General features: G+C 68.7%; 48 protein-coding genes (2 of these 48 only partly in view). 21 read left to right on the forward strand and 27 right to left on the reverse strand.

Features of this window, described 5'->3' with window-relative positions:
* The 3 genes from ACFQV6_RS09920 to gyrB form a co-directional block, all read right to left on the reverse strand.
* On the reverse strand, positions 1–548 hold the 5' portion of the coding sequence (locus ACFQV6_RS09920) for a DUF3566 domain-containing protein (RefSeq protein WP_378027078.1). It extends 340 nt beyond the left edge of the window; 548 of the gene's 888 nt are visible here — the first part of the coding sequence; its start codon is at positions 546–548; its stop codon lies beyond the left edge, outside the window.
* A 3-nt stretch (positions 549–551) separates the two neighbouring features.
* A complete protein-coding gene (gyrA, locus tag ACFQV6_RS09925) occupies positions 552–3,065 on the reverse strand; it encodes a DNA gyrase subunit A (protein ID WP_378027079.1) in 2,514 nt (837 codons plus the stop codon).
* Positions 3,066–3,177: 112 nt separating this feature from the next.
* The gene (gene gyrB, locus ACFQV6_RS09930) at positions 3,178–5,130 is read right to left on the reverse strand and encodes a DNA topoisomerase (ATP-hydrolyzing) subunit B (RefSeq protein WP_378027080.1); all 1,953 of its coding nucleotides are present in this window, start codon (positions 5,128–5,130) and stop codon (positions 3,178–3,180) included.
* A gap of 567 nt (positions 5,131–5,697) precedes the next feature.
* Here gyrB and ACFQV6_RS09935 point away from each other — a divergent pair.
* Complete coding sequence (locus ACFQV6_RS09935) at positions 5,698–6,264, forward strand: hypothetical protein (protein ID WP_378027081.1); 567 nt, start codon at positions 5,698–5,700, stop codon at positions 6,262–6,264.
* Between the two features lie 202 nt (positions 6,265–6,466).
* Here ACFQV6_RS09935 and ACFQV6_RS09940 read toward each other — a convergent pair whose 3' ends face one another.
* From ACFQV6_RS09940 to dnaA, 6 genes are all read right to left on the reverse strand, one after another.
* Positions 6,467–6,946, reverse strand: a complete 480-nt coding sequence (locus tag ACFQV6_RS09940) for a hypothetical protein (protein WP_378027082.1) — start codon at positions 6,944–6,946, stop codon at positions 6,467–6,469.
* A gap of 32 nt (positions 6,947–6,978) precedes the next feature.
* Positions 6,979–7,620 carry a DUF721 domain-containing protein gene (locus tag ACFQV6_RS09945; RefSeq protein ID WP_378027083.1) on the reverse strand — a complete coding sequence of 214 codons (642 nt, stop codon included), beginning with the start codon at positions 7,618–7,620 and terminating at the stop codon, positions 6,979–6,981.
* Between the two features lie 94 nt (positions 7,621–7,714).
* Entirely contained in the window at positions 7,715–8,842 is a 1,128-nt protein-coding gene (gene recF / locus ACFQV6_RS09950; RefSeq protein ID WP_378027084.1) for a DNA replication/repair protein RecF, read from the reverse strand.
* A gap of 5 nt (positions 8,843–8,847) precedes the next feature.
* Positions 8,848–9,720, reverse strand: coding sequence for a phosphogluconate dehydrogenase (NAD(+)-dependent, decarboxylating) (gnd, locus tag ACFQV6_RS09955; protein WP_378027085.1), 873 nt, complete (start codon positions 9,718–9,720; stop codon positions 8,848–8,850).
* Between the two features lie 39 nt (positions 9,721–9,759).
* Positions 9,760–10,893: a DNA polymerase III subunit beta gene (gene dnaN, locus ACFQV6_RS09960; RefSeq protein WP_378027086.1), complete on the reverse strand. Its 1,134-nt coding sequence runs from the start codon at positions 10,891–10,893 to the stop codon at positions 9,760–9,762.
* Between the two features lie 1,280 nt (positions 10,894–12,173).
* Complete coding sequence (gene dnaA / locus ACFQV6_RS09965) at positions 12,174–14,036, reverse strand: chromosomal replication initiator protein DnaA (RefSeq protein WP_378027087.1); 1,863 nt, start codon at positions 14,034–14,036, stop codon at positions 12,174–12,176.
* 588 nt (positions 14,037–14,624) lie between these two features.
* Between dnaA and rpmH the strand changes: the two genes are divergently transcribed.
* The 8 genes from rpmH to ACFQV6_RS10005 all read left to right on the forward strand — a co-directional run bounded on the left by rpmH (position 14,625) and on the right by ACFQV6_RS10005 (position 21,043).
* Positions 14,625–14,762: a 50S ribosomal protein L34 gene (gene rpmH, locus ACFQV6_RS09970; protein WP_378027088.1), complete on the forward strand. Its 138-nt coding sequence runs from the start codon at positions 14,625–14,627 to the stop codon at positions 14,760–14,762.
* Between the two features lie 35 nt (positions 14,763–14,797).
* Positions 14,798–15,154 (forward strand): ribonuclease P protein component, encoded by a 357-nt coding sequence (gene rnpA / locus ACFQV6_RS09975; RefSeq protein ID WP_378027089.1) that lies wholly within the window; start codon positions 14,798–14,800, stop codon positions 15,152–15,154.
* Positions 15,151–15,408, forward strand: a complete 258-nt coding sequence (yidD, locus tag ACFQV6_RS09980) for a membrane protein insertion efficiency factor YidD (RefSeq protein WP_378027090.1) — start codon at positions 15,151–15,153, stop codon at positions 15,406–15,408. The genes rnpA and yidD overlap by 4 nt, the downstream gene beginning before the upstream one ends.
* Position 15,409: 1 nt before the next feature.
* Complete coding sequence (gene yidC / locus ACFQV6_RS09985; RefSeq protein WP_378027091.1) at positions 15,410–16,432, forward strand: membrane protein insertase YidC; 1,023 nt, start codon at positions 15,410–15,412, stop codon at positions 16,430–16,432.
* 153 nt (positions 16,433–16,585) lie between these two features.
* Positions 16,586–17,167, forward strand: coding sequence for a protein jag (locus ACFQV6_RS09990; protein ID WP_378027092.1), 582 nt, complete (start codon positions 16,586–16,588; stop codon positions 17,165–17,167).
* Between the two features lie 4 nt (positions 17,168–17,171).
* Positions 17,172–18,092 carry a 16S rRNA (guanine(527)-N(7))-methyltransferase RsmG gene (rsmG, locus tag ACFQV6_RS09995; RefSeq protein ID WP_378027243.1) on the forward strand — a complete coding sequence of 307 codons (921 nt, stop codon included), beginning with the start codon at positions 17,172–17,174 and terminating at the stop codon, positions 18,090–18,092.
* 648 nt (positions 18,093–18,740) lie between these two features.
* Positions 18,741–19,946, forward strand: coding sequence for an AAA family ATPase (locus ACFQV6_RS10000; protein WP_378027093.1), 1,206 nt, complete (start codon positions 18,741–18,743; stop codon positions 19,944–19,946).
* On the forward strand, positions 19,943–21,043 hold the full coding sequence (locus ACFQV6_RS10005) for a ParB/RepB/Spo0J family partition protein (protein ID WP_378027094.1): 1,101 nt from the start codon (positions 19,943–19,945) through the stop codon (positions 21,041–21,043). Before ACFQV6_RS10000 ends, ACFQV6_RS10005 begins: the two co-directional genes overlap by 4 nt.
* Before the next feature lie 500 nt (positions 21,044–21,543).
* Here ACFQV6_RS10005 and ACFQV6_RS10010 read toward each other — a convergent pair whose 3' ends face one another.
* Positions 21,544–22,533 (reverse strand): hypothetical protein, encoded by a 990-nt coding sequence (locus ACFQV6_RS10010; protein WP_378027095.1) that lies wholly within the window; start codon positions 22,531–22,533, stop codon positions 21,544–21,546.
* A gap of 1,288 nt (positions 22,534–23,821) precedes the next feature.
* Here ACFQV6_RS10010 and ACFQV6_RS10015 point away from each other — a divergent pair.
* Positions 23,822–24,682, forward strand: a complete 861-nt coding sequence (locus ACFQV6_RS10015) for a hypothetical protein (RefSeq protein WP_378027096.1) — start codon at positions 23,822–23,824, stop codon at positions 24,680–24,682.
* Positions 24,683–24,813: 131 nt separating this feature from the next.
* On the opposite strand, the gene ACFQV6_RS10020 is transcribed toward ACFQV6_RS10015, so the two are convergent.
* Positions 24,814–25,776: a D-alanine--D-alanine ligase gene (locus tag ACFQV6_RS10020; RefSeq protein WP_378027097.1), complete on the reverse strand. Its 963-nt coding sequence runs from the start codon at positions 25,774–25,776 to the stop codon at positions 24,814–24,816.
* Positions 25,777–25,784: 8 nt separating this feature from the next.
* Entirely contained in the window at positions 25,785–27,095 is a 1,311-nt protein-coding gene (locus ACFQV6_RS10025) for a PLP-dependent aminotransferase family protein (RefSeq protein WP_378027098.1), read from the reverse strand.
* A 214-nt stretch (positions 27,096–27,309) separates the two neighbouring features.
* Here ACFQV6_RS10025 and ACFQV6_RS10030 point away from each other — a divergent pair, with 214 nt between their 5' ends.
* Positions 27,310–27,984 carry a GNAT family N-acetyltransferase gene (locus ACFQV6_RS10030; protein ID WP_378027099.1) on the forward strand — a complete coding sequence of 225 codons (675 nt, stop codon included), beginning with the start codon at positions 27,310–27,312 and terminating at the stop codon, positions 27,982–27,984.
* Positions 27,985–28,077: 93 nt separating this feature from the next.
* Here ACFQV6_RS10030 and ACFQV6_RS10035 read toward each other — a convergent pair whose 3' ends face one another.
* From ACFQV6_RS10035 to ACFQV6_RS10070, 8 genes are all read right to left on the reverse strand, one after another.
* Positions 28,078–29,229, reverse strand: a complete 1,152-nt coding sequence (locus ACFQV6_RS10035; RefSeq protein ID WP_378027100.1) for an N-acetylmuramoyl-L-alanine amidase — start codon at positions 29,227–29,229, stop codon at positions 28,078–28,080.
* Positions 29,230–29,317: 88 nt separating this feature from the next.
* A complete protein-coding gene (gene trxA, locus ACFQV6_RS10040) occupies positions 29,318–29,641 on the reverse strand; it encodes a thioredoxin (protein ID WP_378027101.1) in 324 nt (107 codons plus the stop codon).
* A gap of 15 nt (positions 29,642–29,656) precedes the next feature.
* Positions 29,657–30,616 (reverse strand): thioredoxin-disulfide reductase, encoded by a 960-nt coding sequence (gene trxB / locus ACFQV6_RS10045; RefSeq protein ID WP_378027102.1) that lies wholly within the window; start codon positions 30,614–30,616, stop codon positions 29,657–29,659.
* A 124-nt stretch (positions 30,617–30,740) separates the two neighbouring features.
* Positions 30,741–31,727, reverse strand: a complete 987-nt coding sequence (locus tag ACFQV6_RS10050) for a hypothetical protein (protein WP_378027103.1) — start codon at positions 31,725–31,727, stop codon at positions 30,741–30,743.
* Entirely contained in the window at positions 31,724–32,476 is a 753-nt protein-coding gene (gene sigM / locus ACFQV6_RS10055; protein ID WP_378027104.1) for an RNA polymerase sigma factor SigM, read from the reverse strand. Before sigM ends, ACFQV6_RS10050 begins: the two co-directional genes overlap by 4 nt.
* 42 nt (positions 32,477–32,518) lie before the next feature.
* The gene (locus ACFQV6_RS10060; RefSeq protein ID WP_378027105.1) at positions 32,519–34,120 is read right to left on the reverse strand and encodes a protein kinase family protein; all 1,602 of its coding nucleotides are present in this window, start codon (positions 34,118–34,120) and stop codon (positions 32,519–32,521) included.
* 177 nt (positions 34,121–34,297) lie between these two features.
* Positions 34,298–36,052, reverse strand: coding sequence for a murein biosynthesis integral membrane protein MurJ (gene murJ, locus ACFQV6_RS10065; RefSeq protein WP_378027106.1), 1,755 nt, complete (start codon positions 36,050–36,052; stop codon positions 34,298–34,300).
* Positions 36,053–36,101: 49 nt separating this feature from the next.
* Positions 36,102–36,980 (reverse strand): hypothetical protein, encoded by an 879-nt coding sequence (locus ACFQV6_RS10070; protein WP_378027107.1) that lies wholly within the window; start codon positions 36,978–36,980, stop codon positions 36,102–36,104.
* A 103-nt stretch (positions 36,981–37,083) separates the two neighbouring features.
* On the opposite strand from ACFQV6_RS10070, the gene ACFQV6_RS10075 reads away from it, so the two are divergent.
* On the forward strand, positions 37,084–38,514 hold the full coding sequence (locus ACFQV6_RS10075; RefSeq protein ID WP_378027108.1) for a CCA tRNA nucleotidyltransferase: 1,431 nt from the start codon (positions 37,084–37,086) through the stop codon (positions 38,512–38,514).
* A gap of 122 nt (positions 38,515–38,636) precedes the next feature.
* On the opposite strand, the gene ACFQV6_RS10080 is transcribed toward ACFQV6_RS10075, so the two are convergent.
* Complete coding sequence (locus tag ACFQV6_RS10080) at positions 38,637–39,797, reverse strand: WD40 repeat domain-containing protein (RefSeq protein ID WP_378027109.1); 1,161 nt, start codon at positions 39,795–39,797, stop codon at positions 38,637–38,639.
* Positions 39,794–40,306, reverse strand: coding sequence for a SigE family RNA polymerase sigma factor (locus ACFQV6_RS10085; protein ID WP_378027110.1), 513 nt, complete (start codon positions 40,304–40,306; stop codon positions 39,794–39,796). Before ACFQV6_RS10085 ends, ACFQV6_RS10080 begins: the two co-directional genes overlap by 4 nt.
* 76 nt (positions 40,307–40,382) lie before the next feature.
* On the opposite strand from ACFQV6_RS10085, the gene ACFQV6_RS10090 reads away from it, so the two are divergent.
* Entirely contained in the window at positions 40,383–40,865 is a 483-nt protein-coding gene (locus ACFQV6_RS10090; protein ID WP_378027111.1) for a methylated-DNA--[protein]-cysteine S-methyltransferase, read from the forward strand.
* Between the two features lie 200 nt (positions 40,866–41,065).
* Here ACFQV6_RS10090 and ACFQV6_RS10095 read toward each other — a convergent pair whose 3' ends face one another.
* A complete protein-coding gene (locus ACFQV6_RS10095) occupies positions 41,066–42,145 on the reverse strand; it encodes an inositol-3-phosphate synthase (protein ID WP_378027112.1) in 1,080 nt (359 codons plus the stop codon).
* Positions 42,146–42,165: 20 nt separating this feature from the next.
* A complete protein-coding gene (locus tag ACFQV6_RS10100; RefSeq protein ID WP_378027113.1) occupies positions 42,166–42,828 on the reverse strand; it encodes a PadR family transcriptional regulator in 663 nt (220 codons plus the stop codon).
* Between the two features lie 173 nt (positions 42,829–43,001).
* On the opposite strand from ACFQV6_RS10100, the gene ACFQV6_RS10105 reads away from it, so the two are divergent.
* The 3 genes from ACFQV6_RS10105 to ACFQV6_RS10115 all read left to right on the forward strand — a co-directional run bounded on the left by ACFQV6_RS10105 (position 43,002) and on the right by ACFQV6_RS10115 (position 48,073).
* Positions 43,002–43,469: a DUF5318 domain-containing protein gene (locus ACFQV6_RS10105; protein WP_378027114.1), complete on the forward strand. Its 468-nt coding sequence runs from the start codon at positions 43,002–43,004 to the stop codon at positions 43,467–43,469.
* A 430-nt stretch (positions 43,470–43,899) separates the two neighbouring features.
* Positions 43,900–46,338: a transglycosylase domain-containing protein gene (locus ACFQV6_RS10110; RefSeq protein WP_378027115.1), complete on the forward strand. Its 2,439-nt coding sequence runs from the start codon at positions 43,900–43,902 to the stop codon at positions 46,336–46,338.
* 190 nt (positions 46,339–46,528) lie between these two features.
* Positions 46,529–48,073: a glycosyltransferase family 87 protein gene (locus ACFQV6_RS10115; protein ID WP_378027116.1), complete on the forward strand. Its 1,545-nt coding sequence runs from the start codon at positions 46,529–46,531 to the stop codon at positions 48,071–48,073.
* 112 nt (positions 48,074–48,185) lie between these two features.
* Here the strand turns inward: ACFQV6_RS10115 and ACFQV6_RS10120 are convergent, their stop codons facing one another.
* Both ACFQV6_RS10120 and ACFQV6_RS10125 read right to left on the reverse strand, forming a co-directional pair.
* Positions 48,186–50,633 (reverse strand): hypothetical protein, encoded by a 2,448-nt coding sequence (locus ACFQV6_RS10120; protein WP_378027117.1) that lies wholly within the window; start codon positions 50,631–50,633, stop codon positions 48,186–48,188.
* A 234-nt stretch (positions 50,634–50,867) separates the two neighbouring features.
* The gene (locus tag ACFQV6_RS10125) at positions 50,868–51,644 is read right to left on the reverse strand and encodes a deoxyribonuclease IV (RefSeq protein ID WP_378027118.1); all 777 of its coding nucleotides are present in this window, start codon (positions 51,642–51,644) and stop codon (positions 50,868–50,870) included.
* A 126-nt stretch (positions 51,645–51,770) separates the two neighbouring features.
* Between ACFQV6_RS10125 and ACFQV6_RS10130 the strand changes: the two genes are divergently transcribed.
* The 5 genes from ACFQV6_RS10130 (at position 51,771) to rplI (ending at position 54,801) form a co-directional block, all read left to right on the forward strand.
* Positions 51,771–52,811 carry a hypothetical protein gene (locus ACFQV6_RS10130; RefSeq protein WP_378027119.1) on the forward strand — a complete coding sequence of 347 codons (1,041 nt, stop codon included), beginning with the start codon at positions 51,771–51,773 and terminating at the stop codon, positions 52,809–52,811.
* A 296-nt stretch (positions 52,812–53,107) separates the two neighbouring features.
* Entirely contained in the window at positions 53,108–53,398 is a 291-nt protein-coding gene (gene rpsF / locus ACFQV6_RS10135) for a 30S ribosomal protein S6 (RefSeq protein WP_378027120.1), read from the forward strand.
* A 64-nt stretch (positions 53,399–53,462) separates the two neighbouring features.
* Complete coding sequence (locus ACFQV6_RS10140) at positions 53,463–54,062, forward strand: single-stranded DNA-binding protein (RefSeq protein ID WP_378027121.1); 600 nt, start codon at positions 53,463–53,465, stop codon at positions 54,060–54,062.
* A 35-nt stretch (positions 54,063–54,097) separates the two neighbouring features.
* On the forward strand, positions 54,098–54,337 hold the full coding sequence (rpsR, locus tag ACFQV6_RS10145) for a 30S ribosomal protein S18 (protein WP_007073789.1): 240 nt from the start codon (positions 54,098–54,100) through the stop codon (positions 54,335–54,337).
* Positions 54,338–54,351: 14 nt separating this feature from the next.
* On the forward strand, positions 54,352–54,801 hold the full coding sequence (gene rplI, locus ACFQV6_RS10150; protein WP_378027122.1) for a 50S ribosomal protein L9: 450 nt from the start codon (positions 54,352–54,354) through the stop codon (positions 54,799–54,801).
* Between the two features lie 846 nt (positions 54,802–55,647).
* Here rplI and ACFQV6_RS10155 read toward each other — a convergent pair.
* Positions 55,648–57,671: the final stretch of a hypothetical protein gene (locus tag ACFQV6_RS10155; protein ID WP_378027123.1), read on the reverse strand. 2,545 nt of this gene lie beyond the right edge of the window; the window shows 2,024 of its 4,569 coding nt (coding positions 2,546–4,569); its start codon lies beyond the right edge, outside the window; the stop codon is at positions 55,648–55,650.

Below are 57,671 nucleotides of genomic sequence, written 5' to 3' on the forward strand. Positions count from 1 at the left end.
TCGATCCGCTTGAGGTTGAGCCGGGCCCGGCGGGGGCCGCGCGCGGCGGCCGAGGTGACCGTCGAGCGGGCCGACCGGACCGCTTCGGACACCCGTGCGGCGCCGACCGCGGCCGCGCCGCTGGCCGTCGTCGAGCCGGGGGTCCGCTGCTTGGCCGCGGGTGATGTCGCGGTCGCCGAGGCCGGCGCGGGGCGCGGTGGCGTGCTCGGGGTCGCGGGGGGTGTTCCCGTCCCGGGCCGTGCACCCTGCGTTCCGGGTGCGGCGCCCTTGCCCTTGGTGACCACGGGCACGGAGGCCGAGCCCTTCACCACCGATGGCCCGCCCGGACGCTTCGCCTCGGCCGCACCGTCGGTGCCGGCGGCCGGCTCACTCGGCGGGGCAGGCATGCCCGGTGCGCGGGTGAACTTCGGCGGGGACGGGGCATCGGCGGGGACAGCGGCGCGCCCTGAGGATTCGCGTCCGGTCGATGCGGCGCCATCTTTCTTGGCCGCATCGTCCGGAGTCGCTGAGGTCCCCGGGCCCCCCGACTTCGCCTGTGTCTCCGGCATCAACTAGTCCTGTTCGTCAGGCTCGTCGGCATTGCGAGCAAGCGCCACGATGGTTACACCTTCTGGGAGGTCCATCAGCTTGACCCCCATTGTGTTCCGATCCCGTGTGCGCCGTACAGGCTTCACGGGAGTCCGGATGACACCACCATTGCTGGTGATGGCAAACAGTTCATCCTCCGGGCTGATCACCAGAGCGCCGACAAGTCCACCACGACGTTCAGTGATCTTGGCGGTCAGTACCCCCTTGCCACCCCGGCCCTGCACCGGATACTCCTCGATCGGCGTGCGCTTCGCATACCCACCGTTGGTGGCGACCAACACATCGAGGCCCTCGCGGACCACTTCCATCGCCAGGAGCTCGTCGTTGTCGCCGAAGCGCATGCCGATGACGCCGGAGGTGGCACGCCCCATCGGACGCAACGCGTCGTCCGTTGCGTTGAACCGGATGGCCTGGGCTTTCTTGGACACCAGCAAGAGGTCGTCCTCAGGAGCCACCAGCGCCGCGCCCACCAACTCGTCATCCTCCCGCAGGTTGATGGCGATGATGCCACCGCTGCGGTTGGAGTCAAATTCCTCCAGGCGCGTCTTCTTCACGAGCCCATTCTTGGTTGCGAGCACAAGGTGGGGCGCGACCTGGTAATTCGGGATCTGGATGACCTGCGCGATGTGCTCGTCCGGCTGGAAGGCGAGCAGGTTGGCGACGTGCTGGCCCTTGGCGATCCGGCTCGCCTCCGGGAACTCGTACGCCTTGGCCCGGTAGACCCGCCCCTTGTTCGTGAAGAACAGGACCCAGTCGTGGGTGGAGATGACGAAGAAGTGCGACACGATGTCGTCCTGGCGCAGTGTCGCCCCGCTCACGCCCTTGCCGCCGCGCCTCTGCGACCGGTACATATCGGTCTTCGTGCGCTTGGCATAACCGGTACGTGTGATGGTCACCACAACGTCTTCCCGAGCGATGAGGTCCTCCATGGACACTTCACCATCAAATGGGATGATCTGGGTGCGCCGGTCGTCGCCGAACTTCTGGACGATCTCGCCGAGCTCCTCCGAGACGATCGCCCGCTGCCGCTCCGGCTTCGCGAGGATGTCCTTGAGATCGGCGATCTCCACCTCGATCCTGACGAGCTCGTCAACGATCCGCTGCCGCTCCAGGGCGGCCAGGCGGCGCAGCTGCATGTCGAGGATGGCGGTCGCCTGAACCTCGTCGACGTCGAGCAGCTGCATCAGGCCCTGACGCGAGTCCTCCACCGTCGGCGAGCGCCGGATCAGGGCGATGACCTCGTCGAGCATGTCCAGCGCCTTGCCGAGACCGCGCAGGATGTGCGCCCGCTCCTCGGCCTTGCGCAGGCGGAACGCGGTCCGCCGGCGGATGACCTCGATCTGGTGCTCGACGTAGTACCGGATGAACTGGGCCAGGTTCAGCGTGCGCGGCACACCGTCGACCAGGGCCAGCATGTTGGCGCCGAACGTCTCCTGCAGCTGGGTGTGCTTGTAGAGGTTGTTCAACACCACCTTGGCGACCGCGTCGCGCTTCAGGACCAGGATCAACCGCATTCCGGTACGACCGGACGACTCGTCCCGGATGTCCGCGATGCCGGTGAGCTTGCCTTCCTTGACCAGCTCGGCGACCCGCTCGGCGAGGTTGTCCGGGTTCACCTGGTACGGCAGCTCGGTCACCACGAGACACGGCCGGCCCCGGGAGTCCTCTTCGACCTCGACCACCGCGCGCATCCGGATCGAGCCACGCCCGGTCCGGTACGCGTCCTGGATCGCCTGCTGTCCGACGATCAGGCCCCTGGTCGGGAAGTCCGGTCCCTTGACGAACTCGAGCAGCGCCTCGAGCGTGGTGGCCTCGTCGACTCCGGGGTTGTCCAGGCACCACTGCACGGCCGCGGCGACTTCGCGCAGGTTGTGCGGCGGAATCTTGGTCGCCATGCCGACCGCGATGCCTTCGGACCCGTTGACCAGCAGGTTCGGGAACCGGGCCGGCAGGATCGTCGGCTCCTTGGTCCGGCCGTCGTAGTTGTCCTGCATGTCGACGGTGTCCTCGTCGATGTCCCGCAGCATCTCCATCGCGAGCGGGGACAGCTTCGCCTCGGTGTACCGCATGGCGGCCGCCGGGTCGTTGCCCGGTGATCCGAAGTTGCCGTTGCCGTCGATCAGCCGGTACCGCAGGGACCAGGGCTGACCCATCCGCACCAGGGCGTCGTAGATCGACGAGTCGCCGTGCGGGTGGTAGTTGCCCATCACGTCGCCGACGACGCGGGCGCACTTGACGTAGCCGCGGTCCGGGCGGAACCCGGCGTCGTACATCGCGTAGAGGATCTTGCGGTGCACGGGCTTGAGGCCGTCACGGACGTCGGGCAGCGCGCGCCCCACGATGACGCTCATCGCATAGTCGAGGTACGACCGCTGCATCTCGACCTCGAGGCCGACCGGCTCGACGCGCTGGGTCACACCGCCGCCGGCATCAGCCGGGGTCTCGTCGCCGTCCGGGGGCTCGGGAGTGTCAGTCACTTTTAACCCTTACTCAAGGTGAAACCAGACAAGTACGGCCAAAGCTCGTGTATCGCTGTGGATAACGTTGTGGAAAGCAGGGGCACGCTGTGGATACGGCGTAACCCGAAATTCAGATGTCCAAGAAGCGGACGTCTTTGGCGTTGCGCTGGATGAACGACCGCCGCGCCTCCACGTCCTCACCCATCAGCACGCTGAACAGCTCGTCGGCGACCGCGGCGTCGTCGAGCGTCACCTGGCGCAGCGTCCGGGTGTCCGGGTTCATCGTGGTGTCCCAGAGCTCCTGGAAGTTCATCTCGCCGAGGCCCTTGAACCGCTGGATGTCGTCCGGCTTGGCGTTCGCCTTCTTCTGCTGCCGCAGCGCGATCAGGCCGTCCCGCTCGCGGTCGGAGTACGCGTACTGGGCGTCGTCGCCGCGCTTGTTCCACTTGATCTTGTAGAGCGGCGGCGAGGCCAGATAGACGTGACCGTGCTCGACCAGCGGCCGCACGAAGCGGAACAGCAGGGTGAGAAGCAGCGTCTGGATGTGCTGGCCGTCGACGTCGGCGTCGGCCATCAGGATGATCTTGTGGTAGCGCAGCTTGGAGAGGTCGAACTCGTCGTGGATGCCGGTGCCCATCGCCGTGATCAGCGCCTGGACCTCGTTGTTCTTCAGCACCCGGTCGATCCGGGCCTTCTCCACGTTGAGGATCTTGCCGCGGATCGGCAGGATCGCCTGGATCCGGCTCTCCCGGCCGGACTTGGCCGAACCGCCGGCCGAGTCGCCCTCGACGATGAACAGCTCGGTCTCGCGCGGGTCGGTGGACTGGCAGTCGGCCAGCTTGCCCGGCATCGAGCCGGACTCCAGCAGCGACTTGCGCCGGGCCAGCTTGCGCGCCTGTTGCGCGGCGATCCGGGCGCGGGCGGCCTGGTCCGCCTTCGTGATGATGAGCTTCGCGTCGGTCGGGTTGCGGTCGAACCAGTCGGCGAGCTGCTCGTTGCAGACCTTCTGCACGAAGCTCTTCATGTCCGTGTTGCCGAGCTTCGTCTTGGTCTGGCCCTCGAACTGCGGGTTTGCCAGGGTCACCGAGATGATCGCGGCGAGGCCCTCACGAATGTCCTCACCGGACAGCTTCTGGTCGGCCTTGAGGAACTTCTTCTCGACGCCGTACTTGTTGACGATCGTCGTCAGCGCGGCACGGAAGCCCTCCTCGTGGGTACCGCCCTCGTGCGTGTTGATGCGGTTCGCGAAGGTGTAGACCGATTCACCGTACGACTCGTTCCACTGCATCGCGATCTCGACGGCCATGCCCTCGTCGTGCGCGTCGGCACCGAACTCGATCACCGTCTTGTGGATCGCGCTCTTGGTGGCGTTGAGGTGCCGCACGAAGTCCGCGATGCCGCCCGCGTACATGAAGCTGATCTTGCGGGTCTCGCCGTTCTCATCCAGCTGATCGGGCCGGTCGTCGGTGAAGTTGATCGTGAGACCGCGGTTCAGGAAGGCCATCTCCTGAAGCCGGCGGTAGATGGTCTGGAAGTCGAACTCGACCGTCTCGAAGATCGTCGGGTCCGGCCAGAACTGCACCGTCGAGCCGGTCTTGTCGGTGGCCTCGCCCTTGATCAGTTCTTCGGGCTTGGCGAGGTTGTACTTCTGCCGCCACACGTTGCCGGACTTGTGGATCTCCACGAACATCCGGCTGGAGAGCGCGTTGACCACCGAGACGCCGACGCCGTGCAGACCGCCGGAGACCTTGTAGGCCTGGCCGTCGAACTTGCCGCCCGCGTGCAGCACGGTCAGCGCCACCTCGACGCCCGGCTTCTGCAGCGTGGGGTGCAGGTCGACCGGGAAACCACGGCCGTTGTCGGTGACCGAGACCCCGCCGTCGGCCAGCAGGATCACGTCGATGGTGTCGCAGTAGCCGGCCAGAGCCTCGTCGACCGCGTTGTCCACAACCTCCCAGACCAGGTGGTGCAGACCGCGCTCACCGGTGGAACCGATGTACATACCGGGACGCTTGCGGACCGCCTCGAGGCCTTCGAGCACGGTGATGGACTCGGCACCGTACTCCTGCTTGTTCTCTGACACCCTCGGCCACTTTCTCGCGCCGGGCCGGGAAGGCCCCGCGGCGGGGTTGGCGGGCAACAGACAGCGCCCGGGCACGCGTCAGGGACCAGAGATGACGCCGCGGAAAGGAGGCGGACCACCGGTGGAACCGTGCGCGCCGGTCGCCGCGGACAGCCCGCGGATCGTGATCGGCTGGAAAAACCGCATAGCGTGACGATGGTGGCTGCCCGCCACCGCCAGGCACAGTTTTCCCGGTCGCTGTCGATTCTACTCCGCCGAGGCGAGTTGGCGAGGGTCCGGCACCCCTTCCGGGTGCCTGAGAGTCCCGTAGCGCGATTTGAGCCGCTACCCACGTGTTCCCCTACACGGAACCAACCCTCACCGCAACAACAAGTGATGCGGCTGTTTCGACGGCCGGGCGCGCCTGCCGGGCCGGACCGGCACACACTGCGACACTGCTCGACAACCGCCCGCACCGGTGTCGTAACCTCGCGCGCGGGCCGGTGTTGGCCGGAAGTCATGTGGCGGAGTCGCATCGTTACCGCCACGGATGAGGCCTGTGAGGCAGGTCGAGAAGGGGTGGCCCCGATGGCGCACGACAAGGGCCTGGACAACGTGGCGGTGCACTGGCCGCGGACGAATCAGTACTACGACCCGGTGGCACCTGCCGAGTTCGTCGACTTCGGAGCGATCGCCGACCGCCCCGAGATCGCCGCACCGACCGGGGCGTTGGCGCTGCACATTGCCAAGACTGGCACTGTGCGCGCGACCGCGTACACCGAACTGGTCGATCTCCTGCTGGGTCTGGAGGGTGTCCTCTACGCCACCGACGCGGCCGCCGAGGACGAGGATCCGGTGATCGACCCGGACGGCTGCGCGTGGATCGCCGGCGGCCTGGAACGCTTCGTCGAGGGCCACGACAATTTCGGCGACCTGGTCACCTTCGAGACCGTCGCCGAGGTCATGCGCTCGGCAATCGCCGGTGGCCGCCTCGCTGACCAGCAACTTCGCTGGCTCGACCACCGTCTCGCCGCCCTCCGCGACGACGCCGGCAACGCACCGCACTGGAGCTTCGCGCGCACCGAACTCGCCGTCCTGGCCGGCTTCTACCGCCGCTGCGCCGAACGCGGCTTCGCCATCTTCGCCGACTACTAGACCACCCCGAGCGCCTCTCACGGCCGTTATCCACAGCCTCAACCCTTTTTTCGTACGACCGACGCAGAGCTCTCGAGGGTCGCCCGGCGGCCACCTGCCACGCAAGACCGCAGGCGGCCGCCGGCTCATGAGCCGGGTCGGCCTTACCGGGTCGATGCTGTGACCAGGTCGAACATCGCGCAGGTCGGCGACCTGCCGGGGGTCAGTGTTGCCGGGGTTGCCGGAAGAGCCAGGTGAGGCCGGCGACCACCATGAGCAGCACGATGCCGGAACCGGTCCAGAAGATCGTGGTGCGTTCGGTGGAGACGCGCTCGGCACGTGCCGTGGAGGCCGGTGTCGGTGTCAGCAGTTCGTTGCCGCTGCACAGGGAGGTCTCGCCGGCCACCGCGTACACCCGGTACCGGCCGCCCTCGTCGAAGCGATATCCACAGGACGCCTCATTGTCCGATGTGGTCAGCGACACTTCGGTGGACGCGTCGCCCTTGATCACGGACTCGACGCCGAAGACCACACGGTTCACGCCTTTCGACTCCCGCACCGCTTCGGCGACGCCGACGAAGGCGAGCTCCGCCTCATCAAGGCCGGTGTTCGCCGCGCAGGAACAGGCCCACGCGGGACTGGCAGCCACCGGTAACGGGGCCAGCACGAACAGCAACAGAATCAGAAAGCGCCGGACGATCATGCTGGTAAGACGTCGCGGAAACGATTTTGGTTTCAGCCGTAGGTATCGCGAGGTCCCCGGCCCTGCACCCGCCGGGGCCCGCGGCTCCAGGACGGTGCGGCCGGCCCGTGGATGTTGAGGCGGGTGACCACGTTGTGGCCCACCTCCGCCGCGATCTTCCTCAACAGGGTGGCGGCCAGCAGGCGCAGCTGGGTGGCCCAGGCGGTGGACTCGGCCTCGACGGTCAGGACCCCGCCGTCGAGCTTCACCGGGCGGCTGTGCGCGGCGATGTCCGGCCCGACCACCTTCTCCCACGAGCCGAAGACGGTGGCCTCGGCCTTCGGCTTCTCCCAGCCGCGGGCCTTCATCAGGCGGTCCAGCATCGTGCCGAAGAGCTGGGGATCGCGCGGGTCCGGCCCGGGGCCGGAGTAACCACGGAGGCGCTTCTCACCGCTGCCGCTCCCGGTGCGGCGCCGCGGATTGCGCGCCGCCTCCCGGCGCCGGGCCAGAGCGGCGTCCAGAACGGCGCGGGCGAGCTCCGGCCCGGCCAGGTTGTCCCCACCCTGTGGATTACCGGCTGCGCCTGAAGAGGGATTACCGGCTCCTCCCGGAGAGGGATCACCGGCTGCCCCCGGAGAGGGACCACCGGTTTCACCCTGAGAGGCCGCCGCAGCGCCGGAACTGCCCGGACCCACCCCTGAACCCAGCTGCGGATCTCCTGAGGCGCTGACGGGGCGCTGAGAGCCCTCGGATGATCGACCCCGGCCGGATCCGGACCGCTTACGTTCCTCAGACACGCTCGATCGCCCCCGTGGTCACGTCGTAGCGGACGCCGCGCAGCGCCGCGGGCACATCCTCGGGAACCGCACAGGTCACCAGCAGCTGGGCGGCGTCGGACACCAGGGCGGCGAGCCGATCCCGCCGGCCCGAGTCGAGTTCGGCGAAGACGTCGTCGAGGACCAGCACCGGCTCGATGCCGTCCGAGCGCAGCAGGTCATAGGCGGCCAGCCGCAGCGCCAGCGCGAACGACCAGGACTCACCGTGGCTCGCGTACCCCTTGACGGGCAGGTCGCCGAGAATCAGCGACAGGTCGTCACGGTGCGGGCCGACCAGGGTGACACCGCGCTCGATCTCGGCGGTCCGGCGCTCCTCCAGGGACGCCAGCAGCGCCGCCTCCAGCGCGGGCCGGTCAGCCACCAGCGCGTCGCCGAGCCGCGACGCGTACGTGATGGCAGCCGAGGCCCGTCCCGCGGCGACGGCGTCATAGGCTTTGGTCAGGTGCGGGCCGAGGGCGCCGGCGAGCTCGATGCGGCCGGCCAGCAGCTCGGCACCGTGGTGCGCCAGGTGCTGGTCCCACACGGCGAGCGTCGACAGGTCCTGCCCTCGCGAGCCGCCGACCTTGCGGGTCAGATACGCCGTACGCAGGAGGGCGTTGCGCTGCTTCACCACCCGGTCGTAGTCGGCGCGCACCCCGGCGAACCGCGGCTGGCGGGCCACCAGGAGATCGTCGAGGTAACGCCGCCGCTCGGACGGATCGCCCCGGACCAGCTCGAGGTCCTCGGGGGCGAAGAGCACCATCCGCAGCGCGCCGAGCACCTCCCGCGGCCGGCGCACCGGCGAGCGGTTGAGCCGCGCCCGATTCGCCCGGCCGGGTACGATTTCAAGCTCGACGAGCAGTTCGCGGCCATCGTGGACGATCGCGCACCGGATCACTGCCGAGGTCGCGCCGGCCCGGACGAGCGGGGCGTCGGTGGCCACCCGGTGACTGTCCAGAGTGGCCACGTAACCCAGTGCCTCGATGAGATTGGTCTTGCCCATGCCGTTCTGGCCGACCAGCACGGACACGCCGGGTTCGAGATCCACGGCCACCCGCTCATAGGAACGGAAGTCGCTGAGCTCGACCCGGCGTACGTGCATCGGTGTCAGCGCTTGACGGCGTGGCCGCCGAACTGCTGACGCAGCGCGGCAACGGCCTTCATGGCCGGCGAGTCGTCCTGGCGGGACTGGAAACGTGCGAACAGCGAGGCGGCGATGACATGGGCCGGCACGGCGAGGCGCACAGCCTCGTCGACCGTCCAGCGGCCCTCACCGGTGTCGTCGGCGTAACCCTTCAGAGCCGACAGGTCCGGATCCTCGTCGAGAGCCCGGTCCAGCAGGTCGAGCAGCCACGACTTGACGACGCTGCCCTCCCGCCAGCTCTTGATCACACCGGGCACGTCGTTGATGTACTCCGAGGCCTTGAGGATCTCGTAGCCCTCGGCATAGGCGTGCATCAACCCGTACTCGATGCCGTTGTGCACCATCTTCGCGTAGTGACCGGCACCGTGCGTGCCGGCGTGGGCGTAGCCGAACTCACCGGCCGGCTTGAGCGCCTCGAAGATCGGTTTGCAGTGCTCCACCGACTCGGTTTCGCCGCCGACCATCAGCGCGTAGCCGTTGGTCTTGCCCCACACGCCGCCGGAGACGCCGACGTCGAGATATTTGATGCCCTTGGTGGCCAGGCGCTCGGCACGCGGGGCGTCGTCGGTGAACTTGGAGTTCCCGCCGTCGATGATGATGTCGCCGGCTTCCAGCACCTCGGCGAGCTGGTCGATGGTGTCCTCGGTGATCTTGCCCGACGGCACCATGGTCCAGACCACCCGCGGCGCGGCCAGCTTCTCGGCCAACTCGGCCAAGCTGGCGGCGTCGCTTACATCCAGGTTCTGGTCGAATCCGACGACTTCATGCCCCGCAGCACGCAGTCGTTCCCGCATGTTGCCACCCATTCGGCCGAGACCGATCAGGCCGAGTTGCATGGTGATCTCCCTAGATGAGCGGTTGTTTCAAGCTCAGTATCAGCGAGTTACCCGGATCGGCATGATCAGATAGCGGTAACCCGGGATGATTTCGCCGCTTTCATCGGCGGGGGAGATCACAGCGGGCTTGAACGCGTCGACGAACGCGAGCATCGCCGTCGGCGCGCCCAGGTTCTGCAGGCCATCGATCAGGTACTGCGGGTTGAAGCCGATGGTCAGCGACTCACCGGTGAAGGTGGCCTCCATGGCCTCACTGGCGCGTGCCTCCTCGGTCGTCCCCGCCTCGACCACCAGGCCGTCCTCGCTGAAGCTCAGCAGGACCGGAGTGGTCCGCTCGGCAACGAGGGCGACCCGGCGCACCACCTCGACCAGGGCGGCGACGGAAACCCGTGCCTCGGCGTTGTGCGCGGCCGGGAAGAGCGAGCGCACCGGCGGGTAGTTGGCGCCGTCCAGCAGGCGGCTGGTGGTCCGCCGGGTCCCGCCGGCGAAGCCGATCATGCCCTCGCCTGCGCTGCCCTGCGCCAGGGCGATGGTGACCGAGCCACCGAGCGGGCCGAGGGCCTTGGCGGTGTCGTTCAGCGTCTTCGCCGGCACCAGCGCGTTCAGGCTGATGTCGGGGTCGTCCGGGGTCCACTCGATCTCGCGCATCGCCAGCCGGTAACGGTCGGTCGCGAGCATGGCCATCGTCGAACCGTTCAGTTCGAGCCGGACACCCGTCATCATCGGCAGCGTCTCGTCACGGCCGGCCGCGATGGCAACCTGCGACACCGCGGAGGCGAAGACGGCGGCCTCGACTGTGCCGGCGCTGGAGGGCATCTCCGGAAGGGTGGGGTAGTCCTCCACCGGCATCGTCGGGAGCGTGAAGCGCGCGCTGCCGCAGACCAGCTCCAGATGCGCACCGACCGCGGCGATGTCCACCGGCTTGCCGGGCAGCGCCTTGGTGATCTCGGCCAGCAGGCGCCCGGAGACCAGTGCCGCACCGTCGGCGTCGGCCTGAACCTCGACGCTCACCTGGCTCGAGACCTCGTAGTCGAAGCCGGAGACCTGCAACCGTCCGTCCGTGACTCGCAGCAGGACACCGGCGAGAACCGGCACCGACGGCCGGCTGGGCAGGCTCTTGGCTGTCCAGGCCACGGCGTCGGCAAGGGCGTCTCGCTCCACCCGGAACTTCATGCTGTCCTCCGCGATGCTGTTTCTGACGGGGGGCGTGGACCCCACTGAACTCTATGGCGCCGACGGTATTGATGTGCGCCCGACCCCGGTGCTGTGAAGTCGAGCCGGAGGCGCAGCGAGCCGCAAGCAGCCCATCCACACCTTCCACAACGCTGATGATTGCTTTTTGTTTTCTAAGAAGAGATATCTAGTCGTCTTCATCGGTCCTGTGCATACCGTGGATAACCCGAGTTTGCGCAGGTCAGAAGGTTATCCACCGGTGATTCACATGTGGGAAACTCGGGTAAAAGTGTGGGTCTGGGTCCACAGTTGCCGACGTGACGAGCGTTGTCCACCGTTGTCCACCGGCTATCCACCGGTTATCCACCAGGTTTGTCCCCCGACCTGTGCATAACGCTGGGACGCTACCGCCTCGTCGTCCCCAGAACCTTCAACAGGCTATCCACAGTCCTCCACAGGGTGTGGGTAGACATGTAACCGTCCGTGTCTGTCCACATCGATTTCCCCAGGTTCTGTCCACATCTGTGGAGAGAGGTGTCGGCGGTTGTCCACCGTCTGGGGAAAGAGCCTGTGGATGCCTGTGGATTAGTGTGGACAACGTTGGCACGAAACTGACCCGTCGCGACGTTGACAAATCGACGATTTTCGCCCTGGAAAGTTGGCAGTGAGCGGCGTCGATTTCCCCGCTGAGCTGCGACGATCTGGGGACAACTTGTGGATGAGCCGGTGCATATCCGGTGGATAACCAGCGCGTTGTTGGCGAACGTCCTGTTCAGGCCGTTGTGCACCGGAGCGGCCCAACCTGTGGGTTACGGCGGCGCCACCGGATCAGCCCGTCGCAGGTGTGGATGGACCTCCTGCTGGCCGTCGATCTCCACCGGCGCAAATCCACAGCCCGCCAACGCCCTCACAGCCGTGTGGAAAACAGGTTGGGGGGTAGCGGTTCGGCCCTGTCATCGAGCGGGCCTGACACCGAGCGGGCACAACTCCAGCATTGCGAGGCGTACCGGGCGAGGCGAGCGCGGGAGGACGCCGGGCAGCCATCAACGACGGCGGCCGCGAGCGGGGAGAGTCGGAGTCTCGAAAGGGTGAGTGGGCAGCTCAGCCCGGAAGTTGATCACGGGCGGGAGTGGGCAGTCAGCCCTGAGATGTCCCTGGGCAGAGCGCGTCGGCCGTACCAGAAAAGTATTGAGGTCTGGTGGGAGCGGCCGTGCGCGGACCGCGGGGTCGCAGGCTGTGGAGAGCTGCGCGAGGCGCGTTGCGGGCTGAGAGCGGCGGGGTCAGGTGTTTTGTTTGATGCGGTTGGTTAGTTCGGCGATTTGGTTGTAGAGCGAGCGGCGTTCTGCCATGTGCTGGCGGATTTTGCGGTCCGCGTGCATGACTGTGGTGTGGTCGCGGCCGCCGAAGGCCTGTCCGATGCGCGGTAGGGAGAGGTCCGTCAGTTCGCGGCAGAGGTACATGGCGACCTGGCGGGCGTTGACCAGGACGCGGCTGCGGGAGTGGCCGCGCAGGTCCTCGAGTGAGACGCCGAAGTAGTCGGCGGTGGAGACCATGATCTGGTCGGCGGTGATCTCGGGGCCGGCGCCGTCGGGCATGAAATCGCGCAGGACCTCCTCGGCGAGGGAGAGCTGCACCTGGGAGCGGGTGAGGCTGGCGAAGGCGGTCACCCGGATGAGGGCGCCTTCGAGCTCGCGGATCGAGTTGGAGACGCGGGAGGCGATGAACTCGAGGACGTCGTCGGGCGCGTACATGCGCTCCTGGGCGGCCTTCTTCTGGAGGATCGCGATGCGCGTCTCCAGGTCGGGCGGCTGGATGTCGGCGAGCAGGCCCCACTCGAACCGGGTCCGCATGCGGTCCTCGAGCGTCGCCAGCTGGCGCGGCGAGCGGTCCGAGCTGATGACGATCTGCTTGTTGGCGTTGTGCAGGGTGTTGAAGGTGTGGAAGAACTCCTCCTGCGTCCGTTCGCGGTTCTCCAGGAACTGGATGTCGTCGATCAGCAGGATGTCGACGTCGCGGTAACGGCGCTGGAACGCCTGGGTCTTGTCGTCCCGCAGGCTGTTGATGAAATCGTTGGTGAACTCCTCGGTCGACACGTAGCGGACCGAGCGCGCGTGGCCCAGGGTGGTGGCGTAGTGGCCGATCGCGTGCAGGAGGTGGGTCTTGCCCAGCCCGGAGCTGCCGTAGATGAACAGCGGGTTGTAGGCCTTCGCCGGTGATTCCGCGACGGCCACCGAGGCGGCGTGCGCGAAGCGGTTGGACGAGCCGATGACAAACGTCTCGAACATGTACTTCGGGTTGAGCCGGTTGCCGTCGTTGCCACCCGGTCGCGGTGACGTGCCGGGGCCGCGCAGGTCGATCGGCGCGCGCCCGGGACCGTTGTCACCGCGGCTCGGGATCGTGTCGTCGCGGCGGTCCTGAAGCCCGTCCTGCCGGCGCTGGTTGTCGCGCAGCTGTGACTGGTCGGCGGCCATCCGGTGCCCGACGGTGTCGTTCTGCGGCTCCGGTTTGTCGCCGGGGCGGGAGCCGGTCGGGCGGTTCATCGGCGGAGGCGGCGCGACCTGCGGCAGCGGATCACCGAAGAGGGCCTCCTGGCCGTCGCGGGCGGTGGGAACACCGCGGGCATACGGAGAGGACGGCGACGAATGCTGCGCGGACCCGGTCGGGTACGGCTCGGGTTGGTGTTGCTGGTAGGGCTGTTGCTGCTGGTAGGGCTGCTCCGGCATCCGCTGCTGCTGTCCCGGGTAACCGGGAAGCTCGGGCTGGTACGGCCCCGGGTCGGAATAGCGCGGCGGCTCGGCGTAGTGCCGGGGCTGCGGCTCCATCGGCGGCTGTCCGGTCTCGGCCGGAGTGCCGTAGACGGTGCCGGGTCCACCGGAACCATCCTCCGGCGGGCGCACCGTGACCGCGACCTGTATCGGCCGGTTCAGCCTCTTGGTGAGCGCCTCGGTGATCGCCGCGCGCATCCGGGACTCGATGACGTCACGAGTGAACGTGTCCGGAACCGACAACAGAGCGGTGTCCTCGACTATGGCCCTCAGCCGGACCAGCTGAAGGTAGGCGCGCTGCTGCGGCGAGGCGATCTCGTCCGACAACTCGGCAAGAGTCGCCTTCCACACCTCACTCAGGTCGACCTGATCGGCCACCGCCGCGCCACCCCCATCGCCACCGACCCCCGGTGGGCCTTGTGTCCGGCTCTCGCCTGTGCCTGTCGGTGCCCTGTACAGGCAACCGATCGGCCCCCCAACCCAGCACAGTTAACGCGCTGAACACGCACGGCGCCACCAGCTATCCACAGGTTATCCACAACCTGTGGTGTTACCGGTGGCCGCTCCCGGCCGGATTGGTCGGCAGATTTACCGGAGCCTGTAGTGGCGCGGGCGTAAACAGGCTCACCGTGGCGAACGATCCACCTGCTTGTCCGGTTTTGGCCGCCGCTTCGCGGTATGCGAACGGCCGGTGAGACCAGCAACCGCGCACGCTAACAGCGGTGACAGGTGGACTACAACCGCCCGACCGACCCTCCGGCGCCCGTGAGCGGGAAAAGATTCACTTTGTGCGTGGAAAGACCAGGTAGCGGTCGTGAGCGCCCACCTGTCGGCGTGCCGACCAAGGATATGGTTGACCGTCAGAACCGCTCTCCGTAGGGTTGTGCGGTTGGTCCGCCGCGCTCTGCTAAAGTGGCTTCTTGCAGCGGATACCCCCTGGACGTAGTACGAAGACGGAGTTCTCACGTGAGCAAGCGCACCTACCAGCCGAACAATCGCCGGCGTGCCAAGACCCACGGCTTCCGGCTGCGCATGCGCACCCGTGCCGGCCGCGCGATCCTTTCCGCCCGCCGTTCCAAGGGCCGCGGCACGCTGTCGGCCTGAGCCGACGGTAGTCGGCCCGGAATGCCCAGGTAGTCGTGCTGGCCGCGACGCAGCGACTGCGGCGTAGCAACGACTTCGCCGCAGCGATTCGCGGTGGCCGTCGGGCCGGCCGCGGAACCCTGGTCGTTCACCTGCTTGTCGACGAGCCGGCGCACGCCTCCACGGCGCGCGCCGGCTTCGTCGTGTCCAAAGCGGTGGGCAACGCGGTCATCAGGAACCGGGTTCGGCGACGCCTCCGGCACCTGGTCCGGCCGCTGCTCAGCGATCTCCCCGCGGGGGCTTCAGTGGTGGTCCGGGCATTGCCGCCGGCTGCCGGAGCGACGTTCGAGACCCTCGCTGCCGACCTCGAGGGCGCTCTCGCCGCTGCTCGCCGACCTCGGCGGGCCCGATGAGCGTGGCCGCCCGGCTGCTGACGGCAGCGGTCGTCGCGTACCGTCGATACTTGAGTCCGGCGCTGCCGGCCCGTTGTCGGTTCTATCCCTCATGCAGCGCGTACGCCCAGGAGGCGCTAACGCGGCACGGTGCGCTACGGGGTACGGGCCTGGCGATCTGGCGGCTCCTTCGTTGTCACCCTTTCCACCCTGGCGGGTACGACCCGGTGCCTGACCCGATCCGTCACCGCCCTGCCGATGTGACTGGAGCTTAGATTGAGTCTCGACTGGATCTACAACGCCATTTCGTGGATCCTCCTGCGGTGGCATGCCCTGTGGGACGCGATAGGCATCCCCGACGACCGAGTCATCGGCACCAACTGGGCCTGGATCCTGGCGATCATCTTCCTGGTGGTGACGCTGCGCATCATCCTGTTCCCGGTCTTCGTCAAGCAGATCAAGAGCCAGCGGGCGATGCAGGCACTGCAGCCCAAGGTGAAGGCGCTCCAGGAGAAGCACAAGGGTGACCGGGAGACGCTCCAGAAAGAAATGATGGAGCTGTACCGGACGGAGAAGGCCAACCCGCTGATGGGTTGCCTTCCGATGTTCCTGCAGATCCCCGTCTTCTTCGGCCTCTTCCACGTGCTGCAGCACCTCGACCCGAGCATTTCCGACGAATACAAGCAGCTGTACGGCTGGTCGCTCGAACAGTTCAACAGCGCGGCCAACGCCCACCTGTTCAACGCCCCGATCAGTGCCAAGTTCGGATCGACCCCGGCGGAACTGGCAGCGGTTGGCGCGGACAGCACCACGGTCAAGATCCTCGCGGCCATCCTGGTGCTGACGATGATGGGTACGACGTTCCTCACCAGCCGTCAGATGATCCTCAAGACCGGCTGGGCCGAGGACCCGCAGCAGAAGATGATCCAGCGCCTGATGCTGTACGGCATCCCGTTCTCGCTGCTCATCTCCGGCACGCTGTTCCCGATCGGTGTGGTCATCTACTGGGTGACGAACAACCTGTTCACGCTGGCACAGCAGCAGTGGGTGCTGCGCAAGTTCCCGCCGGTGCAGATGGCCGGCGCCAAGACGGCGTCCTCGGCGCGCCCGACCGGCACCGGGAACCGCGGCATCAACAACCCGGTTCAGCCCGCGCGCACCGGTGGCCTGTTCGGCCGCAAGCCGGCGCCCGAGCCGACCGCCCCGGTCGTTGACACCAAGGCGCTCGCCCCGAAGCCGGGTGCCAAACCGGTGAATCCGAAGAAGGGCGCCCGACCGGCGAACAAACCCAAGGGATGATCGCGGCTCGGGCCTTCGGGCCCGAGCGCTCCCCTTGCGTACACAGACCTCCCCGCGCTCTTCCGGGCACGCACCCATCGGGTATGCACCTGAGCAGCGCGGGAAACAGCGGACCGACTTCGGTCCGGCCCGAGTGACAACGGAGATGAGACCGTGACCGACACCAGCACTCCCCCTTCCGCCGAGTCGTCGGCCGAGGCCGTCGAGCCGACCGGCACAGACGAATCGACCGGTACGCCGGCCGAGGCGAAGAAGTCGGAGAGCGTCGCCTCGGACGGCGACCTGTTCCGCCAGAGCGAGATCGCGGCGGACTACGTCGAGGGTCTGCTGGACATCCTCGACTACGACGGCGACATCGACGAGCTGGTCTCGGCCGGCCGGCCGATGGTCGAGGTGGTCGGCGGCCGGCTTCAGCCGCTCGTCGGTCAGCGCGGCGCGACGCTCGAGGCACTCCAGGAGCTCACCCGGCTCGCGATCTTCCGGGCCACGGGTTCGCCGAGCCGGCTGCTGCTGGACATCGGCGGGTACCGGGCGGCACGCCGCAAGGAACTCGCCGCGGTGGCCCGCAACGCGGTCGAGAAGGTCAAGGAGCACGGGGACCCGGTTCGCCTGGAGGCGATGTCGGCGTTCGAGCGCAAGTGCGTGCACGACGTGGTGAACGCGATCACGGGTGTGCAGAGCGAGTCCGAGGGTGTGGAGCCGAACCGGCGCATCGTGGTGCGGGTGGCGGACTGATCTTATGAATAACCCACGCTACGGCGCGGGGGATGTCGGCCCGGGCGTTGAGTCGCCCGGGCCGTCGTCTTTCCCGGTTGTTTCATCTTCGGATCTCGCTTCGGCTTCCGATCCCGCTTCGCCCTCGGATCCTGCTTCGCCCTCGGATCCTGCTTCGCCTTCGAATCTTGCTTCGCCTGCCGGTCTTGCTGTGCCTCCTGGGGAGGTTGCTGTTGCGGCGGCGGAGGTGTTCGGGGAACGGCTCGAGTTGGCGGGTCGGTTCGCTGAGCTGCTGGGGACCGAAGGAGTGGTTCGCGGTCTGATCGGGCCACGGGAGACACCTCGGTTGTGGGAGCGTCACCTGGTCAACTGTGGGGTTATGTCCCAGATAATCCCGTTCGGCGCTTCGGTGGTTGACGTGGGCTCTGGTGCTGGTTTGCCCGGTATCGTGCTCGCAGTGGCTCGACCGGATCTTGTCATCACGCTGGTGGAGCCGCTCGCGCGACGAACCGCCTTTCTCGACGAGGCGGTGGCTGAGCTCGGGCTGGGCGGCAACGTCACTGTCGTACGCGGCCGTGCGGAAGAGGTGGCGGGGCACCTGCCCGGCGCTGACATCGTCACGGCTCGGGCGGTGGCGGCGCTCGACAAGCTGGCCGGGTGGTGTCTGCCGCTGGCCAGTGTTGGTGGGCGGCTGCTCGCGCTCAAGGGAGCCTCGGCTGCCGAGGAGATCGTCTCGCACGAGCAGGCGGTCGGGTCGCTCGGTGGCGGGGTTCCGGTGGTTCGGCTGTGCGGGGTTGGGCTGATCGAACCGCCGGCGACAGTGGTGGAGATCGTCAAGGAACGGGATGTGGTTCCGGGGCGGGCTCGTAGGGCTGCGCCGGCGCGGAAGTCGGCTGCGGGTGAGGGCCGCCGGGGTGGTGGGCGGGGGAGATCGCGGAGGAGCTAGATGGGCCGGCGGGGCGTACGCAAGCGGAACGGTCGTAGGTCGCAGTCCGCCGCCCGCGGGCCGGACGGTTCGTCCAACGCGACTGTTCGCGTAGCGGCGACATCGCCGGTGTCGACCGACGCCCCAATGGCCGCTCCGATTTCCTTTCCGGCTCTGGTGCCGCTGAGTCCCGCGCCTGGGCGGCCCCTGCCGGTGGGTGGCGGGGATACCGATGATGCGGCGCCACGGCTTCACGGCGTTCCTGAGATGGCCTACGGCTGCGGTACGCCGGGGCCCTGGTCGGCGGGTTCGGCCGAGAGCCTGACGTGGATGCGGCCGGCGTCTTCTGCACTTTCGGGTGCAGTACTGGGACCCGGACGGGGTGGGGCGGCGCTGGCGCGGATGGGTGTGGGCGTTGCCCGTACCGGAAATGGGTTTGATCCTGGATCTTCCACCGGCTCGACAGGGCTGGTCCCGGGCTTGATGGTCTTTGTGGACGCCTGCGACGGAAGTTTGTCAGCGTTGCGCTCGACTCATCGCACAGCGGACCATGGCGGCACATGCCCGGCGCCCGTAGGCTGGCTGGGCGTCGATAGTGTTGAGCGGATCTCCTCTGCCGGATCACACGCTTCGCCGGCCGACCCTTTCCTAGCCAACAGGGATAAAGCGGTGCATGAGTACGGTGTTTCACGTGAAACCGAGTCGCCTCTCGACAGGCCGTCGGGAATGAGCGTGGGCGGATTGCACGCTGGTGAGCGAGATGTACCTCAGCCTCGTCCCGGCGGCTATGGCCCACAAGCGCAATACGGTGGTCACGGCAACCCGCCCCAGCAGGCTGCCGACGACTTCCGTGGTCCGGGTCAGCCGCATCGGCCCGGAGCGCCGTTATCAGTTCCGGGGGCGTCTGGGCCGATTTCGGCCGCCCCTTCATCCGTAGCGCCTACTTCGGGCGTTCCTGTTCAGCCCGGCGAGCATGTTTCACGTGAAACGCCGGGCGGGGATGAAGACGATCCGCCCCTCGCCATGGAAGCGTTGCGAGCTGTGCAGATCCTCAACCCGAGCGGCGAGATCATCATGCCGCGACCGGACCACCCGAGGGTGATTTGCGTCGCCAACCAGAAGGGCGGCGTCGGTAAGACGACCACCACCGTGAACCTGGCGGTGGCGTTGGCGCTCCACGGTAACCGTGTGCTGGTGGTGGACCTCGACCCGCAGGGCAACGCCTCGACCGGTCTGAACGTGCCGCACCACGCCGGGGTGCCGGATGTCTACGACTGCCTGATCGACAACGTGCCCTTGGCCGAGGTCGCACAGCCGGTCGAGGGCATTCCAAACCTGTACTGCGTGCCGGCGACGATCGACCTGGCCGGTGCGGAGATCGAGCTCGTCTCCGTGGTGGCGCGGGAGTCCCGTCTGCAGCGGGCGATCGCCGGCCATCCGGAGAAGTTCGACTACGTCTTCATCGACTGCCCGCCGTCGCTCGGTCTGCTGACGGTCAACGCGCTCTGCGCCGCGCAGGAGGTGCTGATCCCGATCCAGTGTGAGTACTACGCGCTGGAGGGGCTCAACCAGCTGATCAACAACATCAACCTGGTACGCCAGCACCTAAACCCGACGCTGGACGTGTCCACGATCCTCCTGACCATGTACGACCGTCGTACCCGCCTCGCGGACGCGGTCGAACAGGACGTTCGGAACCACTTCGGCACCAAGGTTCTGAACGCGGTCATTCCCCGAAACGTGCGGGTTTCTGAGGCTCCTAGCTACGGCCAGTCTGTGATGACCTACGATCCGGGATCACGGGGTGCCACCAGCTATTTCGAGGCGGCCCTGGAGATCGCTGTGCGTGGGGTCAACACGGGAGGCACTGCATGAAGAACCGTCCGCGGGGTGGCTTGGGCCGGGGCCTGGGCGCACTGATCCCCACGGCGCCCGTCGCTGAGCCGGCGGTGGGTGTCGAGGCGGTTCCTGAGCAGGTGTCCGTGCCTGCATCCGTGTCGTCGTCGTCGCCGTCGTCATCATCATCATCCTCGGCGTCATCGTCCGTGGCGTCGTCCTCGGCGTCGTCGGCTTCGGTGGAAGCGCCGGCCGCTGTTGCGGCGCCTGTTGTCGCTGAGAACGAGTTGGCGCCGGTGCCCGGGGCTCGCTTCGCCGAGCTGCCCGTTTCGGCGATCGAGCCGAACGCCAAGCAGCCTCGGCACGTCTTCGACGAAGAGGCCCTTGAGGAACTCAAGACCTCCATCCAGGAGGTCGGTTTCCTCCAGCCGATCGTCGTCCGTGACGTCGGCGACGGCCGGTACGAACTGGTCATGGGTGAACGCCGGTGGCGTGCGGCGCAGGCTGTCGGCAAGGAGAGCATCCCCGCCATCATCCGGAGTACGCCGGACGATGCGATGCTGCGGGACGCCCTGCTGGAGAACATCCACCGGGCGAACCTCAACCCTCTGGAAGAGGCGGCCGCGTACCAGCAGTTGCTGGAGGAGTTCGGCGCCACCCACGAGGAGCTGGCCCGCCGGATCGGGCGGAGCCGGCCGCAGATCTCGAACACCATCCGGCTCATGAACCTGCCGGCACAGGTTCAGCGGCGGGTGGCGGCGGGTGTGCTCTCCGCGGGCCATGCTCGCGCTCTGCTCGGCCTGGACGACAACGAGGCGCAGGAGCAGCTGGCGGATCGGATCGTGCGTGAGGGTCTCTCGGTGCGGTCGACCGAGGAGCTCGTGACGATGGCGATCTCCGACGGGACGCCGAAGAAGACCTCGCCGGCGCGGCGAGCGAAGGTGCACGCGCCGGCGCTCAACGATCTGGCCGACCGGCTGTCCGATCGGTTCGACACTCGGGTCAAGGTCGACATCGGCCGGAACAAAGGCAAGATCACGATCGAGTTCGCGACGGTTGACGACCTTGAGCGAATCGTGGGGATGATCGGGGTTGAGGAAGAGGGAGCTTCTCGGGGTGGCGAGGCGGGGGACTGAGTCTTCGTTCCCTGGTTTTGGAAGGCGCGTGGGGTTGCCCGCGCGCCTTTTGTTTTGCGCGGGTTCCGCGGCTTCGTCGGTGGCTTGATGTTGGCTTGGGGCTCGTGGACGGCCGGTTTCGATGCCTTGGAGTGTTGGGTTGGCCTGTGCTGAACCGCACTCCGGCAAAAGGTGCAGAAGATGGCTTTCTGAAGTTCGATCTTCGCCGGGAGGCGCCTGTGGGAAATCCCAGGAGGATCGTTCTGGGAGAACCGGGCGGAGTGCCGTGAATGCCGATTCGAGATCTGATGTCGCCGTCGGGCCGCGGGCTAACGGCGGATGGTCGTCGGGAAGCTCGTTCGTTATCTGGAATCAGTCAAGATCTTTTATCGACTGCATGTTTCACGTGAAACACAGCCTTGCCGGGCTGACTGCTAGTCGTCGGCTCCCCTTCCCTTGGCGTCGTAGGCGGGGCTTGGTGGGGCTTGGGCCGGGGAGCCGCCGATTGGAGCGCTCTCGGCTCAGGCCTTCTTGACGACGACCTTCTTGCCGGAAGCCTTGATCGTGTACGAGACCTTCTGGCCGGTGTACGGGTTCTTGGCCGTGAGCCGGACCCCACCCGTGATATCCGTGACCGCGATGACCTTCACCTTGGAAGCGGAGTTGTGCGCCGCCGTGGTGCTCTTCGCAATCTTTCGCAGGCTGGCAACCTTGACGGTGCCGCCCTTAGCCGCCTTCTTGACAGCCGTTGCGCTCCGGCCGGCCACGCCCTTGACCGCGGCCGGCATGTCGACGTAGGCCAGAGCCTTCGTCAACGCTGCCCGGCTGACCGTCTGCTCGGCCGATGGCAGGGTCACAGTCTGCGGGCCGTACTCGTACTGCAGCGTCTGGCTCAACAGGGGTGGGTAGCTCACGCTGAGCCCCTCGAGAACGCCACTCGCGCTCACCTCGAAGGTGTTGGCCGCGTTCGTGGGGTTCTCGAACTCGTAGGTGCTCGAGCCGTCATCGTGCACGGTCTTGGTGCCGGTGTGCCTGGTGTCGTCGTTCAGCATCATCGCGGGCTGAGGTTCGTTGTCCTCCACCCACGCGTCCAGGTCGAGCTTCGTGTTCGTTGTGAAGACGAACTTTGCCGTCGGCCGGCCCATCATCTTGACGGCCGTGAACTCGGCCCTCGAGTACAGCGCGTCGTAGGAGCCCTTGTGCTCCACCGCGTATCCGGCCCCGGTCTCCCGGTCGATGTCGAACTCGAAGAACGCCCGCCCGCTCGCCGGGTCGACCGCGAACTCGGCCTCCCCCGGAGCCCCGTTGAGGCTGACCTTCATGGTCCCGCCCCATCCCGTCTTCACCGCGGTTGCGGTCGCGGTCGACACCTCCTTGAGCGCCGCAGCCATCTGCGTGGCGCTCAGGATGGTGGTCGTGTCCGCGGCGTAGGCGGCGTTCGGAACGGTGAGCACGCCGACAGCCATCGAGGCAGAAGCCAGCAGCAAAGCGGGGCGGGAGAAACGGGGCACCAGGGCGACCTTTCAGTGTGGGGGCTAGCCGGCGCGCCAGACGTCCGGTCAGCTCGATGAGGGTGGTGTGGTTAGTGGAGTCGCCACCCTCCACTGCGGGGAAGTCAGTGGGGCTAGCGATCCAGTTCATCGGCAGAGCCCCAGCGGAACGAAGGATTCACCCCGCACCGTCTCGCCCATGTTTCACGTGAAACGCGACTCCCACTGCCAATGTGACTCCCACTGCCAATGCGTCTCGCGCTGCCAATGCGCCTCGCGCTGTGATCGCGGCTCTCACTGCCACCGCGAGTCCCACCACCACCGTGATCTACCGCCACCGTGCGACTCCGACTCCACGCCGGGCCCAGCCAGCCGCGACTTGTGCCGTCGCCCCAAACCATCCGGCACCGAGGGCTTCGAGAGCTTCGAACCGGATTCTCTAAGTCAGTTCACTGCCCCGCCGTGCCGGTAATGATCGTGGGCACTTGCGGCAAGCAGCGGAGCCCGACTATCTGGATGCGAACGACTGGCGTTTCACGTGAAACGGAGCTGTGAAGCGTCGTCGTGAACGGGCTGCGGGGCGACGGGGCCGGGGGTAGGCGTTCAGCCCGAAGCTCGCCGGCTGCTCGGTCGGGGCTGTGTGCCCGGCCGGCCGTTTGCCCGGTCGGCGGCTCGTTGGTGACAGTTCGCCGGAGGCAGCGCGGTCGGTTGGTCCAGGGCTAACCACGGCAGGCGCCGCCGGTCCGTTTCACGTGAAACCGTGCGGTCCTTGAAGAGGGCTGGACTAGACAGTCAGATCACCTCCGATATCCCTACCGAGCGCACCGCTCGCAGATCGCTGGCATGACTGGGATGGATGGATCGGCCATTCGGTGGAGGTCCGGGGCGCTTCCACGACCGGATGAAGATTCGGGGGCAAGCATGTGCCTACACCACTATCCACACCCTGTGCGCGAGACCTGTGAACTTCCACCCCAGCCCCGTTTCACGTGAAACGACGCCGATGTCGTGGAAGTCGTCCACTGGTCTATCCACAGGGGCTACAAGCGTTCTACGTCGCGTTTCACGTGAAACGGGGCTGCCTGTGGATAACTTCTGTGGATAACTTCGGGAGGGGTATGTGGAGATTGGGAGCTTCACGGCTGTCTACTTAGTGGCCGCGCTCAGGCGGGTGGAAAGCCGTCCCCCGGTAGTGCGAAATTGACCCGGGACAGCCCCTCCTGACCTGGGCTAAGGTCACGTCGTGTCTGAGAACACCGCCCCCCTCCCTGACTTCACACGCTGGCCGTCGTTCCCCTTCGAAGGCGACATGCGAGTCAAGAAACTCGCCCCGCTGGTTGAGGTGGAACCGCCCCGCAGCGGTGAGGACGCTTCCGACTGTGTGGCTTGCAGTACGCCCGATGACGCGTACATCTGGGTCAGCGAACGATGGCGCGTGCGGGCGATGGACCGGCCCACCGGGCTGCCGATGGTCTTGATCCTGGAATGCCGTTCGCACCTCGACCTGGGCGACCTGCCCAACCTTCTGGCCGCCGAGCTCGGTGTCATGACCGTTCGGCTCGAGCGGGCGATCCGCTCGCTCGACGGTGTCGCCCGAGTGCACGTGAACCGGTGGGGTGACGGTTCGGCGCACCTGCACATGTGGTTCCTGGCCCGGCCATACGGGCGCTTGCAGTTGCGCGGAACTTTCCTGTCCCTGTGGGACGACATACTGCCGGTCATCCCCGAGCGCCAGTGGCGGGAGAACCTCGCCCTCGTCGCCGCTTGGCTGGCCGACTTCGGGGGCAAGGCCAACGCCGAGCCCGCTCACATCCAGTGGGAGTCGCCGGCCACCTTCACGGTCACACCGCCGGCCGACCCGACCAACACCGACCCGAAGAACGACGGCCACAGAGACGCCGGCCCCAAAGACACCGGCCCGAGGAACGCCGATTCGGAAAGCGCCGACTCCGACTCCGACGAGAACCGCCGCCCAGCCACGCTCGGCGATGTCGAAGCAGCCGAGGCACCCGGCCCCCTCAACAACGACGGAACACCGACGGAGGCGACCGCTTCAGAGGACCGTTCCGTATCGCGGCCCCGCGCTGACCCTCACGCCACCAACGGCAATTCAGCCGACCGCACTCCGCCGCCCGTCCAGACAACGACCGGACCGGCTAGAGGCGACTGACCCACCGACCCGGAAAGCGCCCAAGAAAAGCGCCTCAGGGAAGCGCCCTCGAAGAACAACACACCCCCAAAGCAAAGGCCCGGCGCCTGCAAACCTCGCAGCACGCCGGGCCCAAGCCCAAACACCAACCCTCAGCCGCCCTTACGAGCCACCGCCCGCTCCACCAAAGCGCTGAGCACCGCCCCCAGGTCAACCCCCGCCGCCTGAACCGCCAGCGGCAACAGCGACGTCTCAGTCAACCCGGGCGACACGTTGCACCCCAGCACCTGCGCCTCCCCGCCATCCTCGACGATCACGTCGATCCGGGACAGGTCACGCAACCCCAGAGCCTTGTATGCCGCGAGCGCCGTCTCCGACACCCGCGCCGCCACCTCAGCCGGCAACCGGGCCGGAACGTGCCACGTCGTCAGCCCGGCCGTGTATCGAGCCGCGTAGTCGTACACCCCGTCGCGCGGAACGATCTCCACGATCGGGAGGGCTTGCGGGCCGGTGCCGAGGTCGATGATCGACACCGCCACGTTGGTGCCGGTCACATACTGCTCGACGAGCGCCGTCGAGTCGTACGCGAAACAGCCCACCATCGCCGCCGGCAGATCGCCCGCATCCCGCACCACGGCCGCGCCGAGTCCGGAGCCACCCTGTGCGGGCTTCACCATCAGCGGCAGCCCGAGCCGGTCCACGATCCGGTCGAGGACCGCCACCGCACCCAGCTCGGAGAACCGATCGTGCGGAAGCGCCACCCAGTCCGGCGTCGGAATCCCGGCTTCCCGCAGCATCGACTTGGCCGACGGCTTGTCCCAGGCCATCCGGGCGGTACGCGCGTCCGCACCGACGTACGGAATCTCGCAGAGGTCGAGCACCCCGCGCAGCGACCCGTCCTCACCGGTCGCACCGTGCAGCGCGATGACCACCGCGTCCGGCGGGTCGGCCTGCAACGCCGGCAGGAGAGAGACGTCAGCGTCGTGCAGCTCCGCGGTCAGGCCTGCCGACCGCAGGGCGTCGAGAACCCGGCGCCCGGATCGCAGGGACACGTCCCGCTCGTAGGACAGTCCACCGGCCAGCACCAGAATCCGTACTTCGTCACGCGTACCCATGGGCTTGATCATGCCAAGTCGGGGCCGGGGGCGTCGGCAGCGGCCGCACCACGACGGCGGTGGTGTCCGAGGGCGGCGCCGCCGCCGAAGACGGCGCGCATCGCCAACTCCTGCTCCATCACCCCGGAGAGCCGCCGCACGCCCTCACGAAGCCGCTCAGGCGCCGAGAAGGAGAAGTTGAGGCGCATGTTCCCTCGACCCGTCCCATCGCCGTAGAAGCCCGTTCCCGGCACGTAGGCGACGCGTGCGGCGATGGCCCGCGGCATCATCGCCTTGGAGTCGAGGCCCTCGGGGAGGGTGACCCAGACGAACAGGCCGCCGGTCGGGTGGGTCCAGGTGGTGCCGTCGGGCATCAGGTCGTCCAGCGCCGACAGCAGGGCGTCGCGGCGTTCCCGGTAGATCTCGCGGTACACCTTGATCTGCTCGCGCCAGGGCATCGTCGTCAGGTACTGAGTGACAGCGCCCTGGGCGAAGGCGCTCGGGCACAGCACGTTCGCCTCGCTCATCATGACCAGCTTCTCGCGGACCGCGTGCGGTGCGAGGATCCAGCCGACCCGCAGGCCCGGCGCGAAGGTCTTGGAGAACGTGCTGACGTAGAAGACGCCGTCGCGCCGGCGGGCACGCAACGGCAGTGGGGCGTCACCCTCGAAGGAAAGCATTCCGTACGGGTCGTCCTCGATCACGAGGAGACCGGCGCGCTCGCAGATGTCGAGGACCTGCTCCCGCCGGTCCTCCGAGAGGGTGACTCCGGCGGGGTTCTGGAAGGTGGGGATCGTGTAGAGGAACTTGGCCCGGCGGCCCGCTCTCACGGTTGCCGCGATGGCCTCCTCGAGTGCTGCCGGGATCAGGCCCTCGTCGTCCATTGCCACGTGCTGCACCTGTGCCTGGGCAGCCTGGAAGACGCCGAGTGCGCCGACGTAGGTCGGCCCCTCGGCGAGCACCACGTCACCCGGATCGAGGAACAGCCGTGCGAGGAGGTCGAGGGCCTGCTGCCCGCCGACGGTGACCACCACGTCGTCCGGTGAGGCGTTGGTGATGCCGGACAGGGTCATCACGTCGCAGATGCGTTCGCGCAGCTCCACGGTGCCCTGGCCGATCCCGTACTGCAGGCTGGTGGCGCCCTGATCGGTGGCCAGGCGGTTGAGCATCTCGCCGACCGCGTCCAGCGGCAGGGCGGCGATGTAGGGGGAGCCGCCGGCCAGGGAGACCACCTCGGGGCGGCTCGCCACAGCGAACAGGGCCCGGATCTCGGAGGTGCTCATCCCGCGCACGCGGCGCGCATAGCGGTCGGTGTAGTCGTCCTGTGTCGTGCCGGTCATGCGGCTCTCACCTCATGTGAGTCGTCGGTCGGGACGCCATCGATAGTAAACGGGAAACGCACCGGCTAGCCCTGCCGTCCCATCTCCCGCAGTTGCCCGACCTGCTCCCGTTCATGGCGATTGCGACGTAAGATTCGGCGGGGGCGCGGCGGAGCATGTGACGGCGACCGTGCTCGTTACCGGTCCAGTCCGTGCCTTGAGCGAGGGGTCCGCCGTGTCGCGACGCCTGGTCAATCTCACCCTCGACACTCTCGAGGACCTGCCCCGGCCCTGCCGCCAGTGCGTGCACTGGGAGCTGGATCCGGTCTCCGCGGAGCGCGCCTGCGCCACCGGCGATCCGGGGCTGGAGAAGGAGGCCTGGGTCTCCCAGACGCTCCTGGAGTGGGGCTCCTGCGGCAAGCTGGCCTATGTCGACGGCATGCCCGCCGGCTTCGTCATGTATGCGCCACCCGCCTACGTCCCGCGGTCGATGGCGTTCCCCACCTCACCGGTCAGCGCCGACGCGGCACTGCTGATGACGGCCAAGGTGGTTCCCGCGTTCGCCGGTGGCGGCCTGGGCCGGATGCTCGTCCAGGGTGTCGCCCGTGATCTCACCAAGCGCGGGGTCAAGGCGATCGAGGCGTTCGGCGACGCGAAGGCGGGGGAGGCCGACGAGGACGAGGAGCGCGCGGGTACGTGTGTGGTCCCCGTCGACTTCTTCCTGTCGGTGGGCTTCAAGACGATCCGCCCGCACCCCCGTTATCCGCGGTTGCGGCTGGAGTTGCGGACGGCACTGTCCTGGAAGTCCGACGTGGAATATGCGCTGGAGAAGCTTCTCGGCTCGATGAGCCCGGAGACCCTGCTGCGCCCGGTCCGCCCGGTGACCGCCACCCGATCAGCCGACAACTGAAAGCCGCCAACCGAAAGCCGCCGGCCACAAGCCGCGGGTGGAGGCGGTCGACCGGAAGGCGCAGGCTGAAAGCCGCGCGCCGAAAGCCGCCGCCTAGGCCCGGTCGGCCAGGGCCATCCGCAGCTGCCGCACGTCGATCGACCCGGTGGGCACGTCGCGCTCGACCGGGAAGTACATCCGCTGCACCGCGGCGAGCAGCGCCTCGACGATCTGCTCCCGGAACATCGGGTCGATGAGCCGCTCCCGGTCCGCCGGCGAGGTCAGATAGCCCAGGTCCACCCGGACCGTCGGCATCCGGGTGAGCCGGAGCAGGTCCCAGGTCTTGGCGTGGGTGCGGCAGTCGTGCATCCCGGTGCGCACCACGATCTCGCGCTGCACCAGGTTGGCCAGCCGCTCACCGACCGTCGAGCTCAACCCGTTGCCGGTGCCGTAGTGATAGGTGGCCACACCCTCGGCGGCGTCGCTGGAGTGCCCGTCCAGGTGCAGCGAGATCAGCAGGTCGGCGCCGAGGCTGTTGGCCAGCGCGGCACGGTCGGCACCGCTCATCGGTGCCGCGGGCGACGGGCCGCGGGTCAGGTGCACCCGCATGCCGGCCGCGGCGAGCCGGCCCTCCATCCGGGCGGCGAGGTCGAACACCAGGTCCGACTCGTTCCACCGCAGTGGCCCGTCGGGCACCACGACACCGGTGTCGTCGCCACCACCGTGCCCCGGGTCGATCACGATCGTCTTGCCGACCAGGTTGGGGCCGGACTGCCGGAACGCCTCGGCCTCCCGCAGCCACTGCGGGCGGCCACCGACCACCTTGCGGCCGAGCCGGCGCAGCGCCTTCATGGTCTGCGGGCCGCAGGAGCCGTCGGGCACCAGGCCGACCTCACGCTGGAACTGCGCCACCGCCCGGGCCGTGCGCGCACCGTAGATCGCGTCGGCGCGGCCGGTGTCGAAGCCCATCTCCAGCAGGCGTTCCTGGAGCGTCCGCACGTCCTCGCCGACGAGCGCGTCGGGCACCGAGTGGAAAAGGGTCCGTGAGCCGAGCCGCCAGCGGGCCGCGTCCAGCGCGCCCCAGGTCTCGTCGCCGACCATCCCGTCGACGCCGAGCCCGCGGTCCTGCTGGAACGCCCGGACCGCGGTTTCCATGGCGTCGTCGAAGACGTCCGGGCCGGCCTCGGCGAGGAACTCCAGGACGACAAGGATCGACCGGATCTCGGAAACGGCTGGACCGGTGTCTCCGCGTCGGATGGACCGCACTCAGACTCCCTAGGGGCGAGAAAAAACGACCTTCCGAAGAGTACGCCCCGCGTCCAGAACGGGCGCGGGGCGTTATTCGGCGGTTCGGTCAGAGAGCCGACTCGATGAAGTTGACCAGGAAACTCTTCGGCTTGGCACCGTGCACCGAGTTGACCCGCTCGCCGTCCTTGAACAGGGTCAGCGTCGGCACGGTCATCACCTGATAGGCCAGGGCGGTCTTCGGGTTCTCGTCGATGTTGACCTTGACGATCTCCACCTTGTCGCCCATCTCGTTGGCGATCTCGGCCAGGAGGGGGTCGACCTTCTTGCAGGGCACGCACCACTCGGCCCAGAAGTCGACAAGAACCACCTTGTCGGACTTCAGCACGTCAGTGTCGAAGGTGGCGTCGGTGACCGCCTTGTTTGCTCCCACGAGGACCTCCCGGTCTTACAGCTCTACGAATGAAGCGATGAAGCGCTCGGCGTCCAGCGCCGCGGCACAGCCGGTGCCGGACGCGGTGATGGCCTGCCGGTATGTGTGGTCCACCAGGTCACCGGCGGCGAAAACGCCGGCGATGTTGGTGCGGGTGCTGGGCGAGTCGACCTTCACGTAGCCCTCGTCGTCCAGCTCGATCTGTCCCTTGAAGAGCTCGCTGCGCGGGTCGTGGCCGATCGCCACGAAGACGCCGGTCACGTCGATGTCCTTCGTCTCGTTCGACGCCACGTTGCGCAGGCGCGCGCCGGAGACCTTGCCGTCGGCGCCGAGGATCTCCTCGACCACCGTGTTCCACTCGACCTTGATCTTCGGGTTGTCCAGGGCCCGCTTCTGCATGACCTTGCTGGCCCGGAAGCTGTCCCGGCGGTGGACGATCGTCACGGTCTCGGCGAACCGGGTGAGGAACGTCGCCTCCTCCATCGCCGAGTCACCGCCGCCCACCACGATGATGTGCTGGTTGCGGAAGAAGAACCCGTCACAGGTGGCACACGACGAGACACCGTGGCCGAGCAGCTCCTGCTCGCCGGGCACGCCGATCGGGCGCCAGGCGGAACCGGTGGCCAGGATCACCGCACGGGCGAAGAACTGCCGCTCACCGACCCAGACGGTCTTGAGGCCCTCGGTGCCCGGCTCGGTCGGCCGGTCGCCCAGCTCGACCCGGGTCACGTCGTCGGTCAGGAACTCGGCGCCGAACTTCTCCGCCTGGGCACGCATGTTGTCCATCAGCTCGGGACCCATGATGCCGTCGCGGTGACCGGGGAAGTTCTCCACCTCGGTGGTGGTCATCAACGCGCCACCGGACTGCACGCCCTCGATCACCAACGGCTGCAGGTTGGCCCGAGCCGCATACAACGCCGCCGTGTAGCCCGACGGTCCGGAACCGATGATGATCAGATTGCGGACCTCGTCCACTGCCGACTCCTCAGTCTGTTTTCGCCGCACGGAAAGGTCGGCGACACTGCACGCTAGAACGTCATGCTAGGTGTGCACCATTCCCCGGCGGCGGCTGGTGTCGGACCTCACGCCGCGGGTGCGGTCAGCGTACCGGGACTTTCTCCAGGTGCGCTGCGCCTGCGCCAGGCGTGCCGCAGTCCGGGCCGACCGCCCAGGCCCAGATGCCGTTGGCGGCGCTGAAGCGGACGATCAGGGCGGGTGATCCCTTGAAGGAGGCGTAATCCACCAGCTCCGCGGTGATCGGGCCGCCGGCATTCTCCCGGGCGATGGCCTCGAGGCAGGCGAGCAGCAGCTCGGGTGCGGCCAGGCGGCTCAACCTGCCGGCCGCCTTGATCTCGCCAGGACCCTCGGCGCCGGGAGCGCCGGGACCGCCTGAAGCTCCGGAGCCGGGAGCGCCGGGAGCGCCGGAATCGGGAGCGCCGGGAACGCCGGAATCGGAGTTGCCGGAGCCGGGAGCGCCGGATCCGGTGATCGCGCGCGGCTCCTTGAGGTCTTCCGCGGCGACCAGGTCCAGGGTCGCGGTGGTGTAGTCGGTGCCGCTGTGCAGGATCTGCGGCGAGTCGGCCATCATCGGCGCGGCCGCGGCGCCGGCGTCGGTCTCGACCGTCGAGTCCGCGCCGTTGTCCTGCGCCTGGCCGGCGATCTGGGTCAGGCCGAAGCCCGCGAAGGCGAGCACTCCGGCGGCCACTCCGATCGGTGCGGCCCAGCGCATCCGCCGTCGGCGTCCGGGAGGTGCGGCGCGATCACGCCGGTGCTCTTCAAGATCCAAAACCTTCGCGGGTACGGGCTGAGCCTCCCCGCCTGCTCCCCCGGCCTGCTCCGGAACTGCCGTGAACAGGGACTCCAGCCGAGCGGCGAGATCGTCCGGCATCGGTTCCGCGGGCAGGTCGAGCAGCATCGCGCCGACCGTGGACATCGCGGGTGCGAGTTGCTCGTGGGCCGCCTGCCAGGCCGGGTCGGTGGCGACCAGATCGGCCACCCGGTCCTGGTCCGGGGTGCCGAGAAGGGCGCCGCCGACATAGTCGGCGAGCAGGTCGAGGTCGACTCCCTCGAACGCAGCGCCCGTCACCGCTGTTCCCTTCGATCGTGTCCGGCCGGCCGCGGCTTTCCCGGCGCCGGTCCCGTCGGCAGCGGATCACCCGAAGCCGACCCGGATGAGACGGTCCCGTCGGCCGTACGGTTCCCAGCCCGGCCCGTCTCACCGGTGGGACCTGTGTCACGGCCACGCAGGTACCCGAGAGTGAGTGCCATCCGCGCCCGTCCCCGCGCGCAGCGGCTCTTCACCGTCCCCTCCGCGACGCCGAGCATCTCGGCCGCCTCGGCCACCGGGTAACCCTGGACGTCGACAAGCACGATCGCGGCGCGCTGGTCGGCCGGGAGAGCCGCGAGCGCGTCCCGGACGACGAGCACGGTGTCCTGATCGGGCAGGGGTGCGGCGGGTTCCGGCCCGGCGTGGTTGTCGTCGTCGGAGCGGTTGCCGTCCGGCAGCGGGACCGTGGGGTGGGCCTGGCGCCGGCGGATCCGGTCGAGGCAGGCGTTCACCACGATCCGGTGCAGCCAGGTGGTCACCGCCGACTCGCCGCGGAACCGGGCGGCGTTGCGGTGCGCGTTGAGCAGGGCGTCCTGGACAGCGTCGGCGGCTTCCTCGCGGTCGCCCGTGGTGCGCAGGGCGACCGCCCAGAGCCGGTCACGATGCCGGCGCACCAGCTCGGCGAAGGCCCGGGTGTCGCCGTCGACGTGGGCGCGGATCAGCTCGGCATCGCTCGGAGCGGTTTCCCCCGCCCCGGGCAAGCCGGCTGAAACGTCCCGGAAAGTCACGCCAGCAATCTAGTCCACCGCGGCCATCGAGGTGCGACCCGCTCAGTAGCCGTACAGCTCGATCTCGCTGACACTGATCTTGTAGCCGCCGCGGCCGTCCTCGGCCTCGGGGAGATCGGTGATGAAGACGAGCACGTACTGGTATTTCTGGTCGGGCTCGAAACCGGAGAAGAACTGCTTGGTGCCGGTGCTCGGCTCCGGCGCCTCGTCTCCGAGACGCTGGTAGTCCTTCATGATCTTCGAGTCGCCGTTGGAGCTGTCGCCCGGGTCGTTCTTGCCGGTGCGGACCTCGATGGTCGCGCCGGGGGTCGACGTCGCGACCCGGACCTCGGCGAGAGACCGCGGGGAGCCCAGGTTGATCAGGACACCCATGCCGGGCTTGAGGTTGCCGAAGTTTGACTGCCGCTCGTACCGCGAGGTCTCCCAGGCGGTCTCGGTGTCGCCGTCGACGGTGTATTTAGCCTGGTCGCTGTCCTTACGCTGACCGTCCGGCGGGTCGACCATGCGGACCATGTCGGCGGTCAGCGCGATCTTCTCCGGCGTGGGAGCGGGTGCCTGAGCACCGTCCGGACCCTGCTGGCCGACACCGGCGTCCACCGGAGCGGTCGCCTGGGTGCCCGGCTTCGTCGAGTTGCTGATCGCGCGGATGCCGAAGACCAGGCCGACGATCGCGATGATCACCAGCGCGCCGACGCCGATCAGGATCTTCGGAGTGCTGCGGATCTGATCGGTGCCGGAGGAGCCACCGCCCTGCACGAAGCGGAGCGGGCCGACGTCTTCGAACTCCTCGTCCTCGGCGGCGGCGTCCAGCCGGCCCAGCTCGGCCGTCAGCGCGTCGGCGGCCGGTGCGGCCACCCGCCGGTCGAGCAGGTCCATGGTCAGGTCGTCGAGGTAGGCCGGGACACCGGCGCGGATCTGCCGCGGTGCGGCCGGGTTGCCGGCGCTATCGCGGTTGGCGTCCTGCAGGGCGGCACGTCCCACCTCGGCGTGCGGCCAGTGCCCGGTGAGCGCGAAATAGAGGATGCCGCCGACCGCGCGGACGTCCAGCTCGACGCTGTCGGCCGAGTCGGCCCGGGCGTCGGCCAGCACGACCCGGCCGTCGTCGGCGATCAGGGTGCTGCCGGGGTGCACGTTGCCGTGGACCATCCCGGTGGCGTGCACGGAGGTCAGGGCGTCGGCGACGGCGTGCGCGATGGCGATGGCCCGGGACGGGTCCAGCGGGCCCTCCGCGCCGACCAGGTCACGCAGCGACTCGCCGTCGACCCACTCGCGGACCACATAGGCCCGCTCCTGCTCGTCGATCGCGTCGTAGACGCCGACGAGGTTGGGGTGGATGACCCGGCTCGCGTCGACGGCGGCCTGGAGCATCTCGGTCGCCGAGTCACCGCCGGGATGCCGCAGGACCACGGCGACCGGGCGCCGGAGGATCACGTCTATACCGCGCCAGACCTGCCGGCCGGCACTGTCGTTGTTGACGTGCTCTTCCAGCTGGTAACGCTCGGCCAGGATCTCACCGACGGTGGGCGCACCGAAGGTCAAGACCGGTCCAGCCTCGTCGGCCGCGGTCTCGTGGCCTTCGCCGACCTGGGTCACCAGTCCTCCCTCGGTGTTGCATGCTGTGTTCTCGCATGCGGTGGTGTGCATGCCCCGGTGCACAGGACGAGGTGCTCCCGCGCACATGCCGACACCGACCATACCCGCCCGGGGCCATGCTCTGGCAGGTCGTCCCCCCGGCGCGGCATCGGCGTGGACCCGTACGAACCGGGTCATTCACCCTCGAGATGGTCCAGTGATGCCCGATCGGGACGGCATCCGGGCAGATCAGCGCCCGAGTTTGCGGCGCACCATCCCGACCACCTGGCTGATCTCCTGCACCCGAAGAGCCAGCGCGGCACCCAGGTAGGCCAGCATGATCACCGCGCCGCCGACAAGGAGCTGGACCAGGGCCTCGATCTTTCCGTCCGGCTGTCCGGTCCCCGGAAGAAGTCTCAGCACCAGTAGCCCGAGCGCGGCGGCGATACCGGCGGCGACCGCCACCTTGACCATCGAGACGGCGACCGTGCCGAGGTTCAGCCGGCCGATGCGGCGCCGCAGCACCGCGAGCGAGATGACAGCGGAGACCAGGTACGACACGGCGTTGGCCGCGGTCATGCCGGCCGCGACGAACGACTTGTCGAGCATCTCGGCGAGCAGGAAGTACGCCGCGATCCGGACCGCCACCACCGGCAGGTTGATCAGGGCGACTGTCTTGTTCCCCTGCAGGGAGTAGAAGGCGTAGGTGCAGAGGTAGCTGACCGACAGCGGTAGTACGGCGAACGCGGCAACGGTCAGCACCGTGCCGGTGTCCAGCGCCGCGTCCTGGCTGTAGTTGCCGCCCTGGAAGAGGAAGACGGCGATCGGCGTGCCGAGGACGGCGTAGAGCACGGCGATCGGCGTGAGGGCCGCGCAGGTGAGCTTGATGCCGCGGTTCAGATCGGCGCTGACCTCGGCGTACCGGCCCTCGGCGGCGGCCGCGCTCATCTTCGGCAGCAGGGCCGTCATGATCGACACGCCGATGATGCCGTGGGCCATCATGGTCAGCAGGAAGACGTTGTTGAAGGCGAGCGTGCTGGCGCTGTCCTGGCCCCCCACGCCGTTCAGGATGCGGGCCACCGCGAAGACCGCGACCTGGTTGGCCGCCACGTAACAGAGCATCCAGCCGCCCAGGCCGGCGATCTCGCGCATGCCGAGCGACCGCGGGTCCCAGCGCCACTTCCACCGGAAGCCCACCTTGCGCAGGGCGGGCAGCAGGCCGGCCGCCTGCACGATCATGCCGAGCAGGGTGCCGCCGCCGATCAGCGCGATCTGCGCCGGGGTGACCGTCTCGGCACTCAGCAGGGGGTCGGTGCCGTAGACGCCGAGGAACACGCCGCAGGTGGCGATCACCACGAAGTTGTTCAGGATCGGCGCCCACATCGGCGCGGCGAAGTGGCCGCGCACGTTGAGAACCGCACCGGCCATCGCGGAGAGACCGGTGAAGAAGATGATCGGCAGGATCAGGTAGGCGAAGCTGGTCACCAGGTCCCGGTAGGCCTCGGGGCCGCTGTCGCCGACCTGGATCATCGTGATCACCGGTGCCGCCGCGACCACCAGCAGGGTGGCCACGCCGAGAACGGTCACCGCGAAGGTGAGCAGCTTCTGGGTGAACTCCTGGCCGCCGTCCGGGTCGGCCTTGCGCCGCCGGACCAGCAGCGGGATCAGCACGCTGGACAGGATGCCGCCGAGCAGCAGCTCGTAGATCTGGCCGGGCAGGAACTGGGCGCTCGTGTACGCGTCACCCACGGCTTTGCCGAGCGCCATGCCGATCAGCACGTTCCGGACGAAGCCGATCACCCGGCTCACCAGGCTGCCGATGGCCATGATCGCGCTCTGGCCGGTGGTGCTCCGGTCCTGGTTGCCGGCCGGCACCTGCTCGGCGGGCAGCGCCTGATCACCGCCGGGGATGTCGGCGTCCACCGAGACGACGGTGACGCCCTCCTCGACCGGCGGCTGTCCGTCCGGTGCCGCGTGGCTGCTGCGGTACAGGCCGCCGTTCAACCGAGCCTCCCGAGCCGTAGCGATGTTGGAGCCACCATAAAGGGGAACCTCACACGTGGTGACGCAGGAGGGTGCCGGGCTCGGCTCCGGCCAGGGTCTCCACCATCCAGCAGGCCTCCAGGGGAACCAGGGGCTCACTCAGCGCATCCAGAACGGTGGGGTGGTCGCAGCCGGCCTCGGTCAGCGCGCCGAGCAGGTCGGGCACCGGAGCCAGGTCACCGGAGTCGGCGATCCTGCGGGCCAGGGGGCGTGTTGTCGCGTACCACTCCTGGTGGGGCACTCGGTTGAGGAGTGCGCTCGCCCTGCGTACCACATCTGTCAGGTCCTCGTGCGGAAAGCGTGAGTCCGCCCGCACCTGGAGGCCCGCCTGCGCCGGTGCGCTCATGGCCGCGATCGCGGCCTCGTCGAGCACCTGCGGTGACGGAACCGGAGGGACCGGCCACCAGCTCTCGTCAGTGAAAAGCGGAAGCGGTGCCTGCTCCGGACCGGCCGGCTCGGCGGCCGTGACCTCCCGGCGCAGCGACCGGTACGCGGCCTCGCGCACCGCCGCGACACCCGCGGCATCATCGTCCGGCGTCGACGGAGCGAACGGCGACAGCAGCGCGACCACCAGACCGGGGTGCGGAAGGGTCGGATCGTCGAGGGCGATCACCCGGGCGAAGGATTCCAGCTCCCACCATCGCAGCGCGGCGGGATAGGGCCCGTCGGCCGGCGCCCAGCCCAGCTGGACCGGCTCGCTGGAGGCCGGACGGCGCAGCCCCAGCGCCCGCTCGCCGGACGGCAGGTCGATGTCGAGCACCAGCGCGTAGCCGTCCACCACGGGAAACGACACACGTAGCTGCGACGGCAGGTCATCGGCCTCGCCCAGCTCACCGGCCCAGAACCGGGGGTCCAGGGCCAGGCGGCGCAGCGCCTCGGAAACGGGCATCCTGTCATCCTGCCCGGCGACGTCAGCACCTGCCACGCCGGCCATCCAACCGCCCCACCCACCACCCACCAGCGGACCAAAGGCCGGATACCCTGGTCATCCCATGCCTGTTCTCAACAACGCCCAGCAGAGAGCGGTAGCCGAGCTGCTCCGCGTGTCCCCGGTCGCCGATGAGCTGGGGCGCCGCTTCGCCTCCGCAGGTCATGAGCTGCACCTGGTCGGCGGGTCGGTGCGCGACGCGTTGCTCGACAGCCTCGGGGACGACCTCGACTTCTGCACCGACGCCCGGCCCGAGCAGACACTCGCCGTGGTGAGCGGGTGGGCGGATGCGATCTGGGAGACCGGGCGCGAGTTCGGCACGATCGGCATCCAGAAGAACGGCCTGCGGATCGAGATCACCACGTTCCGGGCCGAGGCGTACGACGGGGTGACGCGCAACCCGGTGGTCGCGTACGGGACGTCGCTGCTCGACGACCTGTCCCGGCGGGACTTCACGATCAACGCGATGGCCGTCTCGGTGCCGGGGCACGAGTTCACCGACCCGTTCGGCGGCCTCAACGACCTGGCGTCGCGGACGATCCGGACGCCGTCCACGCCGGAGAGCTCGTTCGGCGATGATCCACTTCGGATGCTGCGTGCCGCCCGGTTCGCCGCGAAGCTCCGGTTCACAGTGGACCCGGCGGTCGTGACGGCGATGCGGGACATGGCCACCGATCTCGACCGGATCACGGCGGAACGGATCCGGGACGAGTTCACCAAGCTGATGTGTGCCGCCGACCCGATCACCGGCCTGCGGCTGCTTGTCGACACCGGGCTCGCCGACCGCTTCCTGCCCGAGATCTCCGGGCTGAAGCTGGAGATCGACGAGCACGCCCAGCACAAGGACGTCTACGAGCACACCCTGATCGTGGTGCAGAACGCGATGCGCCTGGAGGACGGCGACGAGCCGGACTTCGTCCTGCGGATGGCCGCGCTCATGCACGACGTCGGCAAGCCCGCCACCAAGGCCGTCGGCCGCGACGGCCGGGTCAGCTTCCACCACCACGAGGTGGTCGGCGCCCGGCTCACCAAGCAGCGGATGAAGGCCATGCGCTATCCCAAGGACGTGACCACCGAGGTGGTCGGGCTGGTCGGTCTGCACCTGCGCTTTTATGGGTACGGGCGAGGCGAGTGGACCGATTCCGCAGTGCGCCGCTACGTCACCGACGCCGGACCGCTGCTCACCCGGCTGCACAGGCTGACCCGTTCCGACGTGACGACCCGTAACCGGCGCAAGGCCTCGCAACTGGCCGCCGACTACGACGCGCTGGAGGACCGGATCGCCCGGATCGCGGCCGAGGAGGACCTCGCCAAGGTCCGCCCCGACCTGGACGGCAACGCGATCATGGAGCTGCTCGGGGTGCCGCCGGGCCCGATCGTGGGCCAGGCGTGGCGCTTCCTCAAGGAGCTCCGCCTCGACCGTGGTCCGCTGGACCGGGACGAGGCCGAGGCGGAGCTGTTCAAGTGGGCCCGGGACCAGGGCCACATCTCCTAACGCTTGCTTCGTCTTCTAGCGCTTGCTTCGTCTTCTAGCGCTTGCTTCGCTTTCTAGCGCTTGCTTCGCTTTCTAGCGCTTGCTTCGCCGATGCGGGCTGGTCCGCATCGGCGAAACAGGCGTTAGCGACCCCCGAAGCTGATCTCCCGGCCGGCGAACTCGGCGGGCAGGATCACCTGTAGCTTCTTCTCGCCTTTCAGGCTGAAGTAGTAGACGTTCCGTCCGGCCGCCGCCAGCACGGTGTCCGACCCGGCGAACCGGACCGGGACGGTGCTGTCCGCAGCGATCGTCGCCACCGTCCGGCCGGAGGTCACCTCGGCGATCCGGATCACGTCGGCCGACGCGTCCGGTTCGAGCAGCACGTGCCGGCCGTCCGGGGACCAGGCCGCGGTGCCCGCCGGTACGCCGGGAATCGGCAGCTCACGCAGCAGCTCACCGCTCGTGACCGAGTAGACGCGGACCGACTTCACGGTGTCCGGCCGGGACTCGGATCGCGGCACGCCCGGATCACGCTGCGCCAGCGCCACCTCGGTCCCGCCCGGCAGCCAGGTGAAGACGCAGTGGTCCGGGCACAGCTCGCGGCTCTCCGGCAGATCGTGGTCGACCGCGTCGCCGGTCGCCGCGTCGATCACCCGGAAACCGCCGTCGAGGAGGGTGACCAGCAGCTTCGTACCGTCCGGCGACCACTGGACGCCGCTGCCCGGGCCGTGTCCGAGCATCCGGACCTGCCCGGTGGTGGCGTCGGCGATGCCCATCCGTGCCGTTGTGCCGCTCTCCACCAGGGCGAACCTGCCGGCCGGCGCGGCGTCCAGGGCCTGATAGCCGCTGGACAGCACCCGGTACCTGCCGGTCGCGCGGTCCAGGACCACGTTGCCCTCCTGGAACGTCTTCTTGGCGGTCCGCTCCTGCCCCTGGGCGTCGGCGACCGACTTGCGGCCGACGCCGGCGACGACCACGTCGCCGGGCAGGATCAGGGGGTCGTTCCACCAGCTGTCGTCGGCCGCGGACAGCTGGGGCACCTGATCGGTGCCGTCCGGCGACGGAGTGGGTGCCGAGGTGGGCGCCACCGGCACCGGCGGCGCGCTCCGGCGATCTTCCATGATCGCGTACGGGGTGATGACGGTCCCGATGAGCGCGGCGGCCACCAGCCCCACCACCGTACGACGGCGCCGCCGGATCCGGCGTCCGCGGATGCGAGCGGCGCCGGCCAGGTCAGGAACGGAGGGTGCGGACGCCGCCAGGTCCTCGACAGCGGCGCGCACCGAGTCTTCGAGGTGCCTCATCGCGTGCCTCCCGTCGAGGGCGCCCAGTCGCCGACCAGATCACGGAGTTTGGCCAGGGCGCGGGAGGCTTGGCTGGCCACGGTTCCCGGCCGGCAGCCCAGCACCTCGGCGGTTTCCTCCACGCTGCGGTCCTCCAGATAGCGCAGAACCAGCACGGCGCGCTGGCGGGCGGGTAACGAGAGCAGCGCCTCGCGGACCGCCAGCCGGTCGGTGACCTCATGATCCCGGTGGGTCGGCCAGGGGTGGTCCGGTGGCTCGGCGACGAACACCTCGCGCTGCCGGGACGGCCGCCGCCAGCTGGACGCCCGGTCGTTGTAGATGATCTTCCGGACGTACGCCTCGGCGTCACCGTGAATGCGTGGCCAGCGGGCGTACGCCTTTGCCAGCGCGCCCTGGACCAGATCCTCGGCGGTATCCCGGTCGCCCGTCAGCGCGTGCGCGATCCGGAGCAGCGTCTGCCCCCGTGCCGCGACGAAAGCGGTGAACTCCGCCTCGAGTGACTCCTTCACCCGTCACCTCCTCGGAGTCAGACGCCGCAGCGATCGGAAAGTTTGCATGCGTTTCTTGTCGCACCCCTGACGCAGAATGGTTGGGGTGTTCGTCGTCGAGTCAGCAATCGGGCCGCTCGGCGTCGCCGTCGACGGCGACGCCGTTGTGGGTGTGCGATTCGCGGTGCCCGCCGGGTCTGCCGGGTCTGCCGGGTCTGCCGCGGATCATCTCGCGGCGCGAGAGCTGCGGGACTACTTCGCGGGAGACCTGACCGACTTCACGGTGCGGTTCGAGCTGCGTGGCGGCTCCGAGTTCGAGCGTGCCGTGTGGGAGCAGATCGCCCGCATCCCCTATGGCGAGATGATCACCTATGGGGCGATCGCCACCGCGCTGGGCGATCCGGGAGCGGCGCGGGCGGTGGGCACGGCGTGCAACCGCAACCCGATCCCGGTCATCGTGCCGTGTCACCGGGTCGTCGGCGCGGGCGGGAAGATGGTCGGCTTCGGGGGTGGGCTCGACCGCAAACGGAAACTGCTCGAGTTGGAGGCGAGGGTCGCGCTGACACGAGCCTGGGGCTGAGCGGGGGCGGGTTCCGGCCGCTCCGAAAGCGGGGACTACTTCAGCCGTTCCGGAAGCGGGGACTACTTCGCGCGTTCCGGAAGCGGGGACTACTTCGCGCGTTCCGGAAGTGGGAAGTGCTTTGCCCGTACCGGAAGTGGGGTGTGAAAAGGCCGGCCCACGACGCGGGCCGGCCATTTTCGCTCACGATGAGCTGATGATCAGCTCTCGATGTCGCCGCGGATGAACGACTCGACGGCCTGGTGGGCGTCGTGGTCGCTGTACTGAACGGGCGGGGACTTCATGAAGTAGGAGGAGGCCGACAGGATCGGGCCGCCGATGCCGCGGTCCTTGGCGATCTTCGCAGCGCGCAGTGCGTCGATGATCACACCGGCCGAGTTCGGGGAGTCCCACACCTCGAGCTTGAGCTCGGCGTTCAGCGGGGTGTCACCGAAGGAGCGGCCCTCCAGGCGGATGTAGGCCCACTTGCGGTCGTCGAGCCACGGCACGTGGTCCGACGGGCCGATGTGCACGTCGCTCTTGACCATCTCGTGCGGGATCTGGGACGTCACCGACTGGGTCTTCGAGATCTTCTTCGAGACCAGGCGGTTGCGCTCCAGCATGTTCATGAAGTCCATGTTGCCGCCGAAGTTGAGCTGGTAGGTGCGCAGCAGCTCGACACCGCGGTCTTCGAAGAGCTTCGCCAGGGCGCGGTGCACGATCGTCGCACCGACCTGGCTCTTGATGTCGTCGCCGACGATCGGCAGGCCGGCGTCGGTGAACTTCTGCGCCCAGACCGGGTCGGAGGCGATGAAGACCGGCAGGGCGTTCACGAACGCGCAGCCGGCGTCGATCGCGGCCTGGGCGTAGAACTTGTCGGCCTGCTCGGAGCCCACCGGGAGGTAGGAGACGACCACGTCGACCTCGGCGTCGCGCAGAGCCTGCACGACGTCGACCGGCTCGGCGCCGGACTCCTCGATGATCTCGCGGTAGTAGGTGCCGAGACCGTCGAAGGTCGGTCCACGCTGGACCGACACACCGGTCGGCGGCACGTCGGTCAGCTTGATCGTGTTGTTCTCGCTGGCGACGATCGCTTCGCTCAGGTCCATGCCGACCTTCTTGGCGTCCACATCGAACGCCGCGACGAACTTCACGTCGGACACGTGGTAGTCGCCGAAGGTCACGTGCATGAGACCCGGGACGCGGTCGTTGGGGTCGGCGTTCTTGTAGTACTCCACGCCCTGCACGAGGGACGAGGCGCAGTTACCCACACCGACGATGGCGACGCGGACGGAGCCCATCGCGTTTGCCTCCTTGTTGTTCACGGCCGGTCCGGGTGCGGACTCGGTGTTTCCGGGGGTGGAGCCGTCTCCGCCGCCGGCGCTGCGGCGGCGGAAGCCTGACCGGGCGTTGCGGTGAGCCCGGCATGGTTACGGACGGCCGGGGTACGGCCGGACCGCTCGTTGGTGATCAGTTCCTCGAGCCAGCGGACCTCGCGCTCGCACGCGTCGAGCCCGTGACGCTGGAGCTCGAGCGTGTACGCGTCGAGGCGGTCGGCGGCACGGGCGAGGATCTCGCGGAGCCCCTCGCGGCGCTCCTCGATCCGCCGGCGCCGGCCCTCGAGGATCCGGAGGCGGGTCGCCTGATCGGTACGCGAGAAGAAGGTGAAGTGCACCCCGAAGCCGGCGTCGTCATAGGTTTCCGGGCCGGTCTGGGTCAGAAGGTCCGCGAAGCGTTCCTTGCCCTCGGCCGTGATCTTGTAGACAACGCGGCCCCGTTTGCTGGTCATCGGGGGAATGATGTCGCTGCTGGTCTCTGTCTCGCTGATCCAGCCGGCCAGCTTCAACCGCTTCAAAGTCGGGTAGAGGGTGCCGTAACTGATGGCGGCCCGCAGGGTGCCGAGCTTGGTCGCGAGCTCCTTCCGGAGCTCGTATCCGTGCATCGGGGCCTCCTGCAGGAGACCGAGGATCGCCAACTCCAGCACTTGGCCCTCCCATCTCTGTCCCCGCAAGAAGCTTGCCCCGATGTATCGGCTCGATACATCGTCACCGTAGATCGCGCTGCTGTAGTGCGCAACTCAGACATGCTCCGGAGTCGCCGCGCCACGCTGAGTGATGGCGGTCGCCGGGTTCGCGGTGACCGCGTACTCTTCTCGCCATGCGCACGCAGCGGCAAGTGGTCGACTACTCGCTACAGAGGCGGTCAGTCCTGCGTGACGTGCGAAACGGCAAGATCGGAACGCTCGAGGTCTGCGACGCGTCTCCTTACTTGAGAAACGCGGCGACCTTCCACGGCGAGCCGACCGACGAGCGCTGCCCGATCTGCCGCCGCGACAACCTGACGCTGGTGCACTACGTCTATGGCGAAGAGCTCAAGCACTCGGCCGGGCAGGCCCGGAAACTGGCGGAGTTGCCGGTTCTTGCGATGACACTCCGTGAGTTCCAGGTCTTCGTCGTCGAGGTGTGCCGCTCCTGCGCGTGGAACCACTTGATCGAGCGGTTCGTGCTCGGTCGCGACGGCCTCGCTCCCGAGGACGCCCCGATCGAACCGTCGGCCGCCTCCTCCGGTGGCCCGGGCCCCGTTTCGGCGGGGTCATGGTCACATCGCGGGGAGGGGCGACGATGAACCTGTTCGATCTCGCTAACGTGTACAAGATTGGGACCGACGCGGGCGCCCTGCGCTCATATCGGTCTGAATGGACATTTTGTAGTACGGCTGCGGTCCCCGCAGCCGTAGACGCCCGCTCGTGGCGCACCGTCGGGGTGGCCCCTCCGGGTTGCCAGGCAGCGCCCCCGCGACCGGTAGGTGTGAAGAAATGAACGCGTACGGCGATTCGCAGTCCGCACGAGCCCGGGCCAGAGTGCCCGGGCCGTCCGCTGCTTCCACGCCCGACGACGAGCCAGGAGGCCGGCCCGCCCCGGACGCGTACCGGCGTCCGTCCGGTGCCGCCTCGGTGGCCGCCTCGCCAGGTCGTGCGTCGGTGGGCAGTGCTTCAGCCGGCCGGGCATCCGTGGGAGCGGCCTCGGTCGGCACCGCGTCCCCAGGGCGTGCCCCGGTGGGATCGGCCCGGGCGGCGGCCGCTGTCGCGCCGCCCGTCGGCGGTCGTGCCTCCGTGGCCCGGGCGGCGGTCCGCCCGGTTCCGCCCGGTGGACCGGGTGGCCCAGGCGGTCCCGGTGGCCCGGGTGGTCCTGGTGGACCCGGCGGGCCCGGCGGCCTCGGTGGCGGCAAGGGACGGACCAAGGCGGACAAGAAGTACCGCCGGGCGAACATCCTCACCGCCGCGGCAGCCGTGCTGGTCATCATGCTCGGCGTCGGTATCGTCGGCGGCACCTACTTCTTCGACGACGTCGATCTGCCCACGCCCGAGGCGGAGGCGCAGATGAACGTGATCTTCGACGCCACGGGCAAGAACGTGCTGGCGCGCGAGGGTGAGCCGCGCATCAACATCCCGTTCAAGAACATCAGCCAGACGATGCAGTGGGCCGTCGCCGCCGCTGAGGACAAGAACTTCTACAACCACAACGGCATCGACATGAAGGGCATCGCCCGCGCCGCGTGGAACAACTTCACCGGCGGGGACAAGCAGGGTGCCTCCACCATCACCCAGCAGTACGCCCGGCACGTCGCTGACCTGCGGGACATCAGCTACAGCCGCAAGCTGCGTGAGGCCGTCATCGCTCGCAAGCTGGAGTCCAAGTACGACAAGCCCGAGATCATGGGCATGTACCTGAACTACATCGACCTCGGCGAGGGCCGGTACGGCGTCGAGGCCGCGGCCAACGGCTACTTCAACAAGTCGGCGGTCACCGGCGGCAGCGGCGGCAAGAAGGAAATCAACGTCTACGAGGCCGCGGTGCTCGCCTCGATCATCAAGCAGCCCTACCCGACGAGCTCGCACCAGGGCTACGACCCCAACTACAACCTGGAAGACGCCAAGCAGCGCTGGGAGTACACGCTCGCCAACATGCGCGAGATGAACTGGATCTCCCAGGCGGACTACGACGCCAGAAAGTACCCGACGGTCAACAAGCCCAACGCCAACAAGTGCAAGACCTGCGCCGAGGGCAAGCCGGTCGGCATGATCATGCGGCACGTGACGGCCGAGCTGACGGAGCTGGGCATCACCGAGGCTGATCTGCAGAAGGGTGGTCTTCAGATCACCACCACGATCAACCCGAAGGTGCAGAAGGCCGCCGAGGCCGCGGGCTCGCGCAAGAGCAAGACGTCGCCGATGAACGGCCGGCCGAAGAGCTACCAGGCCGCGGTGATCGGTATCGACCCGAAGTCCGGGCAGGTGCTCGGTTACTACGGCGGTGACGACCCCAACGGCACCGACTACGGCGGCTACATGTCCGGTGACGGCAGTGGCGTCGTGGACTGGGGCGGCCAGTCGCCGGGCTCGACGTTCAAGATCTACACGCTGGCCGCGGGCCTTCAGGAGAACCTCTCCTTCGACTCGATCTGGGACGGCACGATCAAGCCGGAGGGCCGCGACAAGATCAGCAACGCCGGTGCGGAGGAGTCGTCCGTCTGTGGCGGCAAGATCACCCACTGTGACCTGGAGCGGGCGACGATCAAGTCGTACAACTTCCCGTTCTACTGGATCGCCGACACCATCGGATACGAGAAGGTCATCGCCGCGGCGAAGGCCGCCGGTGTCGAGCACATGTGGACGAACGGGTCGAAGCAGAACCCGTCCGGCAAGATGATCGACTTCACCAAGACCAACGAGTCGACGTGGAAGAGCAACTTCTCGGCCGAGGTCGCCTTCGGTCAGTTCCGGGTCATCCCGCTGGAGCACGCGGCGGGTGTCGCCACCATCGTCAACGGCGGTGTGAAGCAGAAGGCCCACTTCATCAAGACGGTGAAGCGGCTCGACCCGACCACGGGTAAGTACGTGGCCTGGAAGAGCGAGAAGAAGGACGGCAAGCAGGTCTTCCCGGCCGCTGAGATGAGCGACCTGCTCGGCGTGATGGGCAAGATCCCGGGCGACCAGGGCAACACCCTGCGCAACGGCCGGCCGGCCGTCTCCAAGAGTGGTACCTGGGAGTTCGGCAAGGGCAACGGTGACACCTGGTATGTCGGTGGCATCCCGCAGCTCGCGGCGACCGTCTGGGTCGGTGGTGCCAAGGACAAGGTGCAGCTCACCGAGTCCGGCGGCAAGAAGATGTTCGGCTCCGGCACGCCGGCGGACATCTGGAAGGAGTTCATCAACACGGTGACCTCCGAGCTCGAGTGGGACACCGAGCGGTTCCCGGAGCGGATCAAGGGTGGCGACCCGGCCGCACTGGGCAATGGCACCGCGCCCCCGCCCGTGGAGCAGGACCCGAATCTGAGCGTGGTGTGCCAGCAGCTCCCGCAGCTCTGCCCGACCGACAACGGTGGCAACCAGGACAACAACGGGAACACCGGACCCGGCAACAACAACGGGAACACCGGCCCGGGTAACAACAACGGCGGCGGTAATACCGGACCGGGTGACGACGGCGATTGACGCCGTCTCAGCTGACAGCGGCGCTCATCTGTTTCTCAGGTGGGCGCCGCTTTCTGCTTCCCTCCGGCTTTTGCTCCGTCCGGCTTTCTGTTCGTTGCCCGGCTTTCGGTTCGCGTCTGTCCAGTGAAGATCCGTTTGGACGTGTGGCCCGTCACCTGTCCGGGCCGCGGATGCGGCATGATGCCAAGACATGAGCACGCAACCGCCTCCTGACCGTCCCGACGTTTCTCCGGCGACCTCGGACGGTTTCGTGCGGGGGCTGTCCCAGATGATCGGCGGCCCACTCGGCTCGCACGCCGTGCCACCGGACTCCCGGCCCGGCCGGTTCTGGACGGCTCCCCGGATCGTGCTCGCACTCACCTGCCTGGTGCTCGCCCTCTCCTGGGTGCAGAAGTCGCCCTGCATGGACGGCAACTGGCAGAAGAACATGCAGTACACGCGGTACTGCTACACCGACGTGCTCGCTCTCTACTACGCCGAGGGCATCAACGAGGGCAAGGTGCCGTACGCGGATCACCCGGTCGAATACCCGGTGGTCACCGGCTACTTCATGGGTGCGCTCGGCCTGCCCGTGCACGCGTACGGTGAGAGCAACCCCGACATCAACCAGGGCAGCTGGTTCTACAACGTCAACGCCCTGGTGCTCTGCCTCTTCGGGGTCGCGACCGCGGCGGTGATCCTCGCCCTGCGGCGCCGCCGGCCCTGGGATGCGGCGATCTACGCGCTCTCGCCGATCATGCTGGTTACCGCGACGATCAACTGGGACCTCCTGGCGATCGGTCTCGCCGCCATCGGCCTCTACCTCTGGGTCAAGCGCAAGCCGGTCTGGGCCGGCGTCTTCCTCGGGCTCGGCGCGGCGGCGAAACTGTGGCCGCTGTTCATCCTCGGCCCGATCCTGATCCTCGCCCTGCGCACCGGACGGTTCCGGCCGTTCGTCAGCGCCTTCCTGGCGACCGGCATCACCTGGGCCCTGGCGAACTTCCCGGTCTTCTACTGGTACCACGAGAGCTGGCTGCGGTTCTTCCGGCTCAACTCGGAGCGGCCCATCGACTGGGGCACCTTCTGGTACATCGGGCGGTACCTCGACGGGAAGTGGAACACCGGCACCGCCGGGGACCAGGGTCCGTTCCAGTGGCTGAGCAACAACATCCCCACGCTCAACTACCTGTCGTACGCGTTGTTCGCCCTCGCCTGCCTGGGCATCCTGTTCCTCGGCCTGCTCGCCCCGCGCCGCCCGCGCCTGTCCCAGCTGGCCTTCCTCGTCGTCGCCGCCTTCCTGCTCTCCAGCAAGGTCTGGTCCCAGCAGTACGTGCTCTGGCTCCTGCCGCTCATCGCGCTTTCCCGGCCCAAGTGGGGCGCGGTCATCGCCTGGTCCATCGCCGAGGTGGGTTACCTGGCGGCGTTCTACGCCGAGCTGATCGGGGCGGGCGGCAAGTCGGTCATCCCGGAGGGCACGTTCGTGCTGGCGTCGACCGCGCGGTTCGTCACCGTCGCGCTGCTCTTCGCGCTGGTGGCCCGTGAGGTCTGGCGGCCGGAGCTGGACGACGTGCGGCAGTCCTACGACGGGCTGGACCCGGATGCGGGGCCGCTCGACGGGCCGGAAGCGGGATGGGTGAGCGGGTTCCGCAAGGTGTTCGGGCTCGGGCCTTCGCAGGAGGCGCCGGATCGGTCGCCGGTCGAACCGGTGCCGGACGACGCGGAGCCGGCTCTGCCCGAAGCAGCCGTCAAGGGTTGATCATGCCGATCAGGTCGACCGGTGACGTTGTCACGCGTTGATCAGGCCGATCAGGTCGACCGGTGACGTTGTCACGCGTTGATCAGGCCGATCAGGTCGACCGGTGACGTTGTCACGGGTTGATCAGGTTGGCCGGTGGGGTGGTCGGGCCGGTTGTGGGCAGGACTGCTGTGGGCGGGACGGTTGTCGGTAGGCCGGCCAGTCCGGGGATGCCTGTCGTTCCCGGGAGGCCGGTTGTGGTGCCGGGGACGGGCAGGGTCGGGCTGGTGGCGGAGCCGGGGGCCGGCGGGTTCAGGCCCGGGCTGGTGCCGGGGACCGGCTGCTGAGTCGCACCGGGGGTGCCGCCGGGTGTCTGGGGCGGCGTCCGCTGGTTCAGCCGGAACAGGACAGCATCCTCCAGGTCCTCCCGCTGGATGCCGAGCCCGTCGACCGGGATGTCGCCGGCCCGCTGCCACGGGGTGTTCACCGCCGCGGTGCGGAGCAGCAGGACGCTGGTGACGCCGATCGAGCGTAGGTACTCGATGCTCGCGAAGTCGGGGAACGAGACGACCCGGGCCCGCATCTCGGTCTGGCGGGCGGCGGCGAACACACCGCCACCGTTCGCCATCTGCTGGAATTTCGAGGTGGACCAGAGCTGCACGGTCTGGTCGGAGAGTTCGCCGGTCGGCAGCACCAGCATCGGGCCGGCCCGGACGGTGCGCATGACCGACGGCTGCGCCGGGACGGTCGGGTGCGCGGTGGCGTTCCAGCCCTCCAGAGCGACCAGGACCAGTGGCAGCAGCATGGCCATCCGCAGCCACGGGCCGGGCCGGGGCGGCATCCGGTGTGCGGCGAGGTGCTCCGAGCGGCGGACGAAGTCGTCGACCGCGCCCGCCGCGAGAACGGCGAGCAGCAGCGTCACCCACAGCATCAGCCGGCCCGGGATGCGCAGGTCGAACGAGGCCGGATAGTGGCTGAACAGCGGCAGGTAGGTCCAGCGGCCCTCGAAGAAGGTGGTACCCAGCGTCAGGATCACGGCGACGCTCAGGCCGAGCAGGAGCAGGAGCCGGTGCCGGACCCGCCAGATCGAGAACAGCAGACCGGCCAGCGCCAGCGCGTAGAGCACGAAGCCGGGCAGCAGGGACATCTCGCCCGGCCAGCCGAGCGACGAACGGGGCACGGCGTGTGCCAGACCCCAGATCCGTGACTCGGCCGGCCCGATCAGCAGGCTGCGCAGCGGCGGCGAGAAGAACTGGATCTCCTCGAGGCGCGCGCCGGAGTCCTTCACCAGCGCATACGGGACGGCGATCATCAGGCCGACACCGGCGAAGATCAGAGCACCGAGGGTGTCGGTGGCGACAAGACGCCAGCCGAGCAGCGACTCGTGCTTACCCCGGAGGAACCGGAGCAGTGCGAACCTGCCGTTCTGCCGGATGCCGTGCACGACCGAGGCCACCAGCAGGAAGACCAGGATCAGACCTAGCACGTACGCGAAGGGCAGGCCGAGCGAGAACCCGATGCTGATCTGCCAGACGGCGGCCGCCCAGCCCGCTGCCGCCCAGCCCGCGTGCCGGCGTGCGGGCCGGAAGCCGTACCGCATGGAATAGCCGTGACCGCGAGCCAGCATGGCCAGGGCCAGCGGGATGGCGCCCGCGGAAATGATGTCGAGGTGCCCCGCCTGCGCCAGCCGCCACGGCGCGAAGGCGAAGGCGACACCGGCCACCGCGGCACCGACCGGCCGGGCGCCCAGCTGGCGCACCAGGGCGTAGGCGCCGATCGCCAGCAGGGCGTGCGCGAAGACGAAGAGCAGGTTGTAGCGCAGCACCGCGGCGGAGGCTCCGGTGCCGATCATCCCGAACGGGGCGTAACCCAGCAGGCTGTCGCCGAACCCGAAGCTGAGCGCCTCCGGGTAGTACGCGTTCGAGTGCCACAGCCGGATCGGGTCGGTGATGAGGATGTGGCCGGCCCAGGAGACCTGCCACGCCTGGCGGGACGGGTCGCCGAGATCCTGCGGGAGCGTGTGCAACGGGTACTGCATGGCCGGCCAGGTCATCAGCACGGCCAGCAGAAGGCCCGCGTAGACGGCGAGCGCCCACTCGTGGACGAGAGAACGGCGGGCCTTGCGCAGCGAGCGGCGGATGCGGCCGGGTTGCTGCTCGGGGATCGAGGCGAAGACCGTCCACGGGTCCGGCGGGGCGCCCGGTGGGCGGGTGGTGGGTAGTTTCTTCCGCTCTTTCTTCTGGCGCGGGTCCGCCGGTCCGGTCTCCAGTGGAGTATCGGTTTTATCGGGCTTATCGCTCTTGTCGGTATCAGTCTTGTCGGTATCAGTCTTGGTGGTTTCGGTCTTGACGGTGTCGGGCTTCGCTGGGCCGGTTTTGTCGGGGGTGCCCGGCTGATCGGAGGTGACCGGTTTCGCCGGTCCGGTTCCGGACGCCTTCCGAGAGCCGAAAAGACCGAATCTGCGCCGCTGCTTCGGCAGCTTGGTCTCGGTCTCGGCTGGTTGTGTCCGAGCCTTCTGGGCAGCCACCGCAGGCTCGGGCTTCGGGCCCGATGCCGCGGGCTCGGCCTTTCGGTCGGTCACCGCTGTGCTCCCGGATGCACTGTTCCCGGATGCACTGTTCCCGGATGCGGTGCTGCCGGCCTTTGTGCTGCCGGCCTTTGTGCTGCCGGCCTTTGTGCTCACGGCTGCGGGGCTCGTCGGGGCTGAGCTTGTCGGGGCTAAGCTCCCAGGCGCGGGCAAGCTGGGCCCGACCTCACCCATCGCGGGCGAGATCGGTTTCGGCTGCTCGGTCATGACCCTCCCGTGCCGGTACGCCTAGCTGCCCGCCCGCTCCCGCAGAAGGGCGATGTCCGCGGTCTGGCCCTCAGCTCCACCAGGGGTCTCCACAATGGCCGGCGCCCCGGAGGCGCGGATCGCCGCCACCACCAATTCGGGGTCGATCTTCCCACTCCCCAGGTTGTCGTGCCGGTCCTGGCCCGAGTCGAATCCGCCCTTCGAATCGTTGGCGTGGATCAGATCGATGCGTCCGGTGATCGATTTCACCCGGTCGACGATCCCGACGAGGTCTTCACCGCCGGCGAACGCATGACAGGTGTCCAGGCAGAAACCGGCGCCGAACGAACCGACCGCCTCCCAGAGCCGCGCGAGGTCGTCGAACCGCCGGGCGCACGCGTTGTCACCGCCGGCCGTGTTCTCGATCAGGACGGGGAGGGGAAGACCACCGTCCTTCTCCGCATACTCGAAGGCCTTTTTCCAATTCTCGAAGCCGGCGGCGAGGTCGGCGCCCGAGCCCACATGCCCGCCGTGCACGATCAGGCCTTTCGCGCCGAGCTCGGCGGCGGCCTTGGCGTGCGCCATGAGAAGTTTGCGGCTCGGAATCCGGATCCGGTTGTTGGGCGAGGCGACATTCACGATGTACGGCGCGTGGATGTAGATGTCCACCCCGGACGCTCGCAGCTGCTCGACGTCCTCGCGCGGTTTGGGTGTCTTGTACCCCTGTGGGTCGGTGAGGAAGAACTGCACCGCGTCAGCGCCGCGGGCGGCGGCCTCGGCCAGCGGATCTGCGGGGTCGACATGGGCTCCGATGCGCATGGGACGAGCCTACGACGCGGGTACGACGGTTTCCCCCCGCGTCACCGCGCTCAGCCACCCCTCGTTACCTCCATTGATTTTTCTTGACGATGCCGGCGGGACCGGCGGCTGACTAGGGGATGGTGCATGTCGCGGCAGTTCCGATACCGGATGGCAGCGGTGACGCTGAGTGGGTTGATCTTCGGCCTACCGCTGCTCACGAACGGGACGGCGAGCGCCGAACAGGTGGAACCGGCCGGCCGTCAGGTGAGTTTCGGCGGTGGGGTGCTCGGGCTGTCGTGCGAGTCCCGTCCGAGCGTGGAGTCGATGACCGTACCGGCTGACACTGTCGTCCGGGTGGTCAACCGGACCGGTCACGACGCCCGGCTGCGGCTCGGTGGCACGGCGAGGGGCACCGTCCCGGAGGACGGCTCGGCCGAGCTGGTGTTCCGCCGGGGAACCACAGCGGTGCTGCTGACGCCGGACTGCGCCCAGGGCGACGAGGTGCTGCCGATGCTGGTCACCGCCGAGCCGTCGGCTTCGTCCACGCCGGGAGAACCGCCGTCCGCCTCGGCCGCCGGCAGTGCCTCCACGATGATGGCGAAGCCGTCGGGCCCGGGTTCGCCGGCCGGGTCCCAGTCCGGATCGACCCTGCCGGACTCGGTGTCACCGGATGCGCGCCCCGCTCGGACCTCGCCGGACCAGATCCGGTCGAGCACGCGGAAGGCTGCCGAGTCGCGGCCGGCGGCCACGGTGCGGGGCGCCGCCGTCGAGACGCCGACCATGCCGCAGGGCGGTGTCAGCCCGAGGATCAAGGTCAAGACCATGCGGGGTACGGAGGGAGTCGGCGCGCCGGCTTTCGCGGGAATGCCGCTGGGTGACCGGAAGACGCTGCTGCCCGCCACGTCGGGGACGTCGATCCCGGCCGCTGCCGCGGTCGCGTCGCACGGTGCCGAGGCCGCGGCGCCGACCGCTCCCACAGCCGAGGGTGTGCCGGTCATGGAGGCGGTGGAGCCGGGTGCCGGTGCCGGGGCTGTCGCCGAGCCGGTCGCCGCGGTCGGGCCGATTCGGGACGGGCGGCCGGTCGGACTGCTCGGGCTGACGGCGCTGATCTGCGTACTCGGTGTCTCAACCGCCGCAATTCGGGCAATCGTGTCGCAACGTGCATCCCGTACAAATATGGCGTAAGCTCCTCTTTGAAAGCTCCGCGGGGCGTACGCGTCCACCTCATCGGTGTGGTCGTTCCTCCCCAGGTCCCACCCAACGAACCGGGCCGGACGCCCCGCGGCTTCTTCATCCGACGACCCCGTCCCCGGACGGGGTCGTCGTTTTTGGGCCTGGCGCCCTACCTGGGTATGCTGGCTCGGTTCGCAGTGTGTTCGCCGTGGGGCGTTTTCACTCCCACGGCTTTCTTCTGCGTTCGACACAAGACCTCCTGCCACGGAGAGACCGTGGCCGCACAGCCCACAGGAGGTGAGACAGTCTTGCGTCATTACGAACTCATGGTGATCCTCGATGCTTCGCTCGAGGAGCGCACCGTCGCACCGTCGCTCGATCAGTACCTGAACGTGATCAGGACCGCGGGTGGCTCGGTGGAGAAGCTCGACGTCTGGGGCCGTCGCCGGCTCTCGTTCGAGATCAACAAGAAGGCCGAGGGCATCTACGCCGTCGTCGACCTTCAGGCGACCCCCGAGGCCGTCGCCGAGCTGGACCGTCAGCTTCGGCTCAACGAGAACATCCTGCGTACCAAGGTCATCCGTCCCGAGACCCGCTGAGGCGTTTTTGTCAGAGGGTCCTGAGACCCTTTGCGTCTACGACTGAAGCGGCGAGGAGAAGTTCATGGCAGGAGAAACCACCATCACGGTCGTCGGTAATCTGACCGACGACCCTGAGCTGCGCTTCACCCCCTCGGGTGCGGCGGTCGCCAAGTTCCGCATCGCCTCGACACCGCGGACCTTGGACCGGCAATCGGGCGAATGGAAAGACGGCGAGCCACTCTTCCTCGCGTGCAACATCTGGCGTGACGCCGCCGAGCACGTCGCCGAGTCGCTGCAGCGTGGCGCTCGGGTGATCGTGCAGGGTCGGCTGCGTCAGCGGTCTTACGAGACCAAAGAGGGAGAGAAGCGCACCGTCTACGAGCTCGAGGTCGACGAAATCGGCCCGTCCCTGCGCTACGCCACGGCGAAGGTGCAGAAGATGAGCCGGTCCGGTGGCGGTGGCGGCGGGGGTGGCTTCGGCGCCTCCGGTGGTGCCTCCGGTGGCGGCAACCGGCAGTTCAGCGGTGGCAATCGCAGTGGCGGTGGCGGCGGCGGTAACAACGGCGGCGGCAACGACTTCGACGATCCCTGGGCCACGGCTGCCCCGGCCTCCGGCAACCGCTCCGGCGGTGGCGGTGGCGGTGGCGGCAACTCCTCGTTCGACGACGAGCCTCCCTTCTAAGCCCGACGGGCTTTCCCAGTTCAGGAGTAAGAGCAATGGCTAAGGCTGCGGCGCTTCGCAAGCCGAAGAAGAAGGTGAACCCGCTCGACAAGGACGGGATCACCTACATCGACTACAAGGACACCGCGCTCCTGCGGAAGTTCATCTCCGACCGCGGCAAGATCCGTGCCCGCCGCGTGACCGGTGTGACCTCCCAGCAGCAGCGGCAGATCGCCCGCGCGGTCAAGAACGCCCGTGAGATGGCGCTCCTGCCGTACACGGCTACGGCTCGCTGAGAGGGGGCACCGAGATGAAGATCATCCTCACTCAGGAAGTGTCGGGCCTCGGCACCCCCGGCGACATCGTCGAGGTGAAGAACGGCTACGGGCGTAACTACCTGCTGCCGCAGGGGTTCGCGATCCAGTGGACCAAGGGCGCCGAGAAGCAGGTCGTGGTCATCAAGCGGTCCCGCGAGGCTCGCGAGATCCGTGACCTGGGCCAGGCCAACGAGGTCAAGGGCCAGCTCTCCGGCCTTAAGGTCACGCTGGCGGCGCGCTCCGGCAACGGTGGCCGCCTGTTCGGCTCGATCACCCCGGCCGAGATCGTCGACGCGGTCAAGGCCGCCGGCGGTCCGCCGCTGGACCGGCGCCGCCTCGAGCTGCCGGGCCACATCAAGACCACTGGCGCGTACAACGTCAAGGTCAAGCTGCACCCCGAGGTGACCGCCACGTTCCCCGTGAACGTGGTCTCCTCCAAGTAACACGCACCACCGCCAAACGGCGCGCCGGCTCTCGCCGACGCGCCGTTTCGCTTTCCCCACCTCCCGCCGCCCCTCCCACCCTTCGCCGCCCTCGCCCCGCCCGCCCGCCCGCGCCTGGCCTCGCCGCGCCCGCCTGGCCTCGCCGCGTCCGCCTGGCCTCGCCCGCGCGCGCCTGGCCGCGCCGCGCCTCGCGGCGCCGCGCCTGGCCTGGCCGCGCCTGGCCTCGCCGCGCCTGGCCGCGCCGTGCCTGGCCGAGTCCGGCCGCGCCGTGCCTGCCCGCGCCGTGCCTGCCCGCGCCGTGCCTGCCCGCGCCGTGCCTGCCCGCGCCGCGCCGTGCCCGCGCCGCGCCGTGCCCGCGCCGCGCCGTGCCCGCGCCGCGCCGTGCCCGCGCCGCGCCGCGCCCGCCCGAGCCCCGCCGCGCCCGAGCCCCGCCGAGCCCCGCCGAGCCCGCCGCGCTGCCCGAGTTCCAGCGGCTCTGCCCGAGCCCAGCCGCTCAGCTGGTTGTGGGTGCTGCCTCGGCGGTGGTGATGCAGCACTGGGGGCCAGCTGGGGTGGTTTGGCTGGTTGTGGGTGCTGTTTGGAGGGTGGTGAGGGAGCACTGGGGGCCAGCCGAGGGTTCGGGCTGGGCGCTGGCGACGGTGGAGCGGGGGTGGGGTTGAGCGGGGGTGGGGTGAGCGGGACGGCGCGCTCACGCCCGGCGGGCGCGCTGCGGCTGGGACGGTGCAGGGGGTGGCGGGCCGCTTGAGGCGGGAGTCGTGTCTCGTACCGAAGAAGGGTTTGGGGGAACGGCCTGCCGGTGCTCGCCCTGCTGGGGGTGAGGGGCGCCTGGCCGGCGAGGGTGCAACGTCAGCTGAGGCTGTTGCCGGTGATGGCGGAGCTCAGGACGGTGGCGAGGCCACCGCCTACGACGGCGGCGGCCAGGCCGATGCTTGCGGATTTCCAGGCGGTGGTGGCTTGGCGGAGGCCGACCGCTACCAGCATGCTCAGGGCCAGGGAGATGCCGAATTCAGGGGCGGCGTCGGCGAGGGTGTCGAGCGCGTGTGAGCGCTGGCCGCTGTTGAGCAGGAACATGCCGGCTACGAACAGGAACACGGGTACGCCGTACCAGACGACTGTGTAACCGACGGCGGCCAAGGGGGTGCCGGTGGACTCTTCGTCCTCTTCGTCGTCGTCAGGGTCGAGGAGGTCGTTGCCGAGGCCGGAGACCAGGTCGGCGCTGACCGGGCGGCGCTCGTAGGAGCCGGTGCCCTGGAACGCGCCGGTGGAGCGGCGCGGAGGCCAGGAGGTGTCCTCGTCCTCGGTAGCCGCTGTGGCTGGTGCGGCTTCCGGGTCTCGGGTGATTACCGAGGTGGCGCTGAGGGCCAGGTTCGACGCCCCGGCCACGGTTGCTGATCCACTTGGCCGAAAGGGCGGAAAGTCCGATGTGTCGTAACGGCGGGATTCGCCCTCGGTTAGAGAGTTGTCCTGAGAAAGCTCCTGGCGCCAATCGGTTTCACCGTCCCTTCCGGCGCTGTCGCGATATTGGGCGCCGCGGCGCGACGATGCGCGCTCGGCGGCGAGCCAGTCGCCTGGCGGGCGGCTCTGGCCGTAGCCGCCGCCGTTCGAGGGGTCGGTCCCGTCGCCGTAGCCGCTGTCCGGCTGCGCGGAGCCGTAAGCGGGTGCGCTGGCGCGGCGCGGCTGACTCAGCGGGTCGGGCCACTCCGTCGAATCCGGGCGCTGAGTAGGGCCGGCGGGTAGTGCGCGGCGCGGCTCCTGCCAGGACTGACCGTTGCCGGCGGGGAGTTCGCGGGCCGGCGGGTAGTTGTTGCGCCGCGGCGGCTCGGCGGACGGTAGCTCCCGGGCGGGGCGGACCTCGCCGTACGGGCGGTTCGGCGGCGTGTCACGGCCGGGCTCGGACCAGCTCGGGGCGGGGCCGGACGGCAGCTCGCGACGCGGCGGCATGGGGCCCTGCCGACGGCCGTCCTCGGGGTAGTCGTCGGGTTCGACGTTCAGTCGCCGGTACTGCCGGCTCTGCCGGGGCTCGAAGTTCGGCGGTTCGTCGTCGCCGCGGGACATCGGGTCGGCTCCGCGGCGACGGCGGCCACTGGCCGGCGGTTCGGTCGCGCCGTAGCCGTTGGGAGTTCCGTAGCCGTTCGGGCCGTCGTAGCCATTGGGGCCGTCGTAGCCGTTGCGTCCGTCATAGCTGTTCGGGCCGTCGTAGCTGTTCGGGCCGTCGTAGCTGTTCGGGCCGTCGTAGGTGTTCGGGCCGCTGTAGCCGTTGCGTCCGGCGGCGGAACCGTTCGGACTGCCGTAGCCGTTGGGGGTGTCGTAGTCGTCGGGGGCGCCGTAAGGGGCGGGGCGGTCGTCGCGGGAACGGCGGTTGCCGCCGGGCTGGTCGCCGCGCCTGCCGTCGTCGAAGGGCAGCGCGGCGGCGCCACCCCAGGACGGGCTTCCCGAAGGTGTGGGGCCGGGTGCCGTGCTGTTCGGCCGGATGGCGCCGGGCATGGCACTGCGCGGGCGGCTGCTGGGCACGCCGATGCTGGTCTGGGTGCTGCTCGGCAGGGAGCTGTTCGGCAGGGAGCTGCTGGGCCGGGCGCCGAACGGCTGAGAGCTGTTCGGCTGCGGGCCGGTGGGCTGGGCGCCGTTCGGCGGTGCGCTGCGCGGGGCGGGCATCATCGCACCGTTGCGCTGGCCCGGGGCAGGTGTGTTCGGGACGGCACTTGTCGGCCAGGAACCGCCGGGCATGCCGCTGCTCGGTAGCGGGCCGCCGGGGACGCCGCCACCGCGTGCGCGTACCGGTCCGCCGCTGCCTGGTCCGTCGCCGCCCGGGCCGTTGAAGCCTGATCCGTTGAAGTCCGGTCCGTTGAAGCTCGGTCCGCCCATGGCAGGTC

This window comes from Actinoplanes sp. GCM10030250 (genome assembly GCF_042666575.1).
Classification (GTDB): domain Bacteria; phylum Actinomycetota; class Actinomycetes; order Mycobacteriales; family Micromonosporaceae; genus Actinoplanes.

Excerpts from the sequence above, each read along its gene's own strand:
- ACFQV6_RS10105 (WP_378027114.1), top strand. The coding sequence starts at position 43,002 with ATGCGCACGCAGCGGCAAGTGGTCGACTACTCGCTACAGAGGCGGTCA.
- yidD (WP_378027090.1), top strand. The coding sequence starts at position 15,151 with ATGAGCGTGGCCGCCCGGCTGCTGACGGCAGCGGTCGTCGCGTACCGT.
- ACFQV6_RS10125 (WP_378027118.1), bottom strand. The coding sequence starts at position 51,644 with ATGCGCATCGGAGCCCATGTCGACCCCGCAGATCCGCTGGCCGAGGCC.
- ACFQV6_RS10130 (WP_378027119.1), top strand. The coding sequence starts at position 51,771 with ATGTCGCGGCAGTTCCGATACCGGATGGCAGCGGTGACGCTGAGTGGG.
- ACFQV6_RS09940 (WP_378027082.1), bottom strand. The coding sequence starts at position 6,946 with ATGATCGTCCGGCGCTTTCTGATTCTGTTGCTGTTCGTGCTGGCCCCG.
- ACFQV6_RS09935 (WP_378027081.1), top strand. The coding sequence starts at position 5,698 with ATGGCGCACGACAAGGGCCTGGACAACGTGGCGGTGCACTGGCCGCGG.
- ACFQV6_RS10115 (WP_378027116.1), top strand. The coding sequence starts at position 46,529 with ATGAGCACGCAACCGCCTCCTGACCGTCCCGACGTTTCTCCGGCGACC.
- ACFQV6_RS10020 (WP_378027097.1), bottom strand. The coding sequence starts at position 25,776 with ATGGGTACGCGTGACGAAGTACGGATTCTGGTGCTGGCCGGTGGACTG.
- ACFQV6_RS10015 (WP_378027096.1), top strand. The coding sequence starts at position 23,822 with ATGCGAGTCAAGAAACTCGCCCCGCTGGTTGAGGTGGAACCGCCCCGC.
- gnd (WP_378027085.1), bottom strand. The coding sequence starts at position 9,720 with ATGCAACTCGGCCTGATCGGTCTCGGCCGAATGGGTGGCAACATGCGG.
- rpsR (WP_007073789.1), top strand. The coding sequence starts at position 54,098 with ATGGCTAAGGCTGCGGCGCTTCGCAAGCCGAAGAAGAAGGTGAACCCG.
- ACFQV6_RS10140 (WP_378027121.1), top strand. The coding sequence starts at position 53,463 with ATGGCAGGAGAAACCACCATCACGGTCGTCGGTAATCTGACCGACGAC.
- ACFQV6_RS10060 (WP_378027105.1), bottom strand. The coding sequence starts at position 34,120 with ATGCACACCACCGCATGCGAGAACACAGCATGCAACACCGAGGGAGGA.
- rplI (WP_378027122.1), top strand. The coding sequence starts at position 54,352 with ATGAAGATCATCCTCACTCAGGAAGTGTCGGGCCTCGGCACCCCCGGC.
- ACFQV6_RS10075 (WP_378027108.1), top strand. The coding sequence starts at position 37,084 with ATGCCTGTTCTCAACAACGCCCAGCAGAGAGCGGTAGCCGAGCTGCTC.
- dnaN (WP_378027086.1), bottom strand. The coding sequence starts at position 10,893 with ATGAAGTTCCGGGTGGAGCGAGACGCCCTTGCCGACGCCGTGGCCTGG.
- rsmG (WP_378027243.1), top strand. The coding sequence starts at position 17,172 with ATGAATAACCCACGCTACGGCGCGGGGGATGTCGGCCCGGGCGTTGAG.
- ACFQV6_RS10080 (WP_378027109.1), bottom strand. The coding sequence starts at position 39,797 with ATGAGGCACCTCGAAGACTCGGTGCGCGCCGCTGTCGAGGACCTGGCG.
- ACFQV6_RS10095 (WP_378027112.1), bottom strand. The coding sequence starts at position 42,145 with ATGGGCTCCGTCCGCGTCGCCATCGTCGGTGTGGGTAACTGCGCCTCG.
- ACFQV6_RS10070 (WP_378027107.1), bottom strand. The coding sequence starts at position 36,980 with ATGCCCGTTTCCGAGGCGCTGCGCCGCCTGGCCCTGGACCCCCGGTTC.
- ACFQV6_RS10090 (WP_378027111.1), top strand. The coding sequence starts at position 40,383 with ATGGTTGGGGTGTTCGTCGTCGAGTCAGCAATCGGGCCGCTCGGCGTC.
- ACFQV6_RS10005 (WP_378027094.1), top strand. The coding sequence starts at position 19,943 with ATGAAGAACCGTCCGCGGGGTGGCTTGGGCCGGGGCCTGGGCGCACTG.
- ACFQV6_RS10025 (WP_378027098.1), bottom strand. The coding sequence starts at position 27,095 with ATGACCGGCACGACACAGGACGACTACACCGACCGCTATGCGCGCCGC.
- recF (WP_378027084.1), bottom strand. The coding sequence starts at position 8,842 with ATGCACGTACGCCGGGTCGAGCTCAGCGACTTCCGTTCCTATGAGCGG.